Here is a 57,671-nt window from a genome sequence, read left to right as displayed (position 1 = left end):
GCAGTTTCTGGACCCGGTGCTGCCGGCCCTGGACCAGGCCATGGCGGCCGCAGAGGCGGTTCGGCAGCAGGAACGGACGGTGGCGGAGGAAGAGACGACGGCGCGTGCGGTGCTGGATGTCTCCGAGGAGTTCACTCAGCTGGACCGGGTGGTGATGGAGCAGATCATCGCCACCTTGGCCGAGGAAGACCGCGCCCTCAAGCCTGATGAACTGGTGGATCTGGTGGAATCGGTCCATGCCCTGGATACCGGTCGCAAGCGCAGCTATTTTCACCTGGGTTTTCTCGATGCCCTGTTGCCCGGGCGCCGTCCCGACATGGGGCGCCCCGAGATGAATGACGAACGACGCCAGTGGTATCTAGCAGGACTGCTCAGCGGCTACGTGCGGCAGCAGAATCATGCTGCCATCAGGGATACCCTGCACCGGTATGCCGCCATCTTTCGCGCCGCCTCGTCCACTCCCGGCGGGGCCGGGGCCGGCATGCTCACCGAGGTGCACCCCTATTTGCTGATCCACGGATTCCAGAACGAGGCCACCCGCTTGTTGCGCGGCCAGCGCCGGCATCTGACCCCGGCGACCGCTAGGTTGATCCTCCAGTCCGCCACCGGCGCCATCCGCCGGGGCGATGCGGCCATTGCCAACGTGTTGCTGGTGGAACTGCGGGAGGGTCTGCCCCATGTGGCACTGGACACTGCCGAGCGCGCCTCCCTTGAGGCCGGACTGGGGCGCCGTCTGGGCCAGGCCCTGCAGTTGCAGGGGAATTTTTCCGCAGCGAAGGAGGCCTTTGCCGGACTGATCGCCGAAGGGCGTCTAATGTCGCCCCGGCTACATGCGGACATGGGGCTGGTGCTGGGGGGCTTTCGTTCCCTGGCCGAGCTGGTGCTGCCGCCGGACCTGGATCGGGTGCGCACGATCCAGGCCCAGCTCCGGCAGGGGGAGCGCTATTTCACCGAGGCGGTGGAGCGTTTCGGGCCGGTGGCCCTGGGGGCCCATTATGCCTTGGGGGTGCGTGATTTCCTGCGCTGGATGGAGGACGACGGCGGTGACGAGGCCCGGGAGCAGGCCCTGATGCATGTGAATGCCGCCCTGATCGGGATGATGACGGAAACCGATGCCCAGGATCCCGAGCGTCCGCTGTTGGTGGATCGCTGCCGCTTCATGCAGGCCGTGCTCATGATGGCCCGCCTGGATGCCGCCTCGGCCCAGGCGGCCATGGAGAGCTGGCGGGCGTTGATGGCGCAGCAGGATCAGCCCTTCTGGCCGGCGTGGGGAATACAGCGTCTGCTGGAATGCGCGGATCTGGTGGATCCGGCCCTGGCGGGAGAGATTGCAGAATCCCTGTGGTGCCGGCACGGGGAGGCCGTTCTACCGCTGATCGATCGACCGGAATGGTTTGCCCGCTCACCCCGGTTGCTGGACGATCTGCAGGTCCTGTGCCGGGCCGGCACTGATCAGGCGTTGCAGGTGCAGTGGGATCGATGGTCGCTGCTGATGTCGGCAGCCCTGTCGGCGGGTCGGCTGGAGGCGGCTCAGGAGGGGCTGGACGGGATGGAGCACCTGGCCCATGAGGACTCCCGATTCTGCGAACCCATGCTGGACCTTCTGGAGGCCCCGGCCCGGCTGGATCCGGCCTGGTCGGAGACGGATATCCTGCGCGCCCGGTTTCGCCTGTACCGCCGACTGGGGCGGGACCCCGAGGCATTTTCCCAGCTGCGTGCCCTGTTCTTTGCCCTGCGCGATGCCCGGCCCCTTGAAGCCGCCCAGACCCTGGCGCTGTTCCGCGAGTGCGGCGCGGCGCCGGCCCAGTATGAAGATCTGGTCCTGCCCGGCATCGAGGCCGATCACGACGAGGATAGCGATCTGCTGGAGCAGTTGGAGGGCGGGGCCGAGCTGACTGTGCTGTTCGTGGGCGGCAACGAGATCCAGGCCCGCTACAGCGATGAGCTGAGCCGGGAGATTGCGGCGCAGTGGCCTGGGGTCCGGGTGGAGTTTCGTCATACCGGCTGGTCTTCCAACTGGGGGCGTGACGTCAACCATCTCAAGCGCCAGGCGGCCGGGGCCGATGCCGTGGTCCTGATGACCATGATGCGCACCACGTTGGGCCGAGTCCTGCGGGAGGCCCTCAATGACCCGCCCCGGCCCTGGATTCCCTGTACCGGCACCGGCCGCCAGGCCCTGTTCCAGAGTATTCGGCACGCCGCCCTGATCGGCCTGCGCACCCGCCGCCGGTCTGTGGTCGCCGATTGAGTATCGTTATTCGCGGGCAGGCCCGCGAACGGACCCCTACGGTTTGTGTGCCAGGTCCAACTCCGACTGCAATTCGGTGCGCGGATCCAACTCGGCGGCCACCGCCGAGGTGCGGGTGACCGGCACGAAGCCGGCTTTCTCTTCAGGGGCCACCGGCGGTTCTCGAAGGATCCGCCAGAGTGCGAACAGGGCCAGCAGCACGATGATGGTGCCGAACAGCAGGGGCAGTACACTGATGGAGGCGACGCTGACCGCAATCCCCGCCAGTAGCGGCCCCAGGGTGGCGCCGATGCCGTTGAGCAGGAGCAGTCCCTGGGTGCCTTCCAGCACCTGGGTGACATCCAGTCGGTCATGGGTATGGGCCACCGCCAGGGCGTAGAGGCTGAAGGCAAACCCGCCGTAGAATAGGGCCGCTACCAGCAACGCCGGTAGTGACTGATTCACGGTCATGAAGATGGCCAGGGCCGCCAGGGCCGCACCGACGCAGGCAAAGACCATTATCCAGCGCCGGTCCCGATGGTCGGAGAAAAAGCCGATGGGCCATTGCAGCAGGGCGCCGCCCAGGATCACGGCGCTGACGAAGGCGGCCACCCCCAGGGGCTCGATACCCGATTGCTGGGCGTAGATGGCCCCGAACCCCCAGAACCCCCCCGAGGCGATCCCTGCCACCAGCGCCCCGATCACGCCCACCGGGGTCCTGCCGTAGAGGGTCTTCAGCGGCAGGGCCTGGGCCTTGATGGGCGTGGGCTGCAGGGCCGGCGTCAGGGCGATGGGGATCAGTCCCAGGGCGAACAGGATGGCCACCAGGGCATAGCTGGCCAGATGTCCCGGTCCGTAGATCAGTACCAGGAACTGTCCCACGCCCAGCATCACCAGGCAGACCGTCATGTAGAAGGCAAAGACCTGGCCCCGGTCCTGTCGTGCCCGTTCGTTGAGCCAGCTTTCGATGACCATGTACAGCCCCACCACCGAGATGCCGTTGACGATGCGCAATACCCACCACACCCAGGGATCGAAGATCAGACCGTGGAGCAGGGCGGCAATGGCCGATACGGCGGCCAGGGCGGCAAAGGCACGGATGTGCCCCACCCGGCGGATCAGGCCGGGACACAGGAACGAGCCGATGATGAAGCCCATGAAAAAGCCGGACATGACCAGGCCGATCAGCCAGCTCGGCAGGCCTTCCTGAGCGGCGCTCAGGCCCAGCAGGGTACCCAGCATGCCGGAGCCGCAGAGCAGGATGCCCATGCCCAGGAGCAGAGTGGAAACGGATGTGAGGGTGGGAAACACGGGCGGCGCCGATGAGTAAGGTCAGTCCCGCATCTTAGCGTTTCGGACGGATTCTTCCAGTGCCGGTTTCGGGTATACTGCCAGCCCATCATGCCACGCCCGAGTGGTGAAATTGGTAGACACAAGGGACTTGAACAATTTGAGCCCTCCGGGGGAAACCCCAGGGGTGGAACCCGTCAAATTCGGCGAACGCCCTGGATGCCCCGGTATCCGAGCCAACGCCGAGCCAAGCCCAGGCCCGGCGCCTGGGAAGGTGTAGAGAGCAGACGGCGGGCACCTACGGCCGCAAGGCTATGGTGAAGGCGTGCTCCAGACCACGAACAGCGAGCCTGTGCTGGCGGCGAAAGTCGAAGTGGTAAGAAAATCCCTCGCCGGAAGGCGTGCCGGTTCGACTCCGGCCTCGGGCACCATCCAAAGCCGCTCCTGTTCACGTAGGGGTGGCTCTTTTTTTGTGTTTAGGGCCGCAGGGCATGTTTCAATGCCCAATTCCAGGGATACCAAGGACTCCCCCTTCTTGCGGGGGCGGGTGGAGACTGGCCGTCAAATAGACGGTGGCATCAATGGCACATGGGATGACTACCCCTTTACTGATGTATCAGGACCGACAGCAGGCGGGTCCATCCGTCAGTTCGCAATTTCTGCCGTCAGTTCATAATTTTTGCCGTCACTCCCGCGAAAGCGGGAGTCCAGGGTTTTCAGCGCATGACTGGATTCCCGCTTTCGCGGGAATGACGCGGTGTAAAAGGGAATGGCGCGGTGTGAAGGGGAGTGATGTCGCGTAAAGAGATGGTGAATGACGCCATGTGAGGACATGTGAGGATATGGGGATGGGTTGTTCTGAACCTCCTTTGGTGTCCCGGCCAGTCAGGTTATCCAGGGAAGGGCTTCGTGCCCGGTGGTGCGGGTGGACCAGACCCAGGGCGGCGAGGCCGTAGATAGGTTCCGGACTGTTGGGGGGCGAGGTCGATGTTCAGCGCATATCGCGGGCGCGGAATTGAGTATGGTCAATATCATGAGGTCGCGACGGAGCGAACCCCGGCGCTGTGCCGTGGTCGGATGCTGTGGCGGCGAGGATGCCGGCAGGACGCGCCTCTCCCCTTGAACCGGCCCGCTGATTGAAGGAGCTTGAACTCCGTGACCGTCCCGGCACCTGATCCGATCCCGTTTTCCAACACCTATGCCCGCCTGCCGGACGCCTTCCATGTCCGGCTTGACCCGGATCCGGTGCCTGATCCCTCCCTGATCGAACTCAACCACGACCTGTGTCGGGAACTGGGCATTGATCCTCTGGCCCTGACGCCGGAAGAATGGGGCCAGGTGTTTGCGGGCAATCGCATACTGCCCGGCTCGGAACCCCTGGCCATGGCCTATGCCGGCCATCAGTTCGGGCATTTCGTGCCCCGACTGGGGGATGGACGGGCCATCCTGCTGGGGGAGGTGGTGGATGTGCGGGGACGGCGCCGGGACATCCAGCTCAAGGGATCGGGCCGTACCCCGTTTTCCCGGCGGGGGGATGGCCGCGCCGCCCTCGGGCCGGTGCTGCGGGAGTATCTGGTCGGCGAGGCCATGCATGCCCTGGGCATCCCTACCACCCGTGCCCTGGCCGCCGTCTCCACCGGCGAACCGGTGTTGCGGGAAACGGCCCTGCCGGGCGCCGTCCTGACCCGGGTGGCGGCCAGCCATGTGCGGGTGGGGACCTTCCAGTATTTCGCCGTGCGCGGCGACCGGGCGGCGCTGCAGCAGCTGGCGGATCATGTTGCGGATCGGCATTACCCCTGGACCCGTGAGGCGGATCAGCCCTGTCTGGCCCTGCTGGAGGCCGTCGTGGAGGCCCAGGCACGGCTGGTGGCCCAGTGGATGGGGGTGGGTTTCATCCACGGGGTGATGAATACGGATAACATGGCCGTTTCCGGAGAGACCATCGATTTCGGCCCCTGCGCCTTCATGGATGGTTATCATCCGGATCAGGTCTTCAGTGCCATCGATACCCAGGGGCGTTATGCCTACGCCAATCAGCCGGCCATGGCCCAGTGGAATCTGGCCCGGTTGGCCGAGACATTGCTGCCGCTGATCGGCTCTGACGAAAAACAGGCGTTGGAACAGGCCACGGATCTGGTAAATTCCTTCTCCAGCCGGTTTGCGCGTCACTGGATTGACGTAATGGGCCTCAAGCTGGGACTGAGCATGGCCGATAAGAGTGACATCGCCCTGATCCAAGGGTTGCTGCAGGCCATGCAGCAGGGGCAGGTGGATTTCACGCTGTGTTTCCGCCACCTGTGTGATGCGGCCGAAGACGAGACCCATGATGAGCCGGTCCGCCGGCTGTTTGCACAGCCCGAGGCCTTGGTTGCCTGGGCGCAGCAGTGGCGGTCCCGCTTGCGTCAGGACCCGTTGCCCCCCGGGGAGCGGGCCGTGCGCATGCGGCGGGTCAACCCGGCCTGTATCCCCCGCAATCATCGGGTGGAGCAGGTGATTGCGGCGGCCCTGGAGGCTGAGGATTTCGAGCCGTTTAGGCGGCTGCTCGGGGTGGTGCGCAATCCCTGGGTATTGGCGGAGGCCGACCAGGCCTATGCCCGGCCCCCGGCCCCGACGGAGCGGGTGTATCAGACCTTCTGTGGAACCTGATGAGGCTGATCCGGGGTCCGGGTTTTGCCTGTCACTTTGCGGTTATGCTGAAATGAGACCATGACGACAGACGATCCCTTCAAGGATGTGCTGGTGATCAGGGATCGACTCCCCCTGGCGGTGGAACCGGTGGCCGGGATTCCTCCAGCTGAAGAACTGGCCCGGATCAATGAGGCCAATGAAAGTCTGCTTCGAGTCTGCGCCGGCATGGATGATGTGCAGCCGCGGCGGACCGACGACGCCGGCGAGGTGAGCCAGGAACTGCTCAGGATCGAGTCGAAGGTCAATCTGCTGGTGGAAATGGTCAGCCTGTTGTTGCATGCCCATGCGCGGATTCCTCCTCCGGTTCCGGTGCGTATTTCCGCCGAGGGTCTGGGCTGGGCTCAGCCTGAAGCCCAGCAGCCGGGGCAGATCCTGTGTCTGAGTTTTTATCTGTGCCCGCAGTTTCCCAAGCCGCTGACGCTGTTTGCCCGGGTGGCATCCTGTGAATCCGCTGCATCGGGACATGAACTGAGCGTGCTGTTTCAGGGCATGAGTTCGGCACTGGAAGACGGTATTCAGAAAATGGTTTTCCGGCGCCATCGACGCAGCATCGCCCTGACCCGTTCCAGGCGTGATTCGGAGGCGGGCTGAACGGATCATGACGGCGGCTCAGATTATTTAACCCTGCTTATAGAGCGGTTATTGTTTCGGACTGATGGACTGGTCCACGGCGGATATCCATGACACTTCAAGACGCATTACCAACAACCGACAATGAGGGCGGTCTCCTGCAGGCGCTCCCCGATGAGATCCTGGTGGTGGCGCAGGATGCGCAGCGCGCCCTGCGCATGGAAACCGTGCTGGACTTCCTGGGCTGTCGCCCGCAGGTGATGTCGCCGCAGGAATACAACGGACAATGGCTGGAGCCGGTTCAGACCGACTGGCTGGCAATCCTCTTCAGCGGCTGCGCTGTGCCGCACGCGGCGACTCTGCTGGAACGCTGGTCCGGTCTTGAGGCCTCTCCCCCTGTGATTCTTGCCGGTGCCGCCGAGGAATTTGCAGCCCTGCCGGACGAGATGCGTTCCCGGGTAGTGGGGCGTCTGGACTTTCCCCTGCGCTATCCGACCTTGTCGGGCAGTCTGCAGACGGCCCGACACCTGGTGGTCAACGGCATGACGCCGGACAAGGTACCGCACCTGGCGCTCTATCGTTCGCTGGTCGGGTATCACCGGACCATGCAGCGTATTCGGGAACTCATCCAGCAGGTGGCGATGAGCGATGCCAATGTGCTGATCCTGGGGGAGACCGGGACCGGCAAGGAAGTGGTGGCCCGCAATGTCCACCAGTGTTCGACCCGTCGCGGCAAGCCCTTCGTGGCGGTGAACTGCGGCGCCATTCCCGGGGAGTTGCTGGAAAGTGAGTTGTTCGGCCATGAAAAGGGGGCCTTTACCGGCGCCATTAGCGCCCGTCCCGGCCGCTTTGAGTTGGCCCAGGGCGGCACGCTGTTTCTGGATGAAATCGGTGACATGCCGCTCCCCATGCAGGTGAAGATCCTTCGGGTGCTGCAGGAACGTACCTTCGAGCGGGTGGGCAGTACGAAGACCCTGACCACCGATGCACGCATCATTGCCGCCACTCATCGGGATCTGGAAGTGGCGATCCGCGAAGGTACCTTCCGGGAAGATCTCTACTACCGACTCAATGTGTTTCCGATCGAAGTCCCGTCGCTGCGGGAACGCATGCGTGACCTGCCGTTGCTGATCGACGAACTGGTCAGCCGCATGGAGGCCGAAGGACGTTCCGGGGTGCGGTTTTCTCCCGCCGCCCTGCGGGTGCTGTCCCGCTATGAGTGGCCCGGCAACGTCCGTGAACTGGCCAACCTGGTGGAGCGCCTGTCCATCATGTATCCGGGGGAAAGTGTGTCTGCGGATGATCTGCCCGGCAAGTTCAGGGCGGGGCTGACTGAGCAGGACCTGCAGGCGATGAGCGCCGCAGACGGGATGGATCCTATGACCGCTGAGGCCGGCTTGCCCGATTCCGGTCTTGATCTCAAGGAGTACATCAACGATCTGGAGACCCGTCTGATCAGAGAGGCGCTTGATCGTTCCGGCGGGGTGGTGGCCCATGCCGCCAAACTGCTGGGGATGCGTCGGACCACGCTGGTGGAAAAGATGCGGAAATACGGCGTCCAGAGGGATGATGAAGCGACGGAATCCTGACGTTATTGATTTTATTTGATTTAAATATCTGTTTTTAAATGATTTAATTTTCTGGCACGTTACCTGCTTTTGTCAGGTTGCAGGCCACTCCATCGTCGGTGTTACGTCACCGCCGGGAGGGTCGACAACCGGACAACATTTCGGAGCAGGTGAGATGACCCAAGCAACACTTCTGACAATCGACCCTTCCGGCGGGGCCTTCGAGCTGATCGCGGAGGACCCGCGGAGTCGGGAACTGTTGGAGCTTGCGCGTCGTGTTGCGGCCTCGGAAGCGACCGTGATGCTGAACGGCGAGTCGGGGGTGGGCAAGGAAGTCTATGCCAGGTTCATTCATACCCACTCTCCACGCGCCGACGGTCCTTTCGTTGCGGTCAACTGCGCGGCCATCCCTGAAAACATGCTGGAAGCCATGCTCTTCGGACATGAGCGAGGCGCCTTTACCGGCGCTTATGAATCCCGTCCCGGCAAGTTCGAGCTGGCCGAGGGCGGCACCCTGCTGCTGGACGAGATCTCGGAGATGGATCTTTCCTTGCAGGCAAAGCTGCTGCGTGTACTGCAGGAGCGGGAGGTGGAACGACTGGGTGGGCGTCGCCCCATGCAGATGGATGTCCGGGTGCTGGCGACTTCCAACCGGAATCTCATGCAGGCGGTGGCGGACGGCAAGTTCCGGGAAGACCTGTTCTACCGACTCAATGTCTTTCCTCTGGTCATTCCCCCACTGCGCGAGCGTCCGGGCGACATCCTGCCGCTGGCCCGGCGACTGATCTATGTCCATGGCCGCGGCATCGACCATGCCCGGCTCACCACTGCGGCGGCTTCGCGGCTGGTGGATCACACCTGGCCGGGCAACGTACGTGAATTGGACAACGTCATCCAGCGCGCCATGATTCTGCGTGACGGCGATGAGCTGGATTCGATGTCCATTCAGTTTGAAGCCATGGCCTCCGCCGAGCTTCGCAATTCCCATCCTTCCGCACCGGTGCCGGCAGCCGCTGAAACCCAGCGTCTGGGAGACAGGCTCCGCTCCCGGGAAGAACAGCTGATTCTGGATGCCCTCAGGGTGGAAGAGGGTAGCCGCAAGGACGCCGCCGCCCGTCTGGGCATCAGCCCGCGCACCCTGCGCTACAAGCTGGCCAGACTGCGTGATGCGGGCGTGACCATCCCCTATTGACATGAATTGACGCTTGGCCCGTCAGTCCGGGCCGGGAGGGTAGCAAGATGAGTGACATGCAGATTAATCAGGTGCTTCAACAAATGCGTGTACTGGCGGCCAGTGCCGGTCTGGAGGGGCCGAAGGTCGCGGTGCCGCCGCCGGCCCAGCCCAATTTTGCCGCGGCACTGAAACACTCCATGGACAAGGTGAACAGTACCCAGCAAAAGGGCAACCAGCTGTCCACCCGCTTCGAGATGGGGGATCCGGACGTGGATCTGGCCCAGGTGATGATCGCCACGCAGAAGGCCAGCATCTCCTTTGAGGCCGCCACGCAGGTGCGCAACCGCTTGGTGTCCGCCTATCAGGACATCATGAACATGCAGGTGTAGGTCCTTTCAGGGAACCATCATGGCCACTTCAATGACCACAACGTTCAATCAGCAGATGCAGGGTTTCACCAGTCTGCCCCGCCAGAGCCAGGTCGGCTTACTGGTCGGGGTGGCTGCGGTGGTCGCCCTGGTGGCAAGCCTGTTCCTGTGGGTCAGCCGGCCATCTTATGCCGTGCTCTTTCCCGGGCTGGGAGAGCGGGAGTCGGCCCAGGTGATGGAGGCGCTGGGGCGGCAGGGGATCAACTATCGGGTCGATCCGGTTTCCGGTGCCCTGACGGTGCCTTCGGCACGGGTGCACGAAGCCCGCCTGCAGATGGCGACGGAAGGTCTGCCGCAAACGGGGGGGTTCGGTTTTGAACTCATGGAGCAGGATCAGGGGATCGGCACCAGTCGCATGGTGGAGACGGCTCGCTATCAGCGTGCCCTGGAAGGCGAACTGGCACGCTCCGTGTCGACCCTGTCCAGTGTGGAAACGGCACGGGTGCATCTGGCCATGCCCCGTGAGACCGTGTTCGTGCGTGACCGTACCAAGCCCAGCGCCTCGGTGCTGATCAATCTCCATCCGGGCCGTACGCTGACGGAACGCCAGGTAGCGGGTATTGTCCATCTGGTGTCTTCCAGCATTCCCGATCTGGAGCCGGAACGGGTGACCGTGGTGGATCAGCGCGGACAGTTGCTGACCCCCAGGGATGAGGATGAGGGCATGAACCTCTCCACCCGCAACCTGGAATTCACCCGCCGCATGGAAGAGAGCTATGTGCGGCGCATCATGGACATCGTGTCGCCCATTGCAGGACCCGACGGGGTGCGTGCCCAGGTCTCCGCGGATCTGGATTTTTCCCGCATTGAGCGCACGGTGGAGAACTATGATCCCGAACTCACGGCCCTGCGCAGCGAGCAACTTGCGGAAGAGGAATCCCGCGGCAGTCTGGGCATGATGGGTATCCCCGGTGCGTTGACCAATCAGCCGCCTGCGGGGGGCGTGCTGGATGCCGAAGGTGAAGGTGTGCTGGGGCCTGATGCCGCCGCCATGCCCGGCTCCAGCAGTCGTCGCATGACTCGCAATTACGAGGTGGACAGGACCATCAGCCACGTTCGCGAGGCGCCCGGTACCGTGCGTCGCCTGTCGGTGGCGGTGGTACTGGATTTCCGTGAACAGTTGAATGAGGATGGGGAGGTGGTGCGTGAACCCATCCCTCAGGAAGAATTGCAGCGTATTGAAAACCTGGTGCGCGAGGCGGTGGGCTTTGATGCCCGTCGCGGCGACAGTGTCAATGTCATGAACGCCCCGTTCCGTGCCGTGGCCGAACCCGATCCCTTCCCCGCGCCGGTGATCTGGCAGGAGCCCTGGGCTCAGGATCTGGCCAGGATGGCCCTGGTGGCCCTGGTAGCCCTCCTGCTGATCCTTCTGGTGGTCCGTCCCATGCTCAAGGGGCTGGCCGCCAAGGGCGCGCCGGAAACGGAAGAAGAGGCCGATGAGCGCAAGCGCCTTGAAGCCGAAGGGCTGGGAGAAGATCAGCTCAGCCTGACCCACGAAGGCGGTGCGGCCGGAGGACCTCAGGCCCTGCCGGGCAAGAAGCCGGCAAGCTATGAAGAAAATCTGCAGCGGGTGCGTGAACTGATCAAGGAAGATCCCAAACTGGTGGCTCAAGTGGTGAAGAACTGGGTGGCTGAAGATGGATCCTAAAAGCAATATGTCGGGCCCCGACCGGGCCGCGGTTTTCCTGATGAGTCTGGGCGAGGAATCGGCCGCCCAGGTCCTCAAGCACATGGGACCCAAGGAGGTGCAGCGGATCGGGACCGCCATGGCCTCGCTGACCAATGTCTCCAAAAAGGAGGTGGGCGAGGTGCTGGACGACTTCATCGCCGTGGTGGAGGAGCAGACCGCCCTGGGCATGGGGTCGGACGAGTACATCCGCAGCGTGCTCACATCGGCTCTGGGCAAGGATAAGGCCGACGGGGTGATCGACCGGATCCTGCTGGGACGCAATTCCAAGGGACTGGAATCCCTGAAGTGGATGGATCCCCGAGCCGTGGCCGAGGTCATCCGCCTGGAGCATCCTCAGATCATCGCCATCGTCCTGTCTTATCTGGATCCGGACCATGCCGCCGCCGTGCTGTCCTTTCTACCGGATCGTACCCAGCCGGACATCCTCATGCGCATTGCCACCCTGGATGGTGTGCAGCCGGCCGCATTGATGGAACTGGACGACATCCTGGAGCGCCAGTTTGCCGGCAACATGAACGTCAAGTCCTCGTCGGTGGGGGGTGTGAAGAGCGCCGCGAGTATCCTCAATTTCATGGACTCCGCGAAGGAAGGCATGATCATGGACAAGGTCCGGGATCTGGACGAGGGCCTGGGGCAGAAGATCCAGGATCTCATGTTCGTGTTCTCCAACCTGGTGGATGTGGACGATCGCGGCATCCAGTCCCTGTTGCGGGAGGTTTCCACCGATTCGCTGGTTCTGGCCCTCAAGGGTGCCGACGACGCGGTCAAGGACAAGATCCTCAGGAATATGTCCAAGCGGGCCGCCGAGATGCTGCAGGACGATCTGGAGGCCAAGGGTCCGGTGCGCCTGAGCGAGGTGGAGGTCGCTCAGAAGGAAATTCTGAGTATCGCCCGTCGCATGGCCGAGTCCGGCGAAATCGTGCTGGGCAACAAGGGTTCCGAACAGATGGTCTAGCCGGACGGCTGGAGTCAGTCTCCGGGTAACCGGGAATCGGTATGGCACGGAGAAGGTCAATGGTTGAACGCATTATCACATCGGAAAAGGGGGCGGGGGCACGACGCTGGGAGGTGCCCGATGTCCACGCGCCGACGCTGTCCCGGGAGGCGGATGACGAGCCGTTGGAATCGGTGGAGGATGACGCGCCGGCAGACTCGGCCCCCAGCCTTCCCACCGCTGACCGCATCATGGACATTGAGCGTCAGGCCCATGAGGAAGGTCTGCGGGCGGGGCGCGAGGAAGGGCGCAGCCTGGGACTGGAGCAGGGTCGCAAGGATGGTTTTGCCCAGGGCCATGCCGAGGGCCTGAAATCCGCCGAGGCCGGTGTAAGAGCGCGCCTGGCGCTGCTGGACCGGCTGATCCAGGGGCTTGAGACACCCTACGCGGCGCTGGACGCCGTTGTGGAGGATGAGCTGGTGCAATTGGCCATGGCCGTTGCCCGCCAACTGGTCCGGCGTGAGTTGAGGACCGATCCCGGGGCGATCGTGGCGGTGCTGCGGGAGGCCCTGGAGACCCTGCCCAATGCCGAACGCAAGTTGCACCTGCACCTGCATCCTGAAGACAGCAAGCTGGTCAGGGAAACCCTGCGGCTGGATGGTCTGGAGCGTCCCTGGTCCATTGTCGAGGACCCGACCCTGAGTCGTGGCGGGGTGCGTGTGATTACCGAAACCTCGCGGGTGGATGCCACCCTGGAATCCCGTCTGAACGCGGTGATTGCGACAGTCTGGGGGGGCGCCCGCAGCACCGATCAGGAGGGGGTGCAAGACGATGTCTGACGCCGGTCACTTGCCTGAAGCCCTCCGTCCCGAAGTCCGTGCCGGTCGATTGGTGGAAAAACTGGCCCGTTATCGGACTCGGGCCGCCAAATCGCAAACGGTTGTCGCTGAGGGCCGTCTGGTCCGGATGGTAGGGCTCACGCTGGAGGCGGAAGGTTGTCAGATCTCCATTGGGGGGCGTTGCCGGGTCATCAGTGCGGGCGGCCACGAGGTGGAGGCGGAAGTGGTGGGTTTTTCCGCAGAGCGCACTTTTCTCATGCCGGTGGGGGATGTCAGCGGCCTGACGCCGGGCGCCCGGGTGATTCCTACCCGCCATGCCCGCGATACTCTGGTGGGTGATGCCCTGCTGGGACGGGTCCTGGATGGTTCCGGACGGCCCCTGGATGGTCGTCCCGCACCCCAATGCGATGATCATGTCTCCCTCAACGGTCGCAGCATCAACCCCTTGGCCCGGCGTCCCATCCACGAACCCCTGGATGTGGGGGTCCGGGCCATCAACGGTCTTCTGACCGTGGGTCGCGGCCAGCGCATGGGCCTGTTCGCGGGCAGTGGTGTGGGCAAGAGTGTGCTGCTGGGCATGATGACCCGCTATACCACGGCGGATATCACGGTGGTGGGCCTGATCGGTGAGCGGGGCAGGGAAGTGAACGAATTCGTCCAGAACATTCTGGGGCCGGAGGGCATGGCCCGGGCCGTGGTGGTGGCGGTACCGGCTGATCATCCTCCCCTGATGCGTCTGCATGGCGCCATGCTGGCCACCAGCATCGCCGAGTACTTCCGCGACCAAGGCCATAATGTACTGTTGCTGATGGACTCCCTCACCCGGTTTGCCCAGGCCCAGCGGGAGATTTCCCTGGCCATCGGTGAGCCCCCGGCGACCAAGGGGTACACGCCGTCGGTGTTCGCCAAGTTGCCCCAGCTGGTGGAACGGGCCGGAAACGGGGATCAGGGCAGCGGTTCCATCACCGCGTTCTATACGGTACTGGCCGAAGGGGATGACACCAATGATCCCATAGCCGATGCCGCCCGAGCGATCCTTGACGGCCATGTGGTCCTCTCGCGACGGATTGCCGACACGGGGCGTTACCCGGCCATCGATATCGAGGCGTCCGTATCCCGGGTCATGAACGAGATTGTGGACCCCGGCCACATCCAGGCGGCACGTCGCTTCAAACAGTTGTATTCCCATTATCAGCAGAATCGGGATCTCATCAGCGTGGGTGCCTATCAGCGCGGTTCCGATCCCCGGGTGGACGAGGCCGTTGCCATGCACCCCAGGCTGGAGCAGTACCTGCAGCAGGACATGCACCAATCGGTGGGCTTCAAGGACAGCCTGAAGGCACTGGATGGACTGATGGAGCCCCCGGCGCCATCCAGTGGGGATGACCGGGGCAGACAGCTGGTTCGTTGATGGGCTGTAACCAAAGAGGTAGATCATGAATCGATCCAAACGCATGGAACCGGTGGTGCAAGTGGCGGATAACCGCCAGCAACTGGCTGCTCAGCGCCTGGGTCAATCACAGCAGGCCCTGGAAGACCGCATGGCACGCCTGGAGGAACTGAGCAGCTACCGCGATGAATATGCCCAGCGTTTCGAATCCCAGAGCGGGGCGGGCATGACCGGCGTGTCGGTGAGGGATTACCGTCTGTTCCTGCACCGTCTCAATGAGGCGATCGAGCAGCAGGCACGAATGGTGGCGGCGGCCAGGCATGAACTGGAAATGAGCCGCGGTCGTTGGGTGGAAGCCAGCGGCAAGACCAAGGCCCTCAATCGTGTGGTCGAACAGTTCCAGCAGGAAGAGCGCAGGGCTGCGGATCGCCGTGAACAGGCTGAACAGGATGATCGTAATGGGCGCCGGCACCGGAGATTTGAGTGATTTCCGGCGCGTTTTTTGTATGTCTTTCAGGACACATCTGACATAGCCGAGGGTTTGGCCATGAACATGTCATTCATGCCCTTTTCTGCACTGGGCACATTGCCCGCCCTGGGGGGCGATTCGAGCAGTCCTGCCGGTTCTCTGCCTGGGCAGGGTGGCGATTTTCAATCGAGTTTGATGGGGCAGCTGCAACTACTGGCGGACGGTTACCCGGATCCGGCGCGAACCATGCCCCTGGAGGCCCTGCTGGAGCAGGATCCTGAGGCGATGGCACTGATGCCCCAGTGGCTGGCCCAGCTCATGGATCAAGCCGACCTCACTCTGGAAGACCTACAGCAGGAGGGTGCCGATGCTGCGCTGGCCTCCCTGCTGATCACATGGCAGCAACTGGCCGAGACAGGCCGTGGATTGCCGGGGGTTGCCGGTGAATCGCTTAATCCCGGTGCGGAACGGCGCCTGGACGGGGGGGGGCTCACGGCGCTGACGGCGGCGTTGAATCAGGTGCTGCACGGGCAGGGTACGGGGTCGGCACAGGCGGAGGGGAATCCAGTCATGCCCCAGGCATTGCATGCCTTGGTCGTTCGACTGGGGGCCGATGCCGCAGGGGTCGGTCGCGATTCCGCCGCCCCACTGACGCCCATGGCCGCAGAGACGGTACCTGCCGGCCAGGTTCAGGCCCAGTCCCTGGTGCCGAACTCCCCGCTGCGCGCTCTGGACCTGGACGTGCCGATGACGCGGCCCAACTGGGGGCAGGCGGTGGGTAGCCGTGTCCTGTGGATGGTGAACCAGAACATGCAGGGGGCAGAACTGAGATTGAATCCGCCCCACCTGGGGCCGCTGGAGGTGCGCATCTCCATGGAAGGGGATCGTGCCAATATTCAGTTCCTGGCCCATCACCCTCAGGCGCGCGAGGCACTGGACGCGGCCATGCCACGGCTGCGGGAGATGTTTTCCGAGAGCGGGCTCCTGTTGGGAGACGTGGATGTTTCCGGCCGGGATACCGGCGGTCAGGGAGGACCCGCCCAGGAGTCGGTCGGAACGCGCCCCGAAGACCGCGATGGGTCCGATCAGACTGCCGCCGAGGTCGTCTCGATGGATCCCGATGAGCGGGATGGTGCCATCCTGCTGGATGCCTATGCCTGATCACCCTCTCCGGCCGGTCCCGGTCGGAGGCCCTTCCGCCCTTTGACGTTGCCCGAATCCGGGGCGGCGTCCAGTGTCTGCCCACCGTATAATCCCCTCTCCTTACGCCTTGCCTTTGTGTCGGGCTGCATCGGCCCGCCGCCCTGCGAATGTGAATGATCGTCAATAATCCGTCACTCTCTGATTTCTTTCGAATTCAGCAGTTTGATTTTATTGATTTTTTTATTCTGTTCTCGCTTGGCATAGGTGTTGCTTTATTCCATAAAAAACGGAGGCCCAAGCAGGCATGGCCAAAAAACCTGAAAAAACCGCTGCAGCAGCTGCCAAGCCCGCCAAGGGCAAGGGCGGTCTTTGGAAACTGATACTCATCGTCCTGCTGACCACGTTGGTGGCTGCCGGTGCGGGTGGCGGGATTGCCTGGTACCTGCTGGGGAGCGGTGAACCGGGTGAGGAACGTCCTGAGCCTGAGCGGCCGGCGATCTATCTGCCCCTGGATCCCCCGCTGGTGGTCAATTTCCAGGGCTCGGGACGGATTCGCTTTGTTCAGGTGGGTATCGTCCTCATGGCGCGGGATCAGGCCGTGCTGGATGGCGTGACTCGCCACATGCCGGTTATCCGCAACAACCTGATGATGCTCATCGGCAACAAGACCTATGAAGACCTGATTACCCAGGAAGGCAAGGAACTGGCACGTGCCGAGGTGCTTGCCGAGGTGATCAATGTGCTGGAGACGCGAGGGGAACTCACCCAGGTGGAAGCGGTGTACTTCAACAGTCTTGTGATGCAGTGAGGCAACGTGATGGCCACCAGTGATCTTCTTTCCCAGGACGAAATTGATGCCCTGTTGCACGGGGTGGACAGCGGTGCGGTGGAGACTGGGGACCAGCTCCTGGCTCATGACGGTGTGGCCAGGGGGTATGACCTAACCACCCAGGATCGCATTGTCCGGGGGCGCATGCCCACCCTGGAGATGATCAACGAGCGTTTTGCCCGGTACATGCGGATCGGCCTGTTCGAACTCCTGCGACGCTCGGCGGAAATCTCCGTGGGCGGGGTCAAGATGATGAAGTTCGGAGAATACGTGCACTCCCTGTATGTACCCACCAGCCTCAATATGGTCCGGGTGCGGCCGTTGCGCGGTACCGCCTTGTTCGTGCTTGATCCCAAGCTGGTGTTCATCCTGGTGGACAACTTCTTCGGTGGGGATGGCCGTTACCACGCCAAGATCGAGGGGCGAGAGTTCACCCCGACGGAATTGCGGGTGATACGCATGTTGCTGAACCAGTCCTTCACGGATCTCAAAAAGGCCTGGGCGCCGGTGATGGAGCTGGATTTCGAATACAACCGTTCCGAGGTCAACCCTCAGTTTGCCAATATCGTCAGCCCCACCGAGGTGGTGGTGGTCTGTACCTTCCATGTGGAACTGGACGGCGGCGGCGGGGAACTGCATGTGACCATGCCGTATTCCATGATCGAGCCCATTCGTGAACAGCTGGATACGGGGCTGCAGAGCGACCGGGCGGATGTGGATGATCGGTGGGTCAAGGCGCTGCGCGAGGAGCTCAAGCTGGTCCAGGTGGAACTCAGCGCCAAGTTGACGGAAACCGAGCTCACCGTTGCCGAAATGATCAATCTCAAGCCCGGTGACATCATTCCGGTGGAAATCCCCCAAGAGGTCACCGTCAGGGCCGAGGGTATCCCCGTATTCCGGGGCAAGTTTGGTACTTCTGACGGTTTCAACGCCATCAAGATTACCGGGCCGATCCGGCTCAGTGAATGACCCAAGTGAGGACTGCCTCCATGAGTGACAAAGATCTGGACAACAAGCCCGAAGCCGAAGAAGAGGATATCTGGGCTGCTGCTCTGGCCGAACAGGCCGAGGCGGAGCAGCAGGCGCCGGGAAGCGGCGGTGGTGACAAGATCGGGAGCGGGACGGCCGACGATGGCGAAACCGTGACCGGTGATGCCGGAACGGGAGGCACGAAGGGCAGTGCCTGGAAGGATCCCACGCCCAAAATGGAGTTCGATGATCTGGCGGCCGAAGCCGTTGCCGGGCGAGGGGCTGAAGGGGGGGCCGAGGTCAACCTGGGGGTGATCCTGGATGTGCCGGTGACCATCTCCATGGAGATCGGGCGTACCAGAATTCCCATCCGCAATCTACTTCAGCTCAACCAGGGTTCCGTGGTGGAACTGGACCGTCTGGCCGGGGAACCTCTGGACGTGATGGTCAACGGTACCCTGGTGGCCCATGGCGAAGTGGTGGTGGTGAACGAGAAGTTCGGCATTCGCCTCACCGACGTGATCAGCCCGGCCGAACGGGTTCGCAAGCTCAAGTGAGGCGTACCATGTCCGTGCTCAAGCCTTTGATGGGTACGATGCTGCTTCTGCTCATGCCGCTGGTGGTGTCGGCAGGGGAATCCGGCAGCGGCACGTCTGGATTGGGCATCACCGGGGATGGTGCGGCCTATCTGGGGCAGATGGTTGTCGGCCTGATCCTGGTGATTGTTGCCATCCTGGTGCTGGGTTTCATGATGCGGCGCATGGGTGGCATGCACAGCGGGGTGTCCGGAGAACTGCGGGTGCTGGGGGCCGTGTCCCTGGGTGCCCGGGAACGCATGGTGTTGGTTCAGGTGGGCAAGACCCAGTTGCTGCTGGGTGTCGCGCCGGGCCGGGTGCAGACCCTGCACGTCCTTGATGAGCCGATCCGACCCGGGGAGCGTGTTGTGTCGGAGAAGAATGCCGGTGCGTTTGCGGAACGCCTGCGTCATGCCATGGGCCGGCAGGGGGGGGCGTCATGAGACCGCTCGCGCTGTTGTCCTTGGCGCTGTTGCTGCTGTTGCCGGCGGGACAGGCGCTGGCTCAGGCAGGTATCCCGCTGCTGTCGGTGGATACGGATCCCGGTGGCACCCAGACCTACTCGGTCACGCTGCAGATCCTGATCCTCATGACCGTGATGAGCCTGCTGCCTGCAGCGCTCATCATGCTGACTTCCTTTACCCGGATCATCATCGTGCTGGGGATTCTGCGCCAGGGGATCGGCACCACTCAGACGCCTTCTAACCAGATCCTGATCGGTCTGGCTCTGTTTCTGACCTTTTTCATCATGGCACCGGTTTTTCAAGCGGTGAACGAGGAGGCGATCCAGCCTTTCATGGCTGAGGAGATCAGCCAGGAGGACATGGTTCGGCGAGCCTGGGTGCCGCTGCGGGATTTCATGCTGGAGCAGACCCGGGAGACGGACATCGCCATGTTTGCCCGTATTGCCGGGCACGACAGCTTCGAGAGTCCCGAGGATGTGCCCTTTTCCGTTCTGGTGCCCTCGTTCATCACCAGTGAGCTGAAGACGGCCTTCCAGATCGGTTTTCTGATCCTGATCCCTTTTCTGATCATCGATCTGGTGGTGGCCAGCGTGCTCATGTCCATGGGTATGATGATGTTGTCACCCCTGATCATTTCCTTGCCTTTCAAAATCATGCTGTTCGTGCTGGTGGATGGTTGGGCGATGATCATGAGTACCCTGGCCACCAGTTTCATTGTCTGAACCGCGGGGAGCACGCCGATGACGCCGGATACCGTAGTGGAAGTGGGGCAGCAGGCCGTGTGGGTCATCGTGCTGATTGCTGCGCCGGTCCTGCTGACCGCCCTGGCCATTGGTCTATTCATCGGCATGATCCAGGCGGCCACTTCCATTCAGGAAATGACCCTGTCCTTCATTCCCAAGCTGCTTGGCATGTTTGCGGCCCTGGTGATCGCCGGGAACTGGATGCTGGATCTGCTGGTGGACTACTGCCGGCGGCTCTACGAGAGCATCCCCGGGTTGATCGGCTAGGAGTCACCGCCCCATGTTCAGCTTTACCGACACCGAACTCATCGCCCTGGTCACCGCCTTCGTGTGGCCGTTCGTGCGCATCAGCGCGATGCTGTTGGCGGCGCCGATCTTCGGTGCGGGGACGGTGCCGTTGCGGGTGCGCCTGGTGTTTGCCATGGTCCTTGCCCTGCTGATTGCGCCCATGCTGCCGGAGCCCCCTGCCGTGCAGCCTTTGAGCATGGAGGGGCTGGTGGTCACCGTTCAGCAGGTACTGATCGGTGTGACCATGGGTTTCATCCTGCAAATGGTGTTCAGCGCCCTGACCATGGCCGGCGAATCCATCGCCCTGTCCATGGGGCTGGGATACGCCTCCATGGTGGACCCTGCGATGGGGGTCCAGGTGCCGGTGGTGTCCCAGTTCTTCGTGATCATGGGGACGCTGATCTTTCTGGCCATGAACGGCCACATCGCGCTGCTGGACATGCTGTTGCAGAGCTTTTACCTCATGCCCATCGGCGTCGAAGGGCTGACCCGGGTGGATTTCTGGGGGGTGGCAAGCTTCGGTTCCGCCATGTACGTGGGGGCCCTGCTGGTGGGGATGCCCATCGTGGCGGCCATGCTGATGGTGAACCTGTCCATGGGCGTGATCACTCGGGCCTCGCCCCAGCTCAATATCTTCGCGGTGGGCTTTCCCATGATGATCATGCTGGGTTTTGTGCTCATCATGCTCAATCTGCCCACCCTGGAGCCCCGTATCCGTGATCTGGCCATGGCCGGATTCGGACTCATCCAGCGTATCTTGGGAGGTTAGGCCATGGCCGAGAATGAATCCTCACAGGAGAAAACAGAACAACCGACCCCCAAACGTCTGCGGGATGCCCAGGACAAGGGGCAGGTCGCCAGTTCCAAGGAACTCAATACCACCTTGGTGCTGCTCACCGGCTCCACCACGCTGCTGCTGTTCGGCGGGGTGTTCCTCAACCATATTCAGGCATTGATGCGCAACAGTCTGATCATCGACCGGGAGCGTATCTTTGATCCGTCCTTCATGCTGACGGCGCTGCATGCCCGGATCGGCGAGGGGCTGATGATCCTGGCCCCCCTGTTCCTGGTTCTGGTGATTGCGGCCGTCACCGGGCCGGTGGTCATGGGTGGGGGACGTTTCCGTCTCAAGGGACTTGAGCCCAAGCCGGACAAGCTCAGCCCCATCAAGGGGCTCAAGCGCATCTTCGGACCACAGGGGCTGATGGAACTGGCCAAGACCCTGGCCAAGTTTTCCCTGATCTCGGTGGTGGCGATGGGCATCCTCTGGCAGTTTTCCGACCGTCTGCTGGGGCTGGGGGGGCAGGAGATGGTGCCGGGGGTGGTCAGTGCCGGTTACATGATTGCCTGGACTTTCGTCGCCCTGAGCGTGTCCTTGATCCTGGTGGTCATGATCGACGTGCCCTTTCAGCTCTGGAATCACCAGCGCCAGCTGCGCATGACCAAGCAGGAAATCAAGGACGAATTCAAGGAGACCGAAGGCAAGCCGGAGGTCAAGAGCAGGGTCCGCCAGCTCCAGTACGAGGTCTCCCGGCGTCGCATGATGGCCGAGGTACCCAAGGCTGATGTGGTGGTGACCAACCCCACCCACTTTGCGGTGGCCTTGAAGTATGACCAGCAAAAGGGTGGGGCGCCCCGGGTGGTGGCCAAGGGGGCGGATCTGGTGGCGGGAGAGATCCGGGAGGTGGCCAGGCAATCCGGCGTCACCATTCTGTCGGCGCCGCCTTTGGCCCGGGCACTGTTCCATAGCACCCGCCTGGAACAGGAGATTCCGGCCGGACTTTATGTGGCCGTGGCCCAGGTGCTGGCCTATGTCTATCAGCTCCGTAACGCGCTGCGCGAAGGCGGGGTGGTGCCGACACCACCCACCGATCTGCCGGTGCCCGATGAATTTCTCAAACGTGATGTGCCGCCTGCGGAGAATGCATAAATGGCGAGCTTTGCAGACAGTCTGAAGAATGTGAACCGCATGGGTCTGGGGGCGCCGTTGCTGCTGATGGCGTTGCTGGCCATGATGGTCATCCCGTTGCCGCCGCTGGCCCTGGACCTGCTGTTCACCTTCAATATTGCCCTGTCCCTGGTGGTGATCCTGGTGGCGGTGTATACCCCGCGCCCACTGGAGTTCGCGGTGTTCCCCACGGTGCTGCTGGTGGCCACCCTGCTGCGCCTGGCTCTGAACGTGGCCTCCACCCGGGTCATCCTGCTGGAAGGGCATACCGGCACGGATGCCGCGGGCAACGTGATCCAGGCCTTCGGCGATTTCGTGGTGGGCGGTAACTATGCCGTGGGTCTGGTGGTGTTTGCCATCCTCGTGATCATCAATTTCGTCGTGGTGACCAAGGGCGCCGGCCGGGTTTCCGAAGTCAGTGCCCGCTTCACCCTGGATGCCATGCCCGGCAAGCAGATGGCCATCGATGCCGATCTCAACTCCGGGCTGATCTCCCAGGACGACGCCCGCAAGCGCCGGGAAGAAGTGGCCCAGGAGGCCGATTTCTACGGTTCCATGGATGGTGCCAGCAAGTTTGTGCGGGGGGATGCCATCGCCGGCATCCTGATCCTGTTCATCAACATCATCGGCGGTCTGGTGATCGGCACGCTGCAGCACGGCATGAGCGTGGGGGATGCGGCCACCAACTACGTGCTGCTGACCATCGGCGATGGTCTGGTGGCCCAGATCCCCTCCCTGGTGCTGTCTTCCGCCACGGCTATTATCGTCACCCGGGTGTCGACGGCTCAGGACATGGGGCAGCAGGTCGTCAAGCAGCTGTTCGGTTCGCCTCGCGCCCTCTATGTGGCGGGAGGGATCGTGGGCTCCCTGGGATTGGTCCCCGGCATGCCCAACGTGGTATTTCTGAGCCTGGGCGCCCTGATGGGGGCCACGGCCTATCTGATCAGCCAGCAGCGCGCCGCCGATGACGCGGCAATCACCAGGGCACTGGAGGATGAGGCGCCGCCCCCCACCAGTCCGGAGATGAAGGAACTCACCTGGGATGACGTGCCGCCGGTGGATCTGGTGGGCCTGGAGGTGGGGTATCGTCTGATTCCGCTGGTGGACCGTTCCCAGGGGGGGCAGCTGATGGCCCGGATCAAGGGCGTGCGTCGCAAGCTGTCCCAGGAGTTGGGCTTCCTGATCCAGCCGGTGCACATCCGTGACAATCTTGACCTGGGGCCGAATCACTATCGGCTCACCCTGATGGGCGTGACCACGGGGGAGGGTGAGGTATTTCCGGACCGGGAACTGGCCATCAACCCCGGCCAGGTCTTCGGGCAGGTGAAGGGCACCCCTACCAAGGATCCGACCTTCGGTCTGGACGCACTCTGGATTGATCCGGCGCAGCGGGAAGAGGCCCAGGGACTGGGCTATACCGTGGTGGATGCAGGGACCGTGATTGCCACCCATCTGTCCCAGATTCTGCGCGACCACGCCCATGAACTGCTGGGCCACGAGGAGGTTCAGCATCTGCTGGATACCCTGGCCAAGCATTCGCCCAAGCTGGTGGAAAATCTGGTGCCCAAGACCCTGGCGCTGGGGGTGGTGCTCAAGGTGATGCAGAACCTGCTGGCGGAGCAGATCCCGGTGCGGGACATGCGCTCCATCGCCGAAACCTTGGCGGAGCACGGTGCCAAGAGTCAGGATCCTGACGCACTGACGGCTGCGGTACGGATCTCCCTGTCACGCGCCATTGTCCAGAATATCGTGGGAACCGCTTCAGAGCTGCCTTTGCTGGCCATTGATCCCGCGTTGGAACAGATATTGCAAAAGTCCTCGCAGGGAGGCAGTGGTGCCGGACTTGGAATCGAACCGGGACTGGCCGAACGCCTGCAGCGTTCCATTGCCGAGGCCTCCCAGCGTCAGGAGATGTCGGGCGAACCTTCCGTGCTGGTGGTGTCGCCGGATATCCGCCCCTGGATGTCCCGCTGGCTGCGTTCAGCCGTGCGTGGGCTCCATGTCCTGGCCTACACGGAGATTCCGGATAGCAAGCAGATCCGGGTGGTTGCCACCGTAGGTAGGGAGGTGGGGTGACGCAGTTCGAACAGGCATCAGGTGTTTTCAGGCACGTGTGCAGCGCTTTGACCAGCCAGTGCAACGGGGATAACGGGTTACCGTCATGAAGATAAAACGCTATTTTGCACCGGATATGCGCCAGGCCATTCGCTTGGTGCGAGAAAATCAGGGACCGGATGCGGTGATCCTTTCCAGCCGCAGCGTGGAGGGTGGCATCGAACTGATCGCTGCCATGGATTACGACGAGGAAGCGGTACTGGAGATGGCCACCCAGGCGGGCGAGCCGGTTTCCAGGGCCTCGACATCCACCGCCGGCCGGCCGATATCCCCTGACGTACGGCTTCGTTCCAGGGCACCGGACACCGGAATGGAATCCGCGGCCGACCCCGGGATGCCCGAGCCTGAAGCGGCAGTGTCCCTCAAGGCCGATGCCGGGGTCCGTGTTTCGTCAGGGGAGTTTCCGTCGCTGCGCGCCCGCCGTGATGATGTGTGGGCGGAGGAGGGGTTGCATGCCCTGATGACGCCGGTGGTAGAGCCGCCGCCGACCTCGCCCCCGGCCTCGGAGCCTGCCCCCTCGAAACCGGCGAGGGCCAAGAAGGTCGCCAATATTGAGTGGTCCCAGGAACCGACCCTCCTGGCCATGCAGAAGGAGATTCAAGGGCTGCGGGCCATGCTGCAGGACCAGCTCGCCAGCCTGGCGGGGCAGGAGTTCATGCGCCGAGATCCGGGACGGGCCGGCGTGGTGGCCAGACTGCAGCGCATGGGACTGGAGCCGGAGCTGGCCAAGGAGATCGCCATGGCAATCAGCCATCCCGATGACCCTGCGGAGGCTTGGCAAGAGGCCTTGACTCATCTTTCCGGGCGTTTGGCGGTGACCCCCGATGGCATTCTGGATCAGGCTGGCATCATGACCCTGGTGGGACCGAGCGGCGTGGGCAAGACCACGACGGTGGCCAAGCTGGCCGCCTTGCAGAGCCTCAGGCACGGCCATGATTCCGTGGCGCTGATCACCACGGATGCCTATCGCATCGGCGCTCATCGACAGTTGCAGACCTTTGGTCAGATCCTTGAGGTTCCCGTCTATCTGGCGCAGACAGCACGCCAGCTGGGAGATATGCTAGAGGGGTTGAAATCCAAGCGCCTGGTCATCATTGATACGGCAGGCACCAATCAACGGGACATGAAACTGCTTGGCGAGTTGGAGTCCCTGACGTCGGTGCCTTCTGCCAGGACCCTGCTGGTGATGGCGGCCAATGTGCAGAAAGCCGTGATGATGGAGACCGTGAAGTCCTTTGCCCGATTGCAGCCGGAGGGGTGCGTACTGACCAAGGTGGATGAAGCCGCTTCACTGGGTGAGGCCCTGTCGACCCTGATCAGTGCCGGCCTGCCGCTGACGTTCGTCAGCGAAGGTCAGCGCATACCCGATGATCTGCGTCCGGCCCGTGGCGCCCGGCTGGTGGCCACCGCCGCCAGGATGGCGGATGCCGGTGGCGAGCGTGGGGATACCCGTCAGGCCCAGGTGGTTTCTCCCATGTTCCGTGAGCCCATCAACCAGCCCAACGCCAGGTACGTCCATGCCTCCAGTCAGTAATTCTCAGGCGGCCCGACTTTCCTCACCGGTCGATGCGGTCGCTCCGGTGCGTGTCCTGGCAGTGTCCAGCGGCAAGGGTGGTGTGGGCAAGACCAATGTGTCGGTGAACCTGTCCGCCGCCATGGCCCAGAGCGGTAAGCGCGTCATGCTGCTCGATGCCGATCTGGGGCTGGCCAACGTGGATGTCTTGCTGGGATTGCAGCCCAAGGCCAACCTCTACCATGTGCTCAACGGCGAATACACCTTGGACGAGGTGCTGCTTGAAGGTCCGGCGGGCATGCTGATCGTGCCGGCCGCTTCGGGTATCGCCCGCATGGCGGATCTGGAACCAGCGCAGCATATCGGTATCATTCGTGCCTTCAGCGAGTTGTCTCATCCCCTGGATGTGCTGGTGGTGGATACTGCCGCCGGCCTCCATGACAGCGTCACCAGTTTTTGCCGGGCCGCCCAGGAGGTGCTGGTGGTGGTGTGCGATGAGCCGGCTTCCATCACGGATGCCTACGCCCTGATCAAGGTGCTTTACCGGGATCATGGCCTGACGCGCTTTCGCATCCTTGCCAACATGGTCCGCAACGACAATGAGGATGAGGGCAGGGTCCTGTTTCGCAAGCTGGTGTCGGTCTGTGACCGTTTTCTGGAGGACGTGATCCTCGATTACGTCGGCGCCATCCCCCATGATGACCTGCTGCGCAAGGCGGTTCAGCGTCGGCAGAGTGTACTGGAGGCCTATCCTTCCAGCCCCGCCGCCCGTGCCTTTCGCGCGGTTGCCGGTCGCATCGACCAGTGGCCCATGCCCCGCAATACCCGTGGCGGTATCGAGTTTTTTGTGGAAAGGTTGATCAACAGCGGTCGAAACGACTTGGAGCCAGTCACATCAGTGCCATAGCCATGTACGCCAGCAAAGAGTCAGACCATACTCGACTGGTGGATGAGCATGTCTCTTTGGTTAAGCGAATCGCTTACCATCTGCTCGCCCGCCTGCCTGCCAATGTGCAGGTGGAAGACCTGATCCAGTCCGGGGTCATTGGTCTGCTGGAGGCTGCCCGTCACTATGACCCTTCCCAGGGGGCCAGTTTTGAGACCTATGCCGGCATCCGGATTCGTGGTGCCATGCTGGATGAGGTCCGCCGGAGCGACTGGACGCCGCGGTCCGTGCACCGTAATGCCCGGCGTATCAGCGAGGTGATCCGGGAGATTGAAAACCGGGCGGGGCGCGAGGCGACCGGCCCGGAGATTGCCGCTACCCTGGGGGTGGATCTGGAAACCTACCACGACATGCTCCGGGATGCCGCCGGTAGCCGCGTGCTGGGTTTTGATGACCTGTGCGAGGGGGATGGGGATGTGGACAACTTCCTCCCGGGCCTGGGGCCGACTCCATTGGAGTCCGTCACCCGGGCGGATTTTCAGAAAGCCCTGGCCGAGCATATCAACACTTTGCCTGAGCGAGAGCGTTTGATCCTCTCTCTGTATTATGATGACGAGCTGAACCTGCGCGAGATCGGTGAAGTGCTCGGCGTCAGCGAGTCCCGGGTTTGCCAGATCCACGGTCAGGCGCTGGTTCGTCTCAGGGCCCGCATGGTCGAGTGGGTGGCGGACGGTGAGCGGGTCTGATGCCCTCTTGCCGGCAGAATTGATTTCAGAATGCCGGAACACCCCGCTCAAGGGCGTGTCTTCGGTGTGTGTTTAATCGGGAGGTTATTGTGGATAAGAACATGAAGATCCTCATCGTGGATGATTTTTCCACGATGCGCCGCATTATCAAGAACTTGCTGCGGGATCTTGGATACAACAATACCGCCGAGGCTGATGACGGCAGTACCGCACTGCCCATGCTGCAGAACGGTAACTATGACTTCCTGGTCACCGACTGGAACATGCCCGGCATGCCCGGCATCGATCTGCTGAGGGCTGTGCGTGCCGATCCCCGGCTCAAGGACATGCCCGTCCTGATGGTGACGGCCGAGGCCAAGCGCGAGCAGATTGTTGAAGCGGCTCAGGCCGGTGTCAGCGGCTACATCGTCAAGCCTTTCACCGAGGAAACCCTGAAGGAGAAGATCAACAAGATCTTCGAGAGACTGCAGGAAAAAGGGTGAACAACGTCATGGAGAACCAGGAAGACAGCAAAGAGGCCCTGTTCAAGCAGCAGCAACTGGAACGCGCCCGGGAATTGGTCAAGCTCATGGAATCCGGCAATGAAGAAGGGGCCGGGCGACTCATCGAAGAGATGGGGCGCATGCACGAGAGTCTGCTGTTCCAGGAACTGGGCAAGCTGACCCGGGACCTGCACGAGGCCTTGAACAGTTTCCGCCTGGATTCCCGTCTCTCCGAACTGACCCATCAGGATATTCCGGATGCCAAGGAACGTCTCAACTACGTGGTCGCCATGACTGACCAGGCCGCCCATCGCACCCTGAACGCCGTTGAGGCGGCATTACCGGTCTCGGAAATGTTGGCAAACCGGGCGCAGGCATTGCGGGCTGACTGGGCTCGTTTTCGCCAGCGGGAAATGTCCGTGGACGAGTTCCGCTCAGTGAGCCAAGCCCTGGCCGAGTTTCTGGAGGATACGGAACGGGATGCCGAAACGCTGCGCAGTCAGCTTTCGGAAGTGCTCATGGCTCAGGACTTTCAGGATCTGACGGGGCAGGTCATCCGCCGCGTCATGACCTTGGTGCAGGATCTGGAAGACAGCCTGGTGGGGCTGGTGCGTATCTCCGGTAAGCGTCTGTCCACGCCGGAAGGCAAGGACAGGGGCGCGGGGACCGAGCCGGCCGGCCCTGCGGTCAAGGGGACGTCGGATCAGGGCGACGTGGTAAAAAGCCAGGATGATGTGGATGACTTGTTGTCCAGCCTTGGATTTTAAAACTTGTCCTGTCACCGGGACGTCGGCCTGTTTCAGATTTCGCCGGTCCGGCCGCCAAACCGGAATATCAGGGTGCGATTGCACTGGGCGTGAGAGACGGACATGAGTCTGGATACCGACGACGAAATCCTTCAGGACTTTCTGGTTGAGGCCGGCGAATTGCTGGAGGGCCTCAGTGAGCAGTTGGTTCAGCTGGAACAGACCCCCGACGATAAAGATCTGCTCAATTCGGTCTTTCGCAGTTTCCACACCATCAAGGGTGGGGCCGGGTTCCTGAATCTGGAAAACCTGGTCAAGATCTGCCACCGGGCCGAAGACGTGTTCAACCTGCTGCGCCAGGGGCAGCGTCATGTGGACAGCAACCTGATGGATACCATCCTTCAGGTGGTGGACGTGTTGAACCGGATGTTTGATGAGGTGCGCTCCGGCGAGATGCCGGCCCCTGCGCCGGATCACCTGATGGCGGCCCTGGAACCCCTGACCCTGCCCCAGGGGGAGGCACCGCCGCCGCCTCCGGTGCCGACACCCGTGCCGACACCCGTGTCGCCGCGGTCCGTGCCGGCTCAGGGGGAGCTTCGGGGGGATATCACGGATGACGAGTTCGAGGCTTTGCTGGATGCCCTTCAGGATCAAAAGCAAAACGGCGGCCCGAAACCGGAGAGCATGACGTCTGCGGTTCCACCGCCTGTCTCCGCGGGAAAGGCTCAGGCTGATGGCGACGCCATCAGCGATGAAGAATTTGACCAGCTGCTGGACGAACTGCAGGGTAGAAAGCCGGAGTCCGCGGCTTCCGCCCAGGCATCCCCCCCTGGGGCAGGCGATACCATCTCCGATGATGAATTCGAAAGCCTGCTGGACAGCCTTCACGGCAAGGGGGAGGGACCTAAAACCGCCCAGCCGAATGTGCCGGCAGCAACATCGTCGGCGGCACCGGTAGCCGGCGGCGTGGAGAAGGCGGCCAAGTCCACTCCCTTGGCCGATACATCGGTTCGTGTGGATACCAAACGTCTGGATGACATCATGAATCTGGTGGGGGAGCTGGTGCTGGTGCGCAACCGCCTGGCGACCTTGCGCTCACGCATGCGGGATGAACAGGTATCCAAGGCCGTGACCAATCTGGACGTGGTCACGGCGGATCTTCAGGCGGCCGTGATGAAGACCCGGATGCAGCCGATCAAGAAGGTGTTCGGGCGCTTTCCCCGGGTGGTCCGGGATCTGGCCCGAAGTCTCAAAAAGGAGGTCAATCTGGAGCTGTGGGGGGAAGATACCGACCTTGACAAAAACCTGGTGGAGGCCCTGGCCGATCCCCTGGTGCACCTGGTGCGAAATGCCGTGGATCACGGTATCGAGTCACCGGAGGAGCGCTTGGCCGCCGGCAAACCGCGTGTCGGCCATGTGGTCCTGTCAGCCGCCCAGGAGGGCGACCATATCCTGCTGACCATCTCCGATGACGGCAAGGGCATGGATCCGGATGTGCTGCGCAAAAAGGCAGTGGAAAAAGGCTTGATGGATGAGGATGCGGCTTCGCGTCTTTCGGATAACGACGCCTTCAATCTCATTTTCAGGGCGGGCTTTTCCACCAAGACGGAGATTTCCGACGTATCCGGTCGCGGCGTCGGTATGGATGTGGTGAAGACCCGGATTGCCCAGCTCAATGGACGGGTGGATGTCACTTCCGAACTGGGCAAGGGCAGCATCCTGAGTATTCGCCTGCCCTTGACCCTGGCCATTCTGCCGACCTTGATGGTGGTGCTGGGCCGACAGCGTTTCGCGTTGCCGCTGGCCAATGTCAGTGAAATCTTCGACCTGGACCTGTCGCGAACGAACCGTGTGGATGATCAGGAGGTTATCATGGTTCGTAACCGCTCCCTGCCGCTTTACTATCTGCGGCGGTGGCTTGTTTCCGGCAGTACCGACGAATATCGGGGGATGGGACATGTGGTAGTGGTGTTCAGCGGCAATCAACGGGTGGGCTTTGTGGTGGACAGCCTGATCGGGCAGGAAGAAGTGGTTATCAAGCCCCTGGGCAATATGCTGCACGGAGTCCCCGGACTGGCAGGTGCAACCATCACCGGTGATGGGGGTATAGCGCTGATCCTTGATGTGCCTGGACTTCTGAAGAATTACGCCAGAAGGCACTGATCTGACCTGTCCCCGCATCATCCCGAACGATCCGGATGCGGGGGCCCATGACCTGGAAAAGACGGAGAGATTTGATGGCGGTTCGCGTTCTGGTGGTGGACGATTCCGGATTCTTCCGGCGTCGCATCGTGGAAATCCTGAATGCCGATCCGTCCATTGAGGTGGTGGGGACCGCGAGTAACGGCCAGGAGGCAGTGGACCAGGCCGCCAGTCTCAGTCCTGACGTGATCACCATGGATATCGAGATGCCGGTGATGGACGGTATCACTGCGGTGAGGCGCATCATGGCCCGCAATCCTGTGCCGATCCTGATGTTTTCTTCCATCACCACGGAAGGCGCCAAGGCCACCCTGGATGCCCTTGAGGCTGGCGCGGTGGATTTCCTGCCCAAAAAATTCGAAGACATCGCCCGTGATCAGGAGCAAGCCAAGGAAGTGCTCCGGCGTCGTGTCAAGGCGGTGGGAAGACGACGCTTCTCACCGCCGCCCGCTGCTACTGTGTCGTCCGGATTGGGTTCCCGTGGGGGGGCTGCAGCACCGCCGTCAGGTCGCCCCGTGGCGGTCACGTCACCTGCCGGCCTGCCGACACCCCGATCGGCGCGGAGTGTCCCGGATCGTACCCCGATTCAATTGCGGGATTTTCGGGTGGTGCTCATTGGGACCTCGACGGGAGGGCCGCTGGCGCTGCAGAAAGTGCTGGCCGAGTTGCCCGCCCATTTTCCGCTGCCGTTGCTGCTGGTACAGCACATGCCGGGCACCTTCACCCCCGCCTTCGCCCAGCGCCTGGATCAGCTGTGCCGGATCCGGATCAAGGAAGCAGGCGATGGCGATGTGCTGGCACCGGGGCTGGCGTTGCTGGCCCCCGGTGGCAAACAGATGCTGGTGGAGGCCCGTGGGGGGCAGCACCGGGTCAGGATCACTGACAGTTCCCCCGAGCAACATTACCGCCCCAGCGTGGATGTCACCTTCAATTCCGCCGCGGCGGCTTTCCGCGGCGATGCCTTGGCCATCATCATGACCGGCATGGGCGCCGATGGCCGGGAGGGGGCACGGCTCCTGAAGCGATGCGGCGCAAAGATCTGGGCCCAGGACGAAGAGAGCTGCGTAGTGTACGGCATGCCGGCCGCCGTGGTGGATGCGGGGCTTGCGGATCGTGTCCTGCCCCTGTCCCAGATCGGCAGATTGCTGGCCGAGGGGTGCTGAAGCATGGATATTCTCACGCTCATCGGTGTGCTGCTGGCCTTGGTGGCCATTTTCGGCGGCACCGTTGCCAAGGGCAGTGGACTGGCGGCCCTGTGGAACTTGGCCGCGTTCGTGATCGTGGTGATCGGCACGATTGCGGCGGCCCTGATTCAGGCGCGTCCGCTGGTGTTCATGCAGGCCATGAAGATTCTGCCCTGGGCCTTTGTGCCGCCCAGGCTCGACCCCGAGGCCGTCATCGAACGGATCATCAGCTGGAGTCAGGTGGCCAGAAAGGAAGGTCTGCTGGGGCTTGAGTCTCTGGCGGAAACCGAGGAGGACGCCTTCGCCCGCAAGGGTCTGCAGTTGCTGGTGGACGGCACGGAGCCTGAGACAATCCGCACGATCCTGGAGGTGGATAGTCATACCCGTGAAGATTTTCACACCCAGGCCGCCAAGGTCTACGAAAGCATGGGGGTCTACGCGCCGACCATGGGCATCATCGGCGCGGTGATGGGTCTGATGGCGGTGATGCAGAATCTGTCCGACCCCAGTCGCCTGGGGGCCGGTATCGCGGCGGCTTTTGTGGCCACCATCTACGGGATTGCCTCGGCCAACCTTTTTTTCCTGCCCGTGTCCAACAAGCTGAAGGCCATCATTCAGAATCAGAGTGCCTATCGGGAGATGATCATCGAAGGGATCATTTCCATTGCCGAGGGTGAGAACCCGCGCAATATCGAGATCAAACTGCAGGGGTACCTGCACTGACCCGGCGGGCCTTGGCGCCATGGCCGCAGGTTTGAGGGGGTTGCTGGAAGCCTGTCATGTCAAGACGTCGGAAAAAACACGAGGAGCATGTCAACCACGAGGCCTGGGCGATCCCCTATGCGGATCTCATGACCCTGTTGCTGGCCTTTTTCGTGGTGATGTACGCGATCTCATCACTCAACGAAGGCAAGTACCGGATTCTTTCGGAATCCCTGGTGGAGGCCTTCAGGGCAACCCCCAGAACCATCGAGCCCATTCAGGTCGGTGATCTGACCAGGTCGCCTCGCCCCTCCGCGGTGGAGCCTCCGCCCATTACCTCTCCCATGGAAATGGAACGGATGACGCGCAGCCTGGAGGAGATCCTGGTGGACATGGATCTGGAGGGGCTGTCGGTGGCCATCGAGGGTATCAATGCCATGGCGGACCAGATCGAGGTGGCCATGGCCCCATTGATCGAGGCGGGGCTGATCGAGGTGGGGCGGGATCGGTTGTGGATCGAGGTGCAGATCAACACCAGTATCCTGTTTTCCAGCGGCAGTGCCGAGCTGGCAGCGCAAGCGGTGCCCGTGCTGGAGAGGCTGGCCTCGATCCTGGCCCAGTTCCCCGCACGGATCCATGTGGAAGGCCATACCGACAATATACCCATCAGTACGCCGGTCTATCCTTCCAACTGGGAGCTTTCCTCCGGGCGGGCCGCCACCGTCGTCAACCTCTTTGCCCGCAACGGGGTGGATCCGGAGCAGATGGCGGCCATCGGGTTCGGTGAATATCGCCCCAAGGCCGACAATGTGACGCCGGAGGGGCGCCTGCAGAATCGTCGCGTCAACATCGTGGTGTTGGCTGGCCGTCGTCCCGGTACCGGTGAAGGTGCGCCGCCGGAGATGCTGCGCGAGGATATCCAGATACTGTTAAACCAGGGACGACGGAATATGGAGGATCAGCCATGACCGTGATATGGGCTGTCGCCAATCAGAAGGGGGGCGTGGGTAAGACCACCACCACGGTGTCCCTGGGCGGGCTGCTGGCGGCCAGGGGGCATGAGACCCTGCTGGTGGACCTGGATCCCCACGGTTCACTGACCGCCTATTTCGGCGGTGATCCGGAAGGGGCCACCGGCGGCGTCTACAGCCTGTTTCATCAGGCTGCGGAAGGCAGGCCGATCCAGGCAAGCGGGGCGGTACGCGCCACCCGCTTCGATCACTTGTACATCCTGCCCGCATCGACGGCCCAGGCCACGCTGGATCGTCAGTTGGGAACCCGGGAGGGGATGGGCCTGGTCATCAAACGGGCGATTCAGGGGCTGCAGGGGCGGTTTGAATACGTCCTGCTGGACTGCCCTCCCATGCTGGGGGTGTTGATGGTGAATGCACTGGCTGCCTGTAGCAAGCTGCTCATCCCCGTGCAGACGGAATACCTGGCCATTCGCGGGCTTGACCGCATGCTGCAGACATTGAAAATGATCCAGCGCTCGCGCAAGGATGCATTGGAGTACGTGGTGGTACCCACCCTGTTTGACCGCCGTACCCGCGCATCTACCCAGGCCCTATGGGAGTTGCGTGACAATTACAGTGACTGTCTCTGGCAGGGGGTGATCACGGTGGATACCAAATTCAGGGAGGCGGCCATCGCCGGCATGCCTCTGCCCATCATGCTGCCGGATGCCCGCGGGACCGAGGCTTATGCACGCCTGCTGGATTCCTTGTTGGGACAGCATGACTTTCGCCGCAGGGCCGCATCATGAATCACCGGGATGACAGGCCGGAGGATTCCAAGCCCCGGGTTACGGTGGTGGATGAGCCCCAGGCCCTGACCGCCTATCTGGATGACTTGCTGCAGGAAATCGCTGAAGTCACCCCGCTGCCGTCAGGGTCTGCACCGCCGCCTGCGCCCGTGAAACCTGCGCCCGTGCGGGCCATTGTCACCCCGATCAAACCCGTGCCGATCGCGGCACCTCCCGCACCTCCGGCGCCTGCGCAGGATTGCCCTCCGGCATGGGCGCAAAAGCCCTTTCAGTGTCTGCTGTTCCGGCTGGGCGGTGTGACGTTGGCGATTCCACTGGTGAAACTGACTGGCATCATGACCATGCCCAGGGAGATCACCCCCATGCCCGGCCACAGTTCCCTGTTTCTGGGACTGACGGAGCATCATGGCCGCAAGGTGAAAGTGGTGGATATCAGCCCCCACGTATTGCCGCCGGATCGTCTGGCGAACAGACCGCCTCCCGGCAATCTGATCCTCATTGACGAGGGGCGATGGGGGTTGGTCTGTGACCGGGTGGAGGAAACCCTGACCCTGTCCCCCGAGCTGGTACGCTGGCGCTCGCCCAGCGGCAAGCGACCCTGGCTGTCCGGCACGGTGATCAAACATCTGTGCGCCATACTGGATGCGGACTATCTGGCCCGGAGTCTGGAAAAGGGGACTTGGGGCTGAGGGTATCCTCTGCGTCTTGAATTCCAATATTAAGATCATCGCCGGCATGACATGATGCATCCGGCCCGAAAAGAGGTTTCAGTTCATGGCAAAAGAATCCCAGGCGGCATCTGCCACTCAATACGTCACATTCCGTCTTGCGGAGGAGACCTATGCCATCAACGTCATGCAGGTGCAGGAGGTGCTGCGGGTGACTGAGATTGCGCCGGTCCCCGGAGCCCCCCACTACGTGCTGGGCATCATCAACCTGCGGGGCAATGTGGTGACGGTCATTGATGCCCGTCGGCGCATGGGGCTTATGGACAAGGACTCGGATGATGCCTCCAGGATCGTCATCATCGAGGTGGGGGGGCAGGTGGTGGGTATCATGGTGGACAGTGTGGCCGAGGTCATCGAGCTGGCGGCCCGTGATGTGGAGCCTGCCCCGAACGTCGGCAATGATGAAAGCTCCAAGTACATTCAGGGGGTGGCCAGTCGTGATGGTGAGCTGACCATCGTGGTTGACCTTAACAAGCTGCTCACCGATGATGAGTGGGCTGAGGTGGCTACTCTTTAACAAAGGGGACGATCTTCGGAGGTAAATCATGGCTGCGGATCTTCCGATTCCTCCCGCCCATCCACTGGTTCCCGGACGCCCGGTGCCCGAGGAGGGGGATGAACGGGGACGGTTTCCCCGTTCTCCGGCCCGTCGCAAGTCACCGGAAGACGACTCGGATGCCGAACGCGAGGATGTCGATAAGCCGTCCGTGCCGCCGAGAAGGTCCGACCGGGATGATGACCCCAATCACATAGACGAATACGCATGATTTCTTACATCGTCCTGACCCTGGCCTTGCTGATTGCACTGGCAAGCGCCGCGGCCTGTTTTTGGCTTAAACGCCGGCTGGATGCCTTGCGCAAGCGCCTGAGTCTTCAGGAAACATCCGTGCTGGCCCTGCGGGGCGCGCTGAGCGCGTTGCACAACGAGGAACAGCAGTTCGAGGCTTACCGCAAGACGGTGGATCAGCAACTGCGCCGTTTGGCGGAGCAGCAGGAGCAGGTGCTCATGCGTGATGTGGATGAGGGGCCTTACCGGCAAGCCATGCGCATGGTCAGGCAGGGGGCTACTCGGGATGACCTGGTGGCCGGCTGCGGACTGTCTTCCGGGGAGGCGGAACTGCTGCTGGCCATGCACCGGGATCACTCCGTGTCCTGACCTTTGCCGGCATCAGCGGGCGTTCTGCCGCTGAGCAGGTAGATGAAGGCGAGGACTTCCGCCACCGCTATATAGAGATTTTCCGGGATCTCCTCCCCCAGGGGTACCCGGGAGAGGGTCATGCTCAGGGCAGCATCCCGGTGGACGGGTACATCATGAGCCCTGGCAATCTCCAGCATCCGTTCCGCCAGTTCTCCTTCACCCTTGGCTGTCAGGCGCGGGGCGCCGGTGCCGCTGTAATGCAGTGCAACGGCCTGGCGTCTGCCCGGCTTGTGTTCGATGGGTTTTTTCATCAGGCGTGACTGTCGATCCAGGGCCCGTCGGCGGCAGTGGGGGGGATATCCGGTGGTGTCCCGGTTCGGCAGTTCAGGCTGTGGACCTGAAGATTCCGGGATTCCAGGTTACCCTTCAGCTGGGGTAGGGCATCTTCAAGGCGCTGGCGAGTCTCCTCCGAGTCAACCCGAAAGTGGGTACTGACATCCTGCCCGCGGACTACGATCCGGACATGCACCGGCCCCAGTTCCGGCAGATCCATGGCCAGATCGGCCTTCCAGGTATGCGCCTGTTCGTCATCCCCCTGACCTTGGCGGGCATCCCGCTCCAGGCGCATGTGGACGATGTCGATACCCTGTTCGGCGCGCAGGGCCAGTTCCAGCAGCCATCGCGGTTGGGAAACCTCGTCCGGTTTCTCCGTGGACGAAAGCTGATGGATCACCAGTCTGGCCAGGGATCGCTCCACCTGTTGGCGCAGTGTGTCCAGCAGCAGAGAGGCCGGCAGGAGTGCGGCGCTGGCGGTCGCCGGCGCGCGGGGCTGGGCCGTCGGTGAGGTGTTGGGCAAGGGCGGTGGCAGCTCCGCCGTCGCCGGACCGCCGCGGGGCAGCTGGGTGCGCGGTTGCAGGGGGAGGGCGCGCAGTTGTTCGGCCAGGGACAGCAGGCGTGCCTTCAGGTCCTGGGGGAGATCCGTGCGCGCCGAGGGGGCGGGGTGGGCAAGCCGTGCCTCATAGAACAGGCCCGAACCCAACATCGCCTGGCGCAGGCCTTCCGGAGTGCCAATCTGTGAGGGGGTGGGCAGGGCCTGCCACAGGCGCTGCAAGGCCTGGGCCAGCGGCTCGGGAAGCCCCGCGGCACCGGCTTGCCCCGGCTGGTTCAGTGCATGCAGGCTTGCCAGCAGGGGCGCCTGTCCCGACTGCTGGGGCGCCCATTGCCGGAGAAAGGTCGACAGGATTGCCTGCGGCGTGTGCGGCAATGGAGACTGTCGCGTGGACTGCAGCGGAGATTGCGGCGTAGACGGTTGCGGTGCCGGTGCTTCCCGCAGCAGGGCCAGTTCCAGCCTGGGGTTGACGGCCGTGACCTGCATCCGCAGGCTATCCCCGGTGCGTACGGCCAGTGGCAGGCGCAGCTCCAGCGTTTCGCCCGCCAGTCGCAACTGCACGGCGTCCCCTGCCCGGAGGCTGTCGGTCAGGACCCTGGCCTGGACGATCTGTCCGGCCTGGAGGCGCTGCAGGAGATTCCCAAGGACCTTGGCCTGCAGGTCGGCAGGCTGGAGACGGATCGTCTGGGGAGCGGAAGTATCCATGGATGGTCTAACGATAGCCTGCGTCGGTGCCTACTGGCAACGCGCGGTGTGAGAGTGAGTGGGGATAGATGTTCAATAGATGGTTTCAGCGGCTCAGGCAACTTGAGCCTGCTGACGGAGATTTCGACATGAAATTGAGTGTCCTGTTCGTTTGCATGGGGAATATCTGTCGCTCCCCCATGGCTCAGGGTGTCTTCGAGCACCATGTGGTGCAGGCGGGTCTGGCCGATCTGATTCACGTGGATTCAGCGGGGACCCATGCCTATCATGTGGGCGAGCCGCCGGATGAGCGGGCGCGGCGCACGGCTCAGGGCCGGGGGATAGATCTGTCCGGACAGCGGGCCCGACGTATCGAGAGAGCGGATCTGGAACGGTTTGATTACGTATTGGTGATGGACAGGGACAATCTGGAGAACGTACGCCTGATGGGAGAGGCACGCCCCGGCGTGCGGCTGTCACTGTTCATGGACTTCGGGACCCAGTGGTCCGAGTTGGAGGTGCCGGACCCTTATTATGGCGGCTCTACCGGCTTTGAACGGGTCATGGATATGGTGGAAGACGCTTCGAGAGGATTGTTGCTACACCTCTGTCAGGCCCATGATCTTCCCTTGAGGGGCCGGGGGTAACTCCCCCGGCCACCGGGTTGCGGATCCGGCGTCGCCGTCAGCGATCTGCCGTTTCCGATCCCTTGCTGCCGTCCGTCGTCGGAGCCTCCTGGTCGCTGTTTGCCGGTGTGGCCGGTGTGGCCGGTGTGGCCGGTGTCGGTTTGTCGGTCATGGCGGGCTTTTCAGCGACAGCAGATGTTTCCGGACCGGCAGCTGCCGGTCCGGCGTTTTCTTTCACCGCCCTGACGACTTCTTCCTTGCTGGTGCCGGCAGTAGTGCGGCGGCCTTCGCTGCGACGAGCACTGGCCGGTCTCTGGGCCTTGACGGAGCCCGAGCGTCGGGGTTCCCGGGTTTCTTCCACTGCGGACTTGGCGCTCTGGTCAGGCTTGGCCGAAGGCGTTGCCTGCAAGCCCTTTTCCTGTGTCGGGGATTCCCTGTCCTGAGGCGGCTGTGATGCCTCTCTGGTCGGCTCGGATTTGGGCGCCGGCCGGGCTGCTTCCACCTTGGTCTCGGGGGCAATCGACTGCCCGGCTGCCTGGGGTTCCGCAGGGATGGCCGGCGGCTTGGCTGCGGCCGGCGGAGGCAGCGGCTGGCTGGGAAGCGGTGCCGCCTGAGATTCCTGACTGGGTTGCTGCTCCCTTTTCGCTTTGGATGCGCCGCTTTCATCCTGGCTGGACTGGTCGGGTTCCCGGGCGGGTGGGGCGCTTGCGCTCACCGCTGCGGAAGTTGCGCCGTCGGTTGGGGCATCCTGAGTCGCTTGGCGTGGTCGCCGATCCCGGGGACGGTTGTCTTCACCCTGCTCGGTACTCTGCTCCGCGGTGCTTGGATGTTCCTTGCGGGTTTCCGTCGATGCTTCCACGGTGGATTGAGCGTCGTCCTGACGACCGTTGTCCGAGTTACGATGCTCATCACCCGAGCCGGAGCTGCGACGCCGGCGGCGCCCCCCACGACGCCCCCGGCTGCGGGTGCCGCCGTTACCTTCCCCCTTGTCCCGGTGTTCCTGGGCTGGGGGCTGAGGTGTTTCCTGGCGGGGCTCATCGACAGGCGACTTTGCCGGTGTTTCGGCTGTCCTGGATTCCGCGGGTTTGTTGCCGTCGGTCTCTTCGGTACGTCTGGAGGGTTCCGGGCGATGACCGCCGGCGCTGCGTGATCGCTCATCGTTGCCGGTATCCCGACCCCGTCGGGTGCGAGTGTTGCGACGGGAGCGCCCTCTGCTCGTGTCCGAATCGCCGTCCTGGGCCGGGCGTTCACGCCGCGCAGGAGGCGTGCCGCTGTCTCCACGCTCGCTGCGACTCTGGTTTTCATTGGCTTCTGCGCTGCGGCCGGGCCGGCCCTGGCTGCGTTGGGGCGTCCGGGGGGCGGTCTGGGGTGCTGCCGGGCGTTCATCGTTGGAGAACAGGCTGCTCCAGATACGGCTGAACAGGCCGGGCAGGGACACCGGGGAGACGCTGCGCCGAGCCTGAGGGATGGGCGCCTGAGCCCGAGGCTGCATGTCCATCGGTGCCGGTGCCGCTGGTGCAATGGTCTGCACCAGGGCCTTTTCCAAGCGGCTCTTGCGTGTCTGGTTTACCAGTTCGGGTTCATCTTCGGTCAGGATCTGGTAACTGCTCTTGCCTTCGAGTTCCTCGGTCACTTCCTCACCGCGCATGCGCCTCACCGTGAAATGGGGCGTCAGCATGCTGGGGCTGGGCACCAGGGTGATGTCCACGGTGTAGCGGTTTTCGATGGTGGAGATCACATCCCGCTTTTCGTTCAGCAGGAAGGTGGCCACATCCACCGGCAGGTGAGCCAGCACGCACCCGGTCTTCTCTTTCATGGCCTCTTCTTCCACCAATCGGAGCACGGACAGGGAAAGTGATTCCACGCTACGGATATGGCCATGGCCATTGCAGCGAGGGCAGACGATCTGACTGGATTCTCCCAGGGAGGGACGCAGGCGCTGGCGGGACATCTCCAGCAGGCCGAAGCGGGAGATGCGTCCCACCTGGACCCTGGCCCGGTCCATCTCCAGGGCCGAACGCAAGCGGTTTTCCACTTCGCGCTGGTTCTTGTTGGGGGCCATGTCGATGAAGTCGATGACGATCAGACCACCCAGATCCCGCAGCCGCAGCTGACGGGTAATCTCCTCGGCCGCTTCCAGGTTGGTGTTGAGCGCGGTTTCCTCGATGTCGCTGCCCTTGGTGGCACGGGCGGAGTTGACGTCGATGGAGATCAGTGCCTCGGTATGGTCGATGACGATGGCGCCACCGGAGGGCAGGGTGACCTCGCGCTGGAAGGCGGCTTCGATCTGGCTTTCGATCTGGTAGCGGTTGAACAGGGGGACATGGTCTTCGTAGAGCTTGAGCTTGCGCAGATTGTTGGGCATCACCTGCTGGACGAAGTCCCGGGCCTGGGAAAACACCTTGGGATCATCGATGATGACCTCGGCGATGTCATTGCGCATGTGATCCCGCAGGGTGCGGATGATCACGTTGCTTTCCTGGTAGACCAAGAAGGGGCCCTTGCGGCTTTCGGCGGCCTCGGCGATGGAATTCCACAGGGTCTTGAGGTACTCCAGGTCCCACTGCAGTTCTTCGACGCTACGGCCGACACCGGCGGTACGGGCGATCAGTCCCATGCCCTGGGGGACATCCAGCTGTGCCAGGGACTCACGGATTTCGCTGCGTTCCTCGCCCTCGATGCGGCGGGACACGCCCCCGGCCCTGGGGTTGTTGGGCATGAGTACCAGGTAGCGTCCGGCCAGGCTGACGAAGGTGGTCAGGGCGGCCCCCTTGTTGCCCCGTTCTTCCTTTTCCACCTGGACGATGAGTTCCATGCCTTCCTTGAGGGCGGTCCTGGGGGAGGCTTCGGGGTTGTCCGGCTGGTTCAGGTAGCTGCGCGAAATCTCCTTGAACGGCAGGAAACCGTGGCGTTCCGCACCGTAGTTGACGAAGGCAGCTTCAAGGCTGGGCTCAACACGGGTGATGACACCCTTGTAGACGTTGGCCTTTTTCTGCTCGCGGGAGGGGAGTTCGATGTCCAGATCGTAGAGTTTTTGGCCGTCCACCATGGCCACACGCAGCTCTTCCGGCTGCGTGGCATTGACTAGGATTCGTTTCATGAAGTGTATCTCGGGTGCAGGGCCCGGCCACGCCCCGGCGTTCACACGGCGTCGGCGGTGCTGCATGGAGAAGGCGCACGCCGCCGGTCATCAGGGCGCATGCGAACAGCCATGGGAGCACAACGCCCGCATGTGCAAGGCACAGGGGCGTGGGGGCAAAGTTGTCCAAAAAACCGCTCAGAATACTCAAGGGATCTATTGTTCTAGAGCGTGCATATCCATGACGGGGAACGACACATGCCCTCAATACAGGCAGGTATTCCCCGTTTGGTGTTCTGTCGGTCGCGGGAGGTGGGCGATTCGGGAGGATTCGCGGGGACCGCGGGGCTGCGGGGCCGCTCCGATATCTGCCGAGTCAACCCAGCGCGACGAGCCATGATAGCAATCCGGCAAAATTCCATCAAACCTTTGAGTGACCTGTTATTATTTCGCGATGTCCGAAACCCCCAAATCCAGCCCTTCGGCGGTAGTCCACGTCCAGGTCAGTGCGTCCGATGCCGGGCAGCGTCTGGACAATTTCCTCCTGCGCCACCTCAAGGGTGTGCCCCGTACCCGGGTCTACCGACTGCTGCGCAAAGGCGAGGTGCGTGTCAACAAGGGACGCGCCAAGCCCGATTATCGGGTCGTGACCGGGGATATGGTGCGGATTCCTCCGGTCAGCCGCAGTGAGCCGCGACAGGATGACCGACCGTTACCCCAGGGGCTGGCGGATCTGCTCGATCGCTCGGTGCTGCTGGAAGACGATGATCTGCTGGTGATCAACAAGCCGGCCGGTTTGCCGGTGCATGGCGGCAGCGGCGTGGCCGTAGGGGTCATCGAGGCCCTGCGGAAGATGGGCCGGGGCGAACCCTTTCTGGAACTGGCCCATCGTCTGGATCGAGAGACCAGTGGCTGTCTGGTACTGGCCCGCAATCGCCCGGCCCTGTTGGCCTTTCATGAACTTTTGCGCAGCGGCGGGATCGACAAGACCTATCTGGCCCTGTTGACGGGGCAGTGGTCGGGTGGTGAGCGTCGGGTGAATGCCGGTCTGGCCCGCAATGTCCGCCGTGGTGGTATCCGACTGGTGCAGGTGGATGACGAAGATGGCCGTGATGCGGACAGCCTGTTCATACCCGGCCGACGTTTTACGGAGGCCACGCTGATGGATGTCCGTATCGGCACGGGCCGAACCCATCAGATCCGTGTGCACGCGGCCCATGAGGGGCATCCGGTGGCCGGGGATCGACACTATGGTGATTTCGAGTTCAACCGTCGGATGAAGAAGTCGGGGCTCAGGCGCCAGTTCCTGCATGCCCGCGCCCTGAACTTCACGCTGCCCGTCAGCGGCCGCACCTATGCCATCGAAGCCCCGCTGGAACCGGAATTGAGTCAGGTGCTGGCGCAGCTTACCCCGCTGGATTGAGGTCTTTCCCCCGTGACAACTGAAAATCCCTATCAATTACTGGTCTTCGACTGGGATGGCACCCTGATGGATTCGGTGGCGCGCATCGTGGCCTGCATGCAGTCGACCATTGAGGTCCTGGGCGCCACGCCGTTGCCGGCGCAGCGTCTGCGTGACGTGATCGGTCTTGGCATGCGGGAGGCCATCCTGCAGCTCTATCCCGACGCGGATGAAGCGCTCTTTCAGGCCTTTAACCAAGCCTACCGGGAGCGTTTCCTGTTCATCGACGATACCCCCGCGCCCCTGTTTGCCGGGGTGCCGGAGTTGCTTGATGATCTGCTTGATCAGGGGTACTGGTGCGCGGTAGCCACCGGCAAGTCTCGGGTAGGCCTGGATCGGGTGCTGGATGAGACGGGGTTGGGCCCCCGTTTTCTGACGACCCGTTGCGCGGATGAAACCCTATCCAAGCCTCATCCCCAGATGCTGCAGACGATCATGGATGAGCTGGGCATCATGCCGGAACAGACACTGATGATCGGTGACAGCACCCATGATCTGCTGATGGCCCGCAACGCCGGTACTGACGCTCTGGGTGTGACCTCCGGGGTTCACTCTGCCCGGGAGTTGCAGCCCCATGCCCCCAAGGGCCTGCTGGATGGGGTGGCGCAGCTGCCTGACTGGCTGGGGTGCCGGCGCCATGCCTGGTCCTCATCGGGGTGACTTGCTCGGAACATCCCCAGGGCCTGCTGTCCAAAACATCATGTGCAACCAAGGACACTCCGACTGATGAACCCTTCAATTGATCCCGATGACGATCAGCGCCGGCCCGCCCCGGAACACTGGGAGCGCGAGGCCCTGCGAGAGATTGCCCTGGCGGGCGTCAAGGAGCGTCGCGCTGCCCGTCGCTGGAGCATCTTCTTTAAACTGCTGGGCTTTGCCTATCTCTTCTTCATCCTGCTCGCGGTCATGGATGCCCTGCCCGGACGCGATGCGGATCGCAAGGCCCGGCACACCGCCGTGGTGGATGTGCAGGGGATCATCGCCGAAGGAGGCGCCGCCAGTGCCGATCTGGTGGTGGGAGGCCTGCGGGCTGCCTTTGAGAACCGCAATACCGTGGCGGTCATCCTGCGCATCAACAGCCCGGGCGGCAGTCCCGTGCAGGCGGGCTATATCAATGATGCCATCCGGCATCTGCGCGAGCAGCATCCTGATATCCCGCTCTATGCGGTGATCTCCGATGTGGGGGCTTCCGGTGGCTACTACGTGGCCGTTTCCGCCGATCGCATCTATGCCGACAGGGCCAGCATCATCGGTTCCATCGGTGTGCGTATGGACAGTTTCGGCTTCGTAGACGCCATCGATCGCCTCGGCATCGAGCGTCGACTCATGACGGCGGGTGGCAACAAGGGCCTGCTGGATCCCTTCATGCCCGTGCAGACGGATGAGAAGGTCCATGTCCAGGCCATGTTGGATCGCATCCATGCGCAGTTCGTGGAAGCCGTGAAGACCGGCCGAGGGGATCGCCTGGCGGATGACCCCCGTCTGTTCAGCGGTCTGATCTGGACCGGGGAGGAGGGTGTGGAGCTGGGGCTGATCGACGGTCTGGGCAGTACCGGTTATGTCGCCCGTGAGGTGATCGGTGAAGAGCGGATCGTGGACTTCACTCGGCGTCAGGACCTGTTCACCCGTCTGACCGAGGGCCTGGGGGTGGCTGCCCTGAGGGTGTTCCAAGAGGGGTTCCAGGGCACCTTGAGATAGTCCGGCATTGGGAGTGTGTAGGAGCCAGCCTGCCGGCGAATGACAGGGCATGGCAGGGGGGGCGGCGCTGTTCGCGGGCAGGTCCGCTCCCACGAGGCCTGCTTCCAGGAAGCCCGGCTCTCGGGATCAGTCGTCGTTCTGGTGGGCGGATACGCCGGCGGTGAGGGTATAGCGCATGGCGTCTTCCAGGGACAGGTTCAGTGGCTCCACCCGGTTCCGCGGCAGCATCAGGGTATAACCGCCGATCTGGTAGCTCATGGGCAGATAGACGGCGATAATGCCTTCGCCGCCCAGGTTGTCGGGCAGTCCCGAGAAATCCTCCCGGGTGACGAATCCTACCAGTTTGCCGTCCATTCCCGGCAGGGTGACCAGTACCGCTTCACCAAAACGATTCCGGATGTCGCCGGAAAACAGCCGGGTCACGTCCCGCACCGTGCCGTGAATGGTCTTCACCACCGGGATGCGCTGCATCCAGCCTTCCACCCAACTGAAGACCCCCTGCACGATATAGGCCCGCATCAGCAGCCCCAGGGCGAAGATCAGGCCGATACCGGTGATAAGCCCCAGGCCCGGGAAGTAAAGCATATCGGGCAGGACCCACTGCAGTACCGCGCCCAGCAGGTTTTCCAGGGTGTTGCTCAGCCACAGCAGCAGCACGACGGTGACCAGCAACGGCAGAATGGCCGCCAGGCCGGTGAGGAAGGTACGGGTAATTCCTTTCAAGACAGGTCTCCACTTGAACCGACAACACGATAAAGCTCAACTATACCCCGGGTTGTTGTCTAGCTTGGTTGACACCCGGGGCAGGGCGATCTAATTTGACACGCATTCCAGGGTGAATCCGCCCCATCGCCTCACCCGGCCCAATTTATCAACAGGCACCAAGAGCATCATGGCAACAAAGCCCAAGTCCACAGTTGATCATACTCCCGTCCGGGTTGTCATCGTGACCATGGACACCCATCTGGCCAGCGCCACGGATCGGGCCCGGATCAAGCTTCAGAAAGACCTGCCGGGCCTGACGCTGAGCCTGCACGCCGCGTCCGAGTGGCAGGGTAATCAGGAGGCCCTGGATGCCTGCCGGGCGGATATCGAGACGGCGGACATCATCATCGCCACCATGCTGTTTCTGGAGGATCAGTACAAGCCCATCGTACCGGCTCTGGAAGCCCGTCGCGATAACTGCGATGCCCTGGTCTGTGCCATGTCCGCCGCCGATGTCACCAAGCTGACCCACATGGGCAGTTTCGACATGTCCAAGCCCAGCAGCGGCCCCATGACCCTGCTCAAGCGCCTGCGCGGCAGCAAGGACAAGGAATCCGGCGGTGCCGCCGGCGCCCAGCAGATGAAGATGCTGCGGCGCATTCCCCAGCTTCTGCGCTTCATTCCGGGCACCGCTCAGGATGTCCGCGCCTATTTCCTCACCCTGCAGTACTGGCTGGGCGGTTCGGAAGAGAACATGAGCAACATGATTCGCTTCCTCATTGATCGCTATGCCTCCGGTCCCCGGCGTGCTCTCAAGGGCAAGGTACCATCCTCCCTCCCGCTGGAATATCCCGAGACGGGTATCTATCACCCGGACATGAAGCCGCGCATCTCCGACCGTCTGCAGGATCTGCCGGTCCGCTGGTCCGACAAGAACGCCAAGGGCCGGGTCGGGGTGCTGGTACTGCGTTCCTATGTCCTGGCAGGTAACGCCGGCCACTATGACCCGGTCATCCGCAGCCTGGAAGAGGAAGGCATGCAGGTGGTGCCGGCCTTTGCCTCCGGCCTGGACTCCCGTCCCGCCATCGAGAAGTTCTTCATGAAGGACGGCCGTCCCACGGTGGATGCCGTGGTGTCCCTGACCGGCTTCTCCCTGGTGGGTGGTCCCGCCTATAACGATGCCCGCGCCGCCGAGGAGATCCTGGCCAAGCTGGATGTGCCCTATGTGGCCGCCCATCCGGTGGAATTCCAGACCCTGGACCAGTGGGGCAATTCCGACCGGGGTCTGCTGCCGGTGGAGAGCACCATCATGGTGGCCATTCCCGAACTGGACGGCAGTACCGTGCCCATGGTCTATGGTGGCCGCCCCGGCGGCGAGGGGGCGGTCTGTCAGGGTTGCGACACCCCCTGTACTTTCACCCAGATCGAGAACCCCCAGGACATGTCCACCTGCAAGGAGCGTACCGCCATGCTGGTGGCCCGGGTGCGCAAGCTGGTGGCGCTGCGCCGCTCCGAGCGCGCTCAGCGCAAGGTGGCCATCGTCCTGTTCAACTTCCCGCCCAATGCGGGCAACACCGGCACGGCCGCCTACCTGGCGGTGTTTGAATCCCTCTACAACACCCTCAAGGCCATGCAGGCGGAAGGGTACCAGGTGGATCTGCCGGAAAGCACCGATGCCCTGCGCGAGGCGGTGATCAACGGCAACCGGGAGCAGTACGGCTCCGATGCCAATGTCCATACCCTGATTCCCGCCGAAGAACACGTACGCCGGGAACGCTGGCTCCAGCAGATTGAATCCCAGTGGGGTGCCGCGCCGGGCAAGCTGCTCAGCAACGGCAGCTCCATTCTGGTTCAGGGCAGGCAGTTCGGCAACGTGCTGGTGGCGGTGCAGCCCTCCTTCGGTTACGAGGGCGACCCCATGCGCCTGCTGTTCGAGCATGGTTTTGCCCCCACCCACGCCTTCTCCGCCTTCTATCGCTACCTGCGGGAGGACTTCAAGGCCCATGCGGTGCTGCATTTCGGTACCCACGGCGCCCTGGAGTTCATGCCCGGCAAGCAGGTGGGCATGTCCGGCACCTGCTGGCCTGATCGCCTCATCGGCGACCTGCCCAACCTGTATCTGTACGCCTCCAACAACCCTTCCGAAGGGGCCATCGCCAAGCGCCGTGCCGGTGCCACCCTGATCAGCTACCTGACCCCGCCGGTGGCCCATGCAGGCCTGTATCGTGGTTTGCTGGACCTGAAGAGTTCCCTGGAGCGCTGGCGCGGCCTGGAGCCGGATCAGGCCCATGAGCGGGAGGAATTGGCGGCCCTGGTCCAGTCCCAGGCCGCCGAACTGGAACTGTGCAAGGCCGAGCCCCTGTGGGATGTCTCCGATGCCGGGGATGCGGACGCGCAGATCCACAAGCTCAACGAACAGATCCTGGAGCTGGAGTACACCCTGATCCCCCATGGTCTGCACGTGGTAGGGCAGGCCCTGTCGGAAGAAGAGCGGGTGGACATGCTCCTCTCCATGGCCGAGGCCACCGACGAGAGTCGGCCGGAGCGTGCCCTGATTGAGGCCCTGGTCCGTACCGGTTCAGCCGACAAGGCGGTGAAGGAGACCGGTGCCCAGGTGGATGAGACGACCCTGGAGCGCCTGCGGGAGTTGGCCAACGCGGATCATCTGTTGTCTCGGGAAACGGAGTTGGAGGGCATCCTCAAGGCCCTGGATGGACGCTACCTGCGTCCGGCCCCGGGCGGTGACGTGATGCGCACCCCCGAGGTGCTGCCTACGGGCCGCAACCTGCACGGCTTTGACCCCTTCCGCATCCCCAGCGCCTATGCCCTCAAGGACGGCGCCCGCCAGGCGGAACGCCTGCTGGCCCGTCATGTGGAAGACGGCAACCCGCTGCCGGAGTCCATCGCCCTGGTCCTGTGGGGCAGCGACAACCTCAAGACCGAAGGCAGCCAGATCGGCCAGGCCCTGGCCTTGGTGGGGGCCAAGCCCCGGTTCGACAACTATGGCCGTCTGGCCGGCGCCAGCCTGATTCCCCTGGAGGAGCTGGGTCGTCCCCGCGTCGATGTGGTGATCACCCTGTCGGGCATCTTCCGTGACCTGCTGCCGCTGCAGATCAAACTGCTGGCCGAAGCCACCTTCCTGGCCGCCAGTGCCGATGAGCCGCTGGATCAGAACTTCGTCCGTGCCCATGCCCTGGCCTACCAGAAGGAGCATGGCTGCGACCTGGAGACGGCCGCCCTGCGGGTCTACGGCAATGCCGACGGCGCCTATGGTTCCAACGTCAACAACCTGGTGGAGAACGGCCGCTGGAACGACGAGGACGAACTGGCCGATACCTACACCCAGCGCAAGGGCTTTGCCTATGGCCTGTCCGGGCGTCCCGTGAAGCAGGACGCCCTGCTCAAGAGCATGCTGGCGGACGTGCAGCTCACCTATCAGAATCTGGATTCGGTGGAGCTGGGCATCACTACGGTGGACAACTACTTCGATACCCTGGGCGGCATCAGCCGGGCGGTCCGTCAGGCCCGTGGTGGTCAGGATACTCCGGTATACATCGGTGATCAGACCAGGGGTGACGGGACCGTCCGCACCCTGTCGGAGCAGGTTTCCCTGGAGACCCGTACCCGGATGCTCAACCCCAAATGGTATGAAGGCGCCCTCAAGCATGGCTACGAGGGGGTGCGCCAGATCGAGGTGCATATCACCAACACCATGGGCTGGTCCGCCACCACCGGTCAGGTGCAGCCCTGGGTCTATCAGCAGCTGTCCGAGACCTTCATGCTGGATCCGGAGATGCGTGAGCGTCTGGCCTCGCTCAACCCGACCGCCTCGGCCAAGATGGCCAACCGCCTGCTGGAGGCCTCGGAGCGCAACTACTGGCAGCCCGATGAGGAAACCCTGGAGGCCCTGCGTCGCGCCGGCGAAGAGCTGGAAGATCGCCTGGAAGGCACCTACGAGCAGCCGCCCGCCGCCTGATGCACTAAAAAAGCGGGACGAAAAAAGGCGGGATATTATCCCGCCTTTTTTCGTCCCTGTGGCTCGGTGAGGCCGTCAGCTCAGACGCTGCATGTATGCCTCGTAACCGAAGGTCTTCACCGTCCTCACTTCCCGAGTTTCCTCGTTCACCCGGCAGATGGACGGCAGGCGGATGCCGTTGAAGGTGGTGGTCTTGACCATGGTGTAGTGGGCCATGTCGGTGAACACCAGCCGCTGTCCGATCTCCAGGGGCTGGTCGAAGGAATACTCCCCGATGATGTCCCCGGCCAGACAGGTGGAGCCGCCCAGGCGGTAGGTGAAGGTCTTCTCCCCGGGCATTCCGGCATCGATGATCTCCGGCCGGTAGGGCATCTCCAGCACGTCCGGCATATGGGCGGTGGCGGAGGTGTCCAGGATGGCGATGGGACCGCCGTTCTGCACGATGTCCAGCACCGTGCACACCAGGTAGCCGGTGCGCAGGGCGATCGCTTCGCCCGGCTCCAGGTAGACCGTCACCCCCGGATGGCGGGCACGGAAATCCCGGATCAGGCGGATCAGCCGCTCTACGTCATAGTCGTCCCGGGTGATGTGGTGTCCACCGCCGAAGTTGATCCACTGCCGGCCCGGGATGTACTGCCCGAACCGGGCCTCGAAGGCCTCCAGGGTGTGCTCCAGGGCATCGCTGTTCTGTTCGCACAGGGTGTGGAAGTGCAGGCCCTCCAGGCCCGTCAGGTCCACGCCGGCCAGATCCACCGCCCGGGTCCCCAGGCGCGATCCGGGGGCGCAGGGGTCATACAGGGCCACCTTGCCTTCGGAATACTCCGGATTCACCCGGATGCCGCAGGAGATGTGCCGGGAGGCCCCGGCCACCTGCTCGCGAAAACGCTGCCACTGGGCGGGGGAGTTGAAGCTGATGTGGTCGGCATATTGCACCACCACTTTCATCTCCTCCTCGGTGAAGGCAGGGGAGTACACGTGCACCTCCCCGCCGAACTTCTCCGCCCCCAGGCGGGCCTCGTCCTGACCGCTGGCGGTGGTGCCTACCAGGTATTCCCGCACCATGGGGAAGGTGTCCCACATGGCAAAGCCCTTCAGGGCCAGCAGGATGCGACAGCCGCTGTCGGCCTGGACCTGCTTGAGCAGGGCCAGGTTCTTGCGCAGCAGGGCGTCGTCCACCACGAAGGCGGGTGACGGACAGGCGTTGACGTCAAAGCAGGGATAGCGCGTCTTGTCCATGGGCGATCAGGCCAGGGGATCGCTGTCGGGATCCAGTTCCACCATCTGCCAGGGCAGGCCCATGTCGCCGATGCGTTCCATGAACGGATTCGGGTCCAGCTGCTCCACGTTGAACACGCCGGCACCCTGCCAGATGCCCTGCACCATGAGCATGGCGCCGGTGACGGCGGGTACGCCGGTGGTATAGGAGATGGCCTGGGACTGTACTTCCCGGTAGCAGGCCTCGTGGTCGCAGATGTTGTAGATGTAGACCTTGCGCCGCTTGCCGTCCTTGATGCCGTCCAGGATCACGCCGATGTTGGTCTTGCCCTTGGTGCGCGGCCCCAGGGACGCCGGGTCGGGCAGGATGGCCTTGAGGAACTGCAGGGGGATGATTTCCTTGCCCTCGAACCGGATGGGCTCGATGGACGTCATGCCCACGTTCTCCAGCACCTTGAGATGGGTGATGTACTTCTCGGAGAAGGTCATCCAGAAGCGGATGCGCTTGAGGCCCTTGATGTTGCGGCACAGGGATTCAAGCTCCTCGTGATAGAGCAGGTAGATGTCTTTGGGACCGATGCCGTCGAAATCGAAGCTGCGCTTCTCCGCCAGAGGTGCGGTTTCCTTCCACTCGCCTTCCTCCCAGTAGCGGCCGTTGGCGGTGATCTCGCGGATGTTGATCTCCGGATTGAAGTTGGTGGCGAACGGGTAGCCGTGGTCGCCGCCGTTGGCATCCAGGATGTCGATGCGGTGGATCTCGTCGAACAGGTTCTTCTGGCCCCAGGCGCAGTAGATGTTGGTCATGCCCGGATCGAAGCCGCAACCCAGAGTGGCCATGAGGTTGGCCTTGGCATAGCGGTCCTGGAACGCCCACTGTTCCTTGTACTCGAACTTGGCCTCATCCGGGTGTTCGTAGTTGGCGGTATCCAGGTAGGGGGTGCCGGTGCGCAGGCAGGCCTCCATGATGGTCAGGTCCTGGTAGGGCAGGGCCACGTGGATGAGGACGTCAGGTTTGAAGGACTCGATCAGGGCCACCAGGGCCTCCACGTCGTCCGCGTCCACCTGGGCGGTCTGGATGGGTCGGTCCAATTGGGCCGCGATGGCACGACACTTTTCCTCGTTGCGGCTGGCCAGACAGATCTCCGTGAAGACCTCCGGATGCTGCGCGCACTTGTGGGTGACAACTCCGCCAACGCCGCCGGCGCCGATAATCAGGACTTTGCTCATAGGCCTCGAATCAAACTGGGAAAGATGTGGGAGGAAAGCGGATCGGGCCGCAGCCCGAGACAGGATCGTGTTGCAGTGAATGATGCACGCGGTCCATGACACGCCGGTGTCATGGACCGCTTTGACGGGGATGATGCCCCTTGAGGGGCGCCGGTATCAAGCCCTCTCCACCGCAAAACTCACCGCGTAGCGCTGGTTGCTGCCAAAGACCAGGGCCATGCGCCCCTGTCCGGCGGCGTCGATCCCCAGATCCTTGACCCGGTAGAGGGCCTGGGCCTGGTTGAGGCGCCGCAGGGAGGTCTCCACGCTGCCCTTGTGGCGACGGATGTAAAGACTCAGGTCAGGGCGTACCGTGGCCTGGATATCGTGTTCTGCCTGCTGCATGTCCAGGCTGCCGGAGAGGGAGCGCAGGCCCTGGGGGGATACCTTGAAAAGGCGCTCCAGGATGCGTTGCATGCCCTCGATGGGGTCCTCACCCAGGTACAGGTTCCACAGGAATCGGCGGACGCCGTAGTCATCATTCCACCAGCCCCGTTCCGGATTGAGCACGTGAACGCCCACGGGGATGAGGCGGTAGGCGCCCAGGCCCACGTCGTCGGTGAGGATCTCGAAGCTCACCTGCCGGCACCCCAGATGCCGGCGGTTTCCTTTCATCATCAGGGCGGCATTGCGTGGAGTCAGCAGTTTCAGGGCCATGCGGTCCCTGGGTTGCAGGGGTTTGCCGCGCTGAATTCGAATGCCTTCGATGACTTCCAGGGCGCAGTTGGTGATGATCCTTTGGTCACGGATCAGGCCATGTGAGTCTTCTTGCCTGGTGCTGTTCATCAGGTTCCCGAGTTGCTCGCTGGACGGGGAGATGTGCGACCGGATCCGCTATTGGCCACGGGAGCTGTGATGACATCGTGGCGTTTTCCGGCCTCGGCTACGCAATCGGCCGTCAATAGATTACCCTCCGGAGATGGAGAATGCAGAACGATCGTCTGAATGAGCAGCGGTTTATCGGCATCAGGTCATGTTTTATTGACGCAAATGTCATGCCGTATCTTTCAGGTCAGGAAGTATCTTGTGCCTGTCAAAGGATAATGATCAATGCAGGTTGAAGAACACGACATCGTCGACAGGCTGGTCATACCCCCTCAGCCGGAAGTTTTGCGGGTGGTGGTGGCGGAGTCCAGAAAGGAGGATCCTGATCTGGGTCGGATCGCCAGGCATATCGCCGGTGATGCCAGTATTGCCGGTGGGGTGCTGCAGATCGTCAATTCTCCGCTGTTTCGTCGTGCCCGGGAGATCAGTTCCATACCGCAGGCGGTGATGCTGCTGGGCTTCAACCGCATCTATGCCATTGTCCGTACCGTCGCGCTGCGCAATGCCATGGCCCAGTATCCCGGCATGGAGGCATTCTGGCGTCGGGGTGTCCATGTGGCGGAATCCGCCGCCCGGGCGGCCAGGGTCATCAAACGCCCGGATCTGGTGGATGAGGCCCATCTCCTGGGTCTCTTCCACATGGTGGGTATTCCAGCCCTGTGCAGTCTGGCGGGTGATGACTATGTTCCCCTCGTCAAGGCGGCGCCGGCCAAGGGCTGGTCAACGCTACTCCCTGAAGAGACCCGACTGTTCGGCATTCATCATCCCAGGGTGGGGGCGCTGATCACCCAGCGCTGGCATATACCCCAGGCGGTGGTCCATGCCATCGATCAACAGTATGCCGTGGATCAGGTCGCGCATCTGGGCTCTCTCCATGAGGATGTGCCGGATCTGGTCGTCATTCTCAAACTGGCCCTGCGCTTTGCCACGGCGGTGGATGCCTCCCTGATGACTTATGCGGAGTGGGGTGTCTACAGCGAACAGCTGGCGGATTATCTGGCATTGCCCGACCCGGCGGCGCTGGACACCCTGGTGGATGGGGTGGCGGCGCTGGATTGACCCGGCACTCAGACAGGGGGCCATGCCTCTAGACCTGCTGGGCCAGCATCTCCCAGAAGTGCATGACGTCGGACTTGTGACACAGTTCGGTGCCGGAGGTCAGTACGGTGGCGGTACCCGCCGCCACGCCCAGGGCGAAGGACCGGGAGATGCTTTCACCGGTGGAGACGCCAAAGGTCATGCCCGCCACGAAACTGTCCCCGGCGCCGACGGCGCTCTTGGCGTTCACTTCCGGGGTCTTGAGCCAGGTGATGCCGTCCCGGGTGGCCAGCAGGGCACCATCGTGGCCCAGTGTGACCGTCAGGATCTCGACGCCTCCGTCGGCCACGATCTCCCGGGCCGCGTCTTCCAGGTCCTTGGGATCATCCAGGTCCCGCCCCATCAGCGCGGCAAACTCACCCCGGCTTGGCTTGGCCAGGTAGACCCCTTCTTCCAGCGCGCCCGCCAGAGCGGGCCCGGAGGTATCCAGGACCATGCGGGCACCGCGCCGCTTGGTCATCACCGACAGGCGGGCATAGACGTCTTCCGGTGCCCCCCGGGGGATGCTGCCGCTGGCGATCACGTAGTCAAAATCCAGCAGTTCGATGAAATCCAGGGCGGCTTTCCATTCGGCCGGTTGCACCGTGGGGCCTTCCGGGGTGAAGCGGAATTCCTGCCCCGAACTTTGCTCGTAAACCACATTGCTGACCCGGGTAGTCTCCCGGGTATGGACGCGATGGGCCATGACCCCGGCATTGGCTACCAGTTCATCGAGCACATCGCCGGAACGTCCGCCGGCCAGATAGACGGCAAAGCTCTGGCCGCCCAGCTCGTTGACGACCCGGGCCACGTTGATACCGCCACCGCCCGGGTCCATGCGCTCGTTGGTGGTGCGGATCTTGTGGACCGGCCTGACCTTGTCGGTGGTGCAGGACGCATCCACGGCCGGGTTCAGGGTCAGGGTGACGATTCTTTTGGTCATTCAGGTTTCCTCATGTTTTGTCTTGCACCAGTACGGCCACGGCTTGAATCCCCCTTCAAGGATATTCTGAACAGGCCATTCCCGCTTTAGTACAAGCCATTCGGGCGTTTCTGCACGTCATTCCGACATTTCTGCACGTCATTTCCGGGTTTCTAAACGCCACTCCCGGGTTTCTAAACGTCATTCCCGCGAAGGCGGGAATCCAGTCACAGACCGACAACCCTGGATTCCCGCCTTCGCGGGAATGACGGCAATGAGGGTGGCCCGCACCATCTCTTATGCCTTGCCAGACGGCAAGGAGGTGTGGTCCGCCCCATCTTATGCCCCCACCAGGGGGAAGGTCACGCTCATGCCCCAGGCCAGGGCCAGGGCCACCGCCGTCGCGCCCACCCAGGGATGCCCCGTGGCGCGGTATATCCAGCTGCTGAGCAGACCGTAGATGGTGAGGCACACCAGGATCGCCGGCAGGATGATGATCAGGAAGAACAGGGTCTCCAGTCGCAGGGCTACGGCCAGAATCAGGGACAGGAACAGGAAGACCTTGGTCAGGGCATAGGCCCCACGGGCGGGTTGGGCACCCCGGGTCATCCATTCATCGGCGGAGAAGAACAAGAGCATGCCCAGGAACACCAGCGGCAGGATCAGGGCCCGTTCCGGCCCGGGCAAGTAGCCGGTGACGTGAAGGTGAATGGGAATGCCGATGGCCAGGGTCAGGTAGCCGGCCGCCAAGAGTATGGCGGGACCCAGGGCCTGCCAGCGGATGGCTGACAGTGCCGCCACGGGGGCCTGACCGCGACGGGTCGACCATCCCAGCATGGCCCAGCAGAGCAGGCCGTAGACGGCAAAATGCAGGGCCAGGTAGTCCACCAGCAGCAGAGGCAGTATCCCCACGGGGACGGCCCAGAGCAGCAGAGGCGTGAGCAGGGCGGGTATCCAGAGGGTCTTCAGCAACTGCCGCCGGGGCAGCCCCAGGCCCACCGGCAGGACCGCCACCCGGGGCAGCAGGCGGGAAAGGGGCCAGGCCAGGGCGATGATGCCCAGGAACAGCAGACCCAGCCAGGGGCCGCGCCGGTCCAGATAACCTTCGCGGCCTTCGCCCGACGGCCCGAAACTGCCGTTCAGCCACGCCAGGGACTCTCGGAGCATGTCCTCTGCATAGAGTACGCCGATGTGCTCCACCCCACCGGCCAGGGCTAGACGCCGGGCCGAGCCGTCCTCCGGATCGCCATAGGTGATGCCTGTCGTCGGGCTGTCCGTCAACGGGGCGAAGGCCGCCAGGGCGGCCCCGTGGAGACCGGCGGGTTCCAGGCTGCCAAACACGAACAGCAGGTTATTCATCGCCTCCATGGGGAAGGCGCCGGAGATGTAGGGGGAGAGCAGCACGGCGGCCTGGACCTGATCAGGGTGTTCATGCATGTGCATGAGCATGATGTCCCCGGCCATGGAGTGTCCCAGCAGCGCCAGGCGACCGTCCGACCGAGGCAGTGCCAGGCCCGTGGTCACCGCGGTCTCCAGGGCGCCGCCCAGCAGGCCGCGACGCTTGTCCTCATCCAGCAGATCGGCCACGAAGGGCCGGGTATTGGCGCCGTGGCCGGGGAAGTCGAAGGTCAGGGCGATGTACCCGTTGCGGGCCAGGGTGATGGCCAGGGGCTGCATCATCTGCCGCGAACCGGCAAAGCCGTGGGCAATGACCGCCACCGGGGCGGGGGCGTCATGAACCGGCAGGTACATGGTCATGGGCACGCCATCCACCTGTGTCTGGCGTATTTCAAGTCCCTGGGTACCGGCGTGAAGCTGCCAGAGGGCGGTCAGGATGGCCGCCAGGGACAGCAGCGCCACCAGCCAGCGAGCCAGGAGCCGGTCGTTGCCGGGAAAACGGGATGTCTGTGCCATGCCTTGCTCCATGATCCTTGAAGTCAGTCCTGGGGATGTTCACCGCTTCCTGCCCGCCAGGGCAAGGCCGCTGTGCGCGCACCTCTGTATTTCCCATAAAAGTGATATCATCATTCCCTCTGGCAATATCTGCCGCGCCTCCCGTTACCTGCAGCAGGCACAGGCCACGGTCTGCCCCAGGCAGTTGCCCGCCATTCCCTTCGGTTTTCAAAGCATCAGCACCTTGAGGAGTGTCATTCATGCACAATTCCCCCTGGTCCGGCCGCATGCCCGGTCTGTTCATGGGGCTGAGGGCCGCCTGGAAGGAAGGCTACGGCCTGGCCGATCTGCGCAAGGATGTGATGGCGGGCCTGACCATCGGCATTGTCGCGGTGCCTCTGGCCATGGCGCTGGCCATCGCCGTGGGGGTGCCGCCCCAGCATGGTCTGTACACGGCCATCGTGGCGGGGGCCATCATCGCCCTGACCGGGGGCTCCCGCTTCAATGTCTCCGGACCCACGGCGGCCTTCGTGGTGATCCTGATCCCGGTGGTGCAGCAGTATGGTCTGGGAGGGCTGCTGGTGGCCACTGTCATGGCCGGGCTGATCCTGATCGCACTGGGGTTGACCCGAATGGGCGGCCTGATCCAGTTTGTGCCCTATCCCGTGGTGCTGGGGTTTACCGCCGGCATCGCCGTGGTGATCGCCACCTTGCAGTTGCCGGATTTCCTGGGGCTGACCGTGGCCCATCTGGGGGAGCACTATCTGGCCAACCTGGGGAACATCTTCTCCGCCTTTCCCAGCATCAACCCGATGGAACTGGGGGTGGGCATCTTCACCCTGCTGATCCTTATCTTCTGGGGCCGTCTCAAGGTCCCCGTGCCCGCCCCCCTGGTGGCACTGGTGGCGGCGGCCCTGGCCACAT

The 57,671-nt window shown here is 63.0% G+C and carries 52 protein-coding genes (1 of these 52 running past the window's edge); 42 read left to right on the top strand and 10 right to left on the bottom strand.

What is annotated here, in order from left to right:
- Positions 1–2,248, top strand: partial view of an ATP-binding protein gene (locus LQ952_RS01745; RefSeq protein WP_238620897.1) — the 3' portion only. Its footprint begins 512 nt before the window's first position; 2,248 of the gene's 2,760 nt are visible here — the last part of the coding sequence; its start codon lies off the left edge, out of view; the stop codon is at positions 2,246–2,248.
- A gap of 36 nt (positions 2,249–2,284) precedes the next feature.
- On the opposite strand, the gene LQ952_RS01740 is transcribed toward LQ952_RS01745, so the two are convergent.
- On the bottom strand, positions 2,285–3,538 hold the full coding sequence (locus LQ952_RS01740; RefSeq protein WP_238620895.1) for an MFS transporter: 1,254 nt from the start codon (positions 3,536–3,538) through the stop codon (positions 2,285–2,287).
- 1,134 nt (positions 3,539–4,672) lie between these two features.
- Here LQ952_RS01740 and LQ952_RS01735 point away from each other — a divergent pair.
- The 34 genes from LQ952_RS01735 to LQ952_RS01570 all read left to right on the top strand — a co-directional run bounded on the left by LQ952_RS01735 (position 4,673) and on the right by LQ952_RS01570 (position 36,448).
- Complete coding sequence (locus tag LQ952_RS01735; protein WP_238620894.1) at positions 4,673–6,163, top strand: protein adenylyltransferase SelO; 1,491 nt, start codon at positions 4,673–4,675, stop codon at positions 6,161–6,163.
- A 60-nt stretch (positions 6,164–6,223) separates the two neighbouring features.
- Entirely contained in the window at positions 6,224–6,796 is a 573-nt protein-coding gene (locus LQ952_RS01730) for a PilZ domain-containing protein (RefSeq protein ID WP_238620892.1), read from the top strand.
- Positions 6,797–6,885: 89 nt separating this feature from the next.
- Complete coding sequence (locus tag LQ952_RS01725) at positions 6,886–8,364, top strand: sigma-54 dependent transcriptional regulator (protein ID WP_274521932.1); 1,479 nt, start codon at positions 6,886–6,888, stop codon at positions 8,362–8,364.
- A 154-nt stretch (positions 8,365–8,518) separates the two neighbouring features.
- Positions 8,519–9,535 carry a sigma-54 interaction domain-containing protein gene (locus tag LQ952_RS01720; RefSeq protein ID WP_347402037.1) on the top strand — a complete coding sequence of 339 codons (1,017 nt, stop codon included), beginning with the start codon at positions 8,519–8,521 and terminating at the stop codon, positions 9,533–9,535.
- A gap of 47 nt (positions 9,536–9,582) precedes the next feature.
- Positions 9,583–9,906: a flagellar hook-basal body complex protein FliE gene (gene fliE, locus LQ952_RS01715; protein ID WP_238620890.1), complete on the top strand. Its 324-nt coding sequence runs from the start codon at positions 9,583–9,585 to the stop codon at positions 9,904–9,906.
- Between the two features lie 19 nt (positions 9,907–9,925).
- Complete coding sequence (gene fliF / locus LQ952_RS01710; RefSeq protein WP_238620888.1) at positions 9,926–11,593, top strand: flagellar basal-body MS-ring/collar protein FliF; 1,668 nt, start codon at positions 9,926–9,928, stop codon at positions 11,591–11,593.
- Complete coding sequence (fliG, locus tag LQ952_RS01705; protein WP_430733423.1) at positions 11,577–12,590, top strand: flagellar motor switch protein FliG; 1,014 nt, start codon at positions 11,577–11,579, stop codon at positions 12,588–12,590. The genes fliF and fliG overlap by 17 nt, the downstream gene beginning before the upstream one ends.
- A 59-nt stretch (positions 12,591–12,649) precedes the next feature.
- Complete coding sequence (locus LQ952_RS01700) at positions 12,650–13,408, top strand: flagellar assembly protein FliH (RefSeq protein ID WP_238620881.1); 759 nt, start codon at positions 12,650–12,652, stop codon at positions 13,406–13,408.
- Entirely contained in the window at positions 13,401–14,819 is a 1,419-nt protein-coding gene (fliI, locus tag LQ952_RS01695; protein ID WP_238620879.1) for a flagellar protein export ATPase FliI, read from the top strand. Before LQ952_RS01700 ends, fliI begins: the two co-directional genes overlap by 8 nt.
- Positions 14,820–14,844: 25 nt before the next feature.
- Entirely contained in the window at positions 14,845–15,285 is a 441-nt protein-coding gene (gene fliJ, locus LQ952_RS01690; RefSeq protein ID WP_238620878.1) for a flagellar export protein FliJ, read from the top strand.
- Between the two features lie 60 nt (positions 15,286–15,345).
- The gene (locus LQ952_RS01685) at positions 15,346–16,428 is read left to right on the top strand and encodes a flagellar hook-length control protein FliK (protein WP_238620875.1); all 1,083 of its coding nucleotides are present in this window, start codon (positions 15,346–15,348) and stop codon (positions 16,426–16,428) included.
- Between the two features lie 286 nt (positions 16,429–16,714).
- Positions 16,715–17,218, top strand: a complete 504-nt coding sequence (locus LQ952_RS01680) for a flagellar basal body-associated FliL family protein (protein WP_238620872.1) — start codon at positions 16,715–16,717, stop codon at positions 17,216–17,218.
- A gap of 9 nt (positions 17,219–17,227) precedes the next feature.
- Entirely contained in the window at positions 17,228–18,208 is a 981-nt protein-coding gene (gene fliM, locus LQ952_RS01675; RefSeq protein WP_238620870.1) for a flagellar motor switch protein FliM, read from the top strand.
- A gap of 20 nt (positions 18,209–18,228) precedes the next feature.
- Entirely contained in the window at positions 18,229–18,765 is a 537-nt protein-coding gene (fliN, locus tag LQ952_RS01670; protein WP_238620868.1) for a flagellar motor switch protein FliN, read from the top strand.
- 8 nt (positions 18,766–18,773) lie between these two features.
- A complete protein-coding gene (fliO, locus tag LQ952_RS01665; RefSeq protein WP_238620867.1) occupies positions 18,774–19,226 on the top strand; it encodes a flagellar biosynthetic protein FliO in 453 nt (150 codons plus the stop codon).
- The gene (fliP, locus tag LQ952_RS01660; protein ID WP_238620865.1) at positions 19,223–19,969 is read left to right on the top strand and encodes a flagellar type III secretion system pore protein FliP; all 747 of its coding nucleotides are present in this window, start codon (positions 19,223–19,225) and stop codon (positions 19,967–19,969) included. The genes fliO and fliP overlap by 4 nt, the downstream gene beginning before the upstream one ends.
- Positions 19,970–19,987: 18 nt before the next feature.
- Positions 19,988–20,257 (top strand): flagellar biosynthesis protein FliQ, encoded by a 270-nt coding sequence (gene fliQ / locus LQ952_RS01655; protein ID WP_238620863.1) that lies wholly within the window; start codon positions 19,988–19,990, stop codon positions 20,255–20,257.
- Between the two features lie 13 nt (positions 20,258–20,270).
- Positions 20,271–21,047, top strand: a complete 777-nt coding sequence (gene fliR, locus LQ952_RS01650) for a flagellar biosynthetic protein FliR (protein WP_238620859.1) — start codon at positions 20,271–20,273, stop codon at positions 21,045–21,047.
- A 3-nt stretch (positions 21,048–21,050) separates the two neighbouring features.
- On the top strand, positions 21,051–22,208 hold the full coding sequence (gene flhB, locus LQ952_RS01645) for a flagellar biosynthesis protein FlhB (RefSeq protein WP_238620858.1): 1,158 nt from the start codon (positions 21,051–21,053) through the stop codon (positions 22,206–22,208).
- Positions 22,209–24,302: a flagellar biosynthesis protein FlhA gene (gene flhA / locus LQ952_RS01640; RefSeq protein ID WP_238620855.1), complete on the top strand. Its 2,094-nt coding sequence runs from the start codon at positions 22,209–22,211 to the stop codon at positions 24,300–24,302.
- A gap of 85 nt (positions 24,303–24,387) precedes the next feature.
- Positions 24,388–25,875, top strand: coding sequence for a flagellar biosynthesis GTPase FlhF (gene flhF, locus LQ952_RS01635; protein WP_238620854.1), 1,488 nt, complete (start codon positions 24,388–24,390; stop codon positions 25,873–25,875).
- 46 nt (positions 25,876–25,921) lie between these two features.
- Positions 25,922–26,761, top strand: a complete 840-nt coding sequence (locus tag LQ952_RS01630) for a MinD/ParA family protein (protein WP_430733424.1) — start codon at positions 25,922–25,924, stop codon at positions 26,759–26,761.
- Positions 26,762–26,763: 2 nt separating this feature from the next.
- Entirely contained in the window at positions 26,764–27,486 is a 723-nt protein-coding gene (locus LQ952_RS01625; RefSeq protein ID WP_238620850.1) for an RNA polymerase sigma factor FliA, read from the top strand.
- 101 nt (positions 27,487–27,587) lie between these two features.
- Complete coding sequence (locus LQ952_RS01620) at positions 27,588–27,968, top strand: chemotaxis response regulator CheY (protein WP_238620849.1); 381 nt, start codon at positions 27,588–27,590, stop codon at positions 27,966–27,968.
- A gap of 8 nt (positions 27,969–27,976) precedes the next feature.
- Entirely contained in the window at positions 27,977–28,735 is a 759-nt protein-coding gene (locus tag LQ952_RS01615) for a protein phosphatase CheZ (protein ID WP_238620929.1), read from the top strand.
- A gap of 102 nt (positions 28,736–28,837) precedes the next feature.
- Positions 28,838–30,877 carry a chemotaxis protein CheA gene (locus tag LQ952_RS01610; protein WP_238620847.1) on the top strand — a complete coding sequence of 680 codons (2,040 nt, stop codon included), beginning with the start codon at positions 28,838–28,840 and terminating at the stop codon, positions 30,875–30,877.
- Between the two features lie 74 nt (positions 30,878–30,951).
- Entirely contained in the window at positions 30,952–32,079 is a 1,128-nt protein-coding gene (locus LQ952_RS01605; RefSeq protein WP_238620846.1) for a protein-glutamate methylesterase/protein-glutamine glutaminase, read from the top strand.
- Positions 32,080–32,082: 3 nt separating this feature from the next.
- A complete protein-coding gene (locus LQ952_RS01600) occupies positions 32,083–32,823 on the top strand; it encodes a flagellar motor protein (protein WP_238620843.1) in 741 nt (246 codons plus the stop codon).
- Between the two features lie 56 nt (positions 32,824–32,879).
- Complete coding sequence (gene motD / locus LQ952_RS01595; RefSeq protein ID WP_238620841.1) at positions 32,880–33,770, top strand: flagellar motor protein MotD; 891 nt, start codon at positions 32,880–32,882, stop codon at positions 33,768–33,770.
- Positions 33,767–34,564 carry a ParA family protein gene (locus LQ952_RS01590; RefSeq protein WP_238620839.1) on the top strand — a complete coding sequence of 266 codons (798 nt, stop codon included), beginning with the start codon at positions 33,767–33,769 and terminating at the stop codon, positions 34,562–34,564. Before motD ends, LQ952_RS01590 begins: the two co-directional genes overlap by 4 nt.
- Complete coding sequence (locus tag LQ952_RS01585; RefSeq protein ID WP_238620837.1) at positions 34,561–35,253, top strand: chemotaxis protein CheW; 693 nt, start codon at positions 34,561–34,563, stop codon at positions 35,251–35,253. The genes LQ952_RS01590 and LQ952_RS01585 overlap by 4 nt, the downstream gene beginning before the upstream one ends.
- A gap of 85 nt (positions 35,254–35,338) precedes the next feature.
- Positions 35,339–35,809 carry a chemotaxis protein CheW gene (locus LQ952_RS01580; protein WP_238620836.1) on the top strand — a complete coding sequence of 157 codons (471 nt, stop codon included), beginning with the start codon at positions 35,339–35,341 and terminating at the stop codon, positions 35,807–35,809.
- A gap of 28 nt (positions 35,810–35,837) precedes the next feature.
- A complete protein-coding gene (locus LQ952_RS01575) occupies positions 35,838–36,059 on the top strand; it encodes a hypothetical protein (RefSeq protein ID WP_238620834.1) in 222 nt (73 codons plus the stop codon).
- A complete protein-coding gene (locus LQ952_RS01570; RefSeq protein ID WP_238620832.1) occupies positions 36,056–36,448 on the top strand; it encodes a DUF2802 domain-containing protein in 393 nt (130 codons plus the stop codon). The genes LQ952_RS01575 and LQ952_RS01570 overlap by 4 nt, the downstream gene beginning before the upstream one ends.
- On the opposite strand, the gene LQ952_RS01565 is transcribed toward LQ952_RS01570, so the two are convergent.
- Together LQ952_RS01565 and fliK are read right to left on the bottom strand one after the other, a co-directional pair.
- Positions 36,433–36,741, bottom strand: coding sequence for an EscU/YscU/HrcU family type III secretion system export apparatus switch protein (locus LQ952_RS01565; RefSeq protein WP_238620830.1), 309 nt, complete (start codon positions 36,739–36,741; stop codon positions 36,433–36,435). The genes LQ952_RS01570 and LQ952_RS01565 overlap by 16 nt on opposite strands.
- Positions 36,741–38,024, bottom strand: a complete 1,284-nt coding sequence (gene fliK / locus LQ952_RS01560; RefSeq protein ID WP_238620829.1) for a flagellar hook-length control protein FliK — start codon at positions 38,022–38,024, stop codon at positions 36,741–36,743. Before fliK ends, LQ952_RS01565 begins: the two co-directional genes overlap by 1 nt.
- A 128-nt stretch (positions 38,025–38,152) precedes the next feature.
- Here fliK and LQ952_RS01555 point away from each other — a divergent pair, with 128 nt between their 5' ends.
- The gene (locus LQ952_RS01555; RefSeq protein ID WP_238620827.1) at positions 38,153–38,650 is read left to right on the top strand and encodes a low molecular weight protein-tyrosine-phosphatase; all 498 of its coding nucleotides are present in this window, start codon (positions 38,153–38,155) and stop codon (positions 38,648–38,650) included.
- A gap of 37 nt (positions 38,651–38,687) precedes the next feature.
- Here the strand turns inward: LQ952_RS01555 and LQ952_RS01550 are convergent, their stop codons facing one another.
- Complete coding sequence (locus LQ952_RS01550) at positions 38,688–41,729, bottom strand: Rne/Rng family ribonuclease (protein WP_238620825.1); 3,042 nt, start codon at positions 41,727–41,729, stop codon at positions 38,688–38,690.
- A gap of 433 nt (positions 41,730–42,162) precedes the next feature.
- Here LQ952_RS01550 and LQ952_RS01545 point away from each other — a divergent pair, with 433 nt between their 5' ends.
- The 3 genes from LQ952_RS01545 to LQ952_RS01535 all read left to right on the top strand — a co-directional run bounded on the left by LQ952_RS01545 (position 42,163) and on the right by LQ952_RS01535 (position 44,868).
- Positions 42,163–43,131: an RluA family pseudouridine synthase gene (locus LQ952_RS01545; RefSeq protein WP_238620824.1), complete on the top strand. Its 969-nt coding sequence runs from the start codon at positions 42,163–42,165 to the stop codon at positions 43,129–43,131.
- Positions 43,132–43,143: 12 nt separating this feature from the next.
- Complete coding sequence (locus tag LQ952_RS01540) at positions 43,144–43,830, top strand: HAD family hydrolase (RefSeq protein ID WP_238620821.1); 687 nt, start codon at positions 43,144–43,146, stop codon at positions 43,828–43,830.
- Positions 43,831–43,896: 66 nt separating this feature from the next.
- Positions 43,897–44,868 (top strand): S49 family peptidase, encoded by a 972-nt coding sequence (locus LQ952_RS01535; RefSeq protein WP_238620820.1) that lies wholly within the window; start codon positions 43,897–43,899, stop codon positions 44,866–44,868.
- A gap of 126 nt (positions 44,869–44,994) precedes the next feature.
- Here the strand turns inward: LQ952_RS01535 and LQ952_RS01530 are convergent, their stop codons facing one another.
- Positions 44,995–45,591, bottom strand: a complete 597-nt coding sequence (locus tag LQ952_RS01530; RefSeq protein ID WP_238620818.1) for a DUF502 domain-containing protein — start codon at positions 45,589–45,591, stop codon at positions 44,995–44,997.
- 169 nt (positions 45,592–45,760) lie between these two features.
- On the opposite strand from LQ952_RS01530, the gene LQ952_RS01525 reads away from it, so the two are divergent.
- Complete coding sequence (locus LQ952_RS01525; protein WP_255722501.1) at positions 45,761–49,549, top strand: magnesium chelatase subunit H; 3,789 nt, start codon at positions 45,761–45,763, stop codon at positions 49,547–49,549.
- Between the two features lie 75 nt (positions 49,550–49,624).
- Here LQ952_RS01525 and nspC read toward each other — a convergent pair whose 3' ends face one another.
- The 3 genes from nspC to LQ952_RS01510 form a co-directional block, all read right to left on the bottom strand.
- Positions 49,625–50,785 (bottom strand): carboxynorspermidine decarboxylase, encoded by a 1,161-nt coding sequence (gene nspC, locus LQ952_RS01520; RefSeq protein ID WP_238620817.1) that lies wholly within the window; start codon positions 50,783–50,785, stop codon positions 49,625–49,627.
- Between the two features lie 6 nt (positions 50,786–50,791).
- Positions 50,792–51,991 carry a saccharopine dehydrogenase family protein gene (locus LQ952_RS01515; protein ID WP_238620815.1) on the bottom strand — a complete coding sequence of 400 codons (1,200 nt, stop codon included), beginning with the start codon at positions 51,989–51,991 and terminating at the stop codon, positions 50,792–50,794.
- 156 nt (positions 51,992–52,147) lie between these two features.
- Positions 52,148–52,816 (bottom strand): hypothetical protein, encoded by a 669-nt coding sequence (locus LQ952_RS01510; protein WP_238620814.1) that lies wholly within the window; start codon positions 52,814–52,816, stop codon positions 52,148–52,150.
- A gap of 264 nt (positions 52,817–53,080) precedes the next feature.
- On the opposite strand from LQ952_RS01510, the gene LQ952_RS01505 reads away from it, so the two are divergent.
- The gene (locus LQ952_RS01505) at positions 53,081–53,914 is read left to right on the top strand and encodes an HDOD domain-containing protein (RefSeq protein ID WP_238620813.1); all 834 of its coding nucleotides are present in this window, start codon (positions 53,081–53,083) and stop codon (positions 53,912–53,914) included.
- Between the two features lie 28 nt (positions 53,915–53,942).
- Here the strand turns inward: LQ952_RS01505 and LQ952_RS01500 are convergent, their stop codons facing one another.
- Both LQ952_RS01500 and LQ952_RS01495 read right to left on the bottom strand, forming a co-directional pair.
- Positions 53,943–54,875: a 1-phosphofructokinase family hexose kinase gene (locus LQ952_RS01500; RefSeq protein ID WP_238620811.1), complete on the bottom strand. Its 933-nt coding sequence runs from the start codon at positions 54,873–54,875 to the stop codon at positions 53,943–53,945.
- Between the two features lie 318 nt (positions 54,876–55,193).
- Entirely contained in the window at positions 55,194–56,768 is a 1,575-nt protein-coding gene (locus tag LQ952_RS01495; RefSeq protein WP_238620810.1) for an alpha/beta hydrolase family protein, read from the bottom strand.
- Positions 56,769–57,007: 239 nt separating this feature from the next.
- On the opposite strand from LQ952_RS01495, the gene LQ952_RS01490 reads away from it, so the two are divergent.
- A partial coding sequence (locus LQ952_RS01490) for a SulP family inorganic anion transporter (protein WP_238620807.1) occupies positions 57,008–57,671 on the top strand: 664 nt, incomplete at its 3' end.

This window comes from Ectothiorhodospira lacustris (assembly GCF_022227785.1).
GTDB lineage: Bacteria > Pseudomonadota > Gammaproteobacteria > Ectothiorhodospirales > Ectothiorhodospiraceae > Ectothiorhodospira > Ectothiorhodospira lacustris.
This window is presented reverse-complemented; position numbering and strand designations above follow the sequence as displayed.

Coding starts and splice junctions, on each gene's coding strand:
- LQ952_RS01730 (WP_238620892.1), top strand. CDS start 6,224: ATGACGACAGACGATCCCTTCAAGGATGTGCTGGTGATCAGGGATCGA.
- LQ952_RS01725 (WP_274521932.1), top strand. CDS start 6,886: ATGACACTTCAAGACGCATTACCAACAACCGACAATGAGGGCGGTCTC.
- LQ952_RS01720 (WP_347402037.1), top strand. CDS start 8,519: ATGACCCAAGCAACACTTCTGACAATCGACCCTTCCGGCGGGGCCTTC.
- fliE (WP_238620890.1), top strand. CDS start 9,583: ATGAGTGACATGCAGATTAATCAGGTGCTTCAACAAATGCGTGTACTG.
- fliF (WP_238620888.1), top strand. CDS start 9,926: ATGGCCACTTCAATGACCACAACGTTCAATCAGCAGATGCAGGGTTTC.
- LQ952_RS01700 (WP_238620881.1), top strand. CDS start 12,650: ATGGTTGAACGCATTATCACATCGGAAAAGGGGGCGGGGGCACGACGC.
- fliI (WP_238620879.1), top strand. CDS start 13,401: ATGTCTGACGCCGGTCACTTGCCTGAAGCCCTCCGTCCCGAAGTCCGT.
- fliJ (WP_238620878.1), top strand. CDS start 14,845: ATGAATCGATCCAAACGCATGGAACCGGTGGTGCAAGTGGCGGATAAC.
- LQ952_RS01685 (WP_238620875.1), top strand. CDS start 15,346: ATGAACATGTCATTCATGCCCTTTTCTGCACTGGGCACATTGCCCGCC.
- LQ952_RS01680 (WP_238620872.1), top strand. CDS start 16,715: ATGGCCAAAAAACCTGAAAAAACCGCTGCAGCAGCTGCCAAGCCCGCC.
- fliM (WP_238620870.1), top strand. CDS start 17,228: ATGGCCACCAGTGATCTTCTTTCCCAGGACGAAATTGATGCCCTGTTG.
- fliN (WP_238620868.1), top strand. CDS start 18,229: ATGAGTGACAAAGATCTGGACAACAAGCCCGAAGCCGAAGAAGAGGAT.
- fliO (WP_238620867.1), top strand. CDS start 18,774: ATGTCCGTGCTCAAGCCTTTGATGGGTACGATGCTGCTTCTGCTCATG.
- fliP (WP_238620865.1), top strand. CDS start 19,223: ATGAGACCGCTCGCGCTGTTGTCCTTGGCGCTGTTGCTGCTGTTGCCG.
- fliQ (WP_238620863.1), top strand. CDS start 19,988: ATGACGCCGGATACCGTAGTGGAAGTGGGGCAGCAGGCCGTGTGGGTC.
- fliR (WP_238620859.1), top strand. CDS start 20,271: ATGTTCAGCTTTACCGACACCGAACTCATCGCCCTGGTCACCGCCTTC.
- flhB (WP_238620858.1), top strand. CDS start 21,051: ATGGCCGAGAATGAATCCTCACAGGAGAAAACAGAACAACCGACCCCC.
- flhA (WP_238620855.1), top strand. CDS start 22,209: ATGGCGAGCTTTGCAGACAGTCTGAAGAATGTGAACCGCATGGGTCTG.
- flhF (WP_238620854.1), top strand. CDS start 24,388: ATGAAGATAAAACGCTATTTTGCACCGGATATGCGCCAGGCCATTCGC.
- LQ952_RS01625 (WP_238620850.1), top strand. CDS start 26,764: ATGTACGCCAGCAAAGAGTCAGACCATACTCGACTGGTGGATGAGCAT.
- LQ952_RS01620 (WP_238620849.1), top strand. CDS start 27,588: ATGAAGATCCTCATCGTGGATGATTTTTCCACGATGCGCCGCATTATC.
- LQ952_RS01615 (WP_238620929.1), top strand. CDS start 27,977: ATGGAGAACCAGGAAGACAGCAAAGAGGCCCTGTTCAAGCAGCAGCAA.
- LQ952_RS01610 (WP_238620847.1), top strand. CDS start 28,838: ATGAGTCTGGATACCGACGACGAAATCCTTCAGGACTTTCTGGTTGAG.
- LQ952_RS01605 (WP_238620846.1), top strand. CDS start 30,952: ATGGCGGTTCGCGTTCTGGTGGTGGACGATTCCGGATTCTTCCGGCGT.
- LQ952_RS01600 (WP_238620843.1), top strand. CDS start 32,083: ATGGATATTCTCACGCTCATCGGTGTGCTGCTGGCCTTGGTGGCCATT.
- motD (WP_238620841.1), top strand. CDS start 32,880: ATGTCAAGACGTCGGAAAAAACACGAGGAGCATGTCAACCACGAGGCC.
- LQ952_RS01590 (WP_238620839.1), top strand. CDS start 33,767: ATGACCGTGATATGGGCTGTCGCCAATCAGAAGGGGGGCGTGGGTAAG.
- LQ952_RS01585 (WP_238620837.1), top strand. CDS start 34,561: ATGAATCACCGGGATGACAGGCCGGAGGATTCCAAGCCCCGGGTTACG.
- LQ952_RS01580 (WP_238620836.1), top strand. CDS start 35,339: ATGGCAAAAGAATCCCAGGCGGCATCTGCCACTCAATACGTCACATTC.
- LQ952_RS01575 (WP_238620834.1), top strand. CDS start 35,838: ATGGCTGCGGATCTTCCGATTCCTCCCGCCCATCCACTGGTTCCCGGA.
- LQ952_RS01570 (WP_238620832.1), top strand. CDS start 36,056: ATGATTTCTTACATCGTCCTGACCCTGGCCTTGCTGATTGCACTGGCA.
- LQ952_RS01565 (WP_238620830.1), bottom strand. CDS start 36,741: ATGAAAAAACCCATCGAACACAAGCCGGGCAGACGCCAGGCCGTTGCA.
- fliK (WP_238620829.1), bottom strand. CDS start 38,024: ATGGATACTTCCGCTCCCCAGACGATCCGTCTCCAGCCTGCCGACCTG.
- LQ952_RS01555 (WP_238620827.1), top strand. CDS start 38,153: ATGAAATTGAGTGTCCTGTTCGTTTGCATGGGGAATATCTGTCGCTCC.
- LQ952_RS01550 (WP_238620825.1), bottom strand. CDS start 41,729: ATGAAACGAATCCTAGTCAATGCCACGCAGCCGGAAGAGCTGCGTGTG.
- LQ952_RS01545 (WP_238620824.1), top strand. CDS start 42,163: ATGTCCGAAACCCCCAAATCCAGCCCTTCGGCGGTAGTCCACGTCCAG.
- LQ952_RS01535 (WP_238620820.1), top strand. CDS start 43,897: ATGAACCCTTCAATTGATCCCGATGACGATCAGCGCCGGCCCGCCCCG.
- LQ952_RS01525 (WP_255722501.1), top strand. CDS start 45,761: ATGGCAACAAAGCCCAAGTCCACAGTTGATCATACTCCCGTCCGGGTT.
- nspC (WP_238620817.1), bottom strand. CDS start 50,785: ATGGACAAGACGCGCTATCCCTGCTTTGACGTCAACGCCTGTCCGTCA.
- LQ952_RS01515 (WP_238620815.1), bottom strand. CDS start 51,991: ATGAGCAAAGTCCTGATTATCGGCGCCGGCGGCGTTGGCGGAGTTGTC.
- LQ952_RS01510 (WP_238620814.1), bottom strand. CDS start 52,816: ATGAACAGCACCAGGCAAGAAGACTCACATGGCCTGATCCGTGACCAA.
- LQ952_RS01505 (WP_238620813.1), top strand. CDS start 53,081: ATGCAGGTTGAAGAACACGACATCGTCGACAGGCTGGTCATACCCCCT.
- LQ952_RS01500 (WP_238620811.1), bottom strand. CDS start 54,875: ATGACCAAAAGAATCGTCACCCTGACCCTGAACCCGGCCGTGGATGCG.
- LQ952_RS01495 (WP_238620810.1), bottom strand. CDS start 56,768: ATGGCACAGACATCCCGTTTTCCCGGCAACGACCGGCTCCTGGCTCGC.